This window comes from Nitrospirota bacterium (assembly GCA_016178585.1).
Taxonomy (GTDB): domain Bacteria; phylum Nitrospirota; class Nitrospiria; order JACQBW01; family JACQBW01; genus JACOTA01.
Genome location: JACOTA010000064.1, coordinates 1 through 57,014 on the forward strand (window position 1 = coordinate 1; position 57,014 = coordinate 57,014).

Annotated in this window: 49 protein-coding genes and 1 tRNA gene; 20 read left to right on the forward strand and 30 right to left on the reverse strand. The window is 44.0% G+C overall.

Going from position 1 to position 57,014, the window contains the following annotated elements; genetic code table 11:
• Positions 1 to 449: 449 nt before the first annotated feature.
• The gene (locus HYR79_10040; GenBank protein MBI1822035.1) at positions 450 to 776 is read right to left on the reverse strand and encodes a hypothetical protein; all 327 of its coding nucleotides are present in this window, start codon (positions 774 to 776) and stop codon (positions 450 to 452) included.
• 262 nt (positions 777 to 1,038) lie between these two features.
• Here HYR79_10040 and gltB point away from each other — a divergent pair, with 262 nt between their 5' ends.
• The 3 genes from gltB to HYR79_10055 all read left to right on the forward strand — a co-directional run bounded on the left by gltB (position 1,039) and on the right by HYR79_10055 (position 7,481).
• Positions 1,039 to 5,571, forward strand: a complete 4,533-nt coding sequence (gltB, locus tag HYR79_10045; GenBank protein ID MBI1822036.1) for a glutamate synthase large subunit — start codon at positions 1,039 to 1,041, stop codon at positions 5,569 to 5,571.
• Entirely contained in the window at positions 5,564 to 7,006 is a 1,443-nt protein-coding gene (locus HYR79_10050; protein MBI1822037.1) for a glutamate synthase subunit beta, read from the forward strand. The genes gltB and HYR79_10050 overlap by 8 nt, the downstream gene beginning before the upstream one ends.
• Before the next feature lie 232 nt (positions 7,007 to 7,238).
• On the forward strand, positions 7,239 to 7,481 hold the full coding sequence (locus HYR79_10055) for a BolA family transcriptional regulator (protein MBI1822038.1): 243 nt from the start codon (positions 7,239 to 7,241) through the stop codon (positions 7,479 to 7,481).
• A gap of 103 nt (positions 7,482 to 7,584) precedes the next feature.
• On the opposite strand, the gene HYR79_10060 is transcribed toward HYR79_10055, so the two are convergent.
• Together HYR79_10060 and HYR79_10065 are read right to left on the reverse strand one after the other, a co-directional pair.
• Positions 7,585 to 8,202 carry a hemolysin III family protein gene (locus HYR79_10060; GenBank protein MBI1822039.1) on the reverse strand — a complete coding sequence of 206 codons (618 nt, stop codon included), beginning with the start codon at positions 8,200 to 8,202 and terminating at the stop codon, positions 7,585 to 7,587.
• Positions 8,203 to 8,316: 114 nt separating this feature from the next.
• Complete coding sequence (locus HYR79_10065; protein MBI1822040.1) at positions 8,317 to 11,202, reverse strand: BamA/TamA family outer membrane protein; 2,886 nt, start codon at positions 11,200 to 11,202, stop codon at positions 8,317 to 8,319.
• 127 nt (positions 11,203 to 11,329) lie between these two features.
• On the opposite strand from HYR79_10065, the gene msrA reads away from it, so the two are divergent.
• A complete protein-coding gene (gene msrA / locus HYR79_10070) occupies positions 11,330 to 11,890 on the forward strand; it encodes a peptide-methionine (S)-S-oxide reductase MsrA (GenBank protein MBI1822041.1) in 561 nt (186 codons plus the stop codon).
• A gap of 102 nt (positions 11,891 to 11,992) precedes the next feature.
• Positions 11,993 to 12,367 carry a hypothetical protein gene (locus HYR79_10075; protein MBI1822042.1) on the forward strand — a complete coding sequence of 125 codons (375 nt, stop codon included), beginning with the start codon at positions 11,993 to 11,995 and terminating at the stop codon, positions 12,365 to 12,367.
• Here HYR79_10075 and dusB read toward each other — a convergent pair.
• From dusB to HYR79_10095, 4 genes are all read right to left on the reverse strand, one after another.
• Positions 12,362 to 13,372, reverse strand: a complete 1,011-nt coding sequence (gene dusB / locus HYR79_10080; GenBank protein ID MBI1822043.1) for a tRNA dihydrouridine synthase DusB — start codon at positions 13,370 to 13,372, stop codon at positions 12,362 to 12,364. The genes HYR79_10075 and dusB overlap by 6 nt on opposite strands.
• The gene (gene tsaD, locus HYR79_10085; GenBank protein ID MBI1822044.1) at positions 13,369 to 14,385 is read right to left on the reverse strand and encodes a tRNA (adenosine(37)-N6)-threonylcarbamoyltransferase complex transferase subunit TsaD; all 1,017 of its coding nucleotides are present in this window, start codon (positions 14,383 to 14,385) and stop codon (positions 13,369 to 13,371) included. Before tsaD ends, dusB begins: the two co-directional genes overlap by 4 nt.
• A gap of 17 nt (positions 14,386 to 14,402) precedes the next feature.
• Positions 14,403 to 15,134 (reverse strand): divergent polysaccharide deacetylase family protein, encoded by a 732-nt coding sequence (locus HYR79_10090; protein MBI1822045.1) that lies wholly within the window; start codon positions 15,132 to 15,134, stop codon positions 14,403 to 14,405.
• 282 nt (positions 15,135 to 15,416) lie between these two features.
• A complete protein-coding gene (locus HYR79_10095; GenBank protein MBI1822046.1) occupies positions 15,417 to 17,846 on the reverse strand; it encodes an ATP-dependent Clp protease ATP-binding subunit in 2,430 nt (809 codons plus the stop codon).
• Positions 17,847 to 18,091: 245 nt separating this feature from the next.
• Here HYR79_10095 and bioF point away from each other — a divergent pair, with 245 nt between their 5' ends.
• Genes bioF through bioD form a run of 3 tightly spaced genes read left to right on the forward strand, consistent with a single transcriptional unit; the run spans position 18,092 to position 20,647 of the window.
• Positions 18,092 to 19,252: an 8-amino-7-oxononanoate synthase gene (gene bioF / locus HYR79_10100; protein ID MBI1822047.1), complete on the forward strand. Its 1,161-nt coding sequence runs from the start codon at positions 18,092 to 18,094 to the stop codon at positions 19,250 to 19,252.
• On the forward strand, positions 19,239 to 19,970 hold the full coding sequence (locus tag HYR79_10105) for an SDR family NAD(P)-dependent oxidoreductase (GenBank protein ID MBI1822048.1): 732 nt from the start codon (positions 19,239 to 19,241) through the stop codon (positions 19,968 to 19,970). Before bioF ends, HYR79_10105 begins: the two co-directional genes overlap by 14 nt.
• Before the next feature lie 5 nt (positions 19,971 to 19,975).
• Positions 19,976 to 20,647 carry a dethiobiotin synthase gene (gene bioD, locus HYR79_10110; GenBank protein ID MBI1822049.1) on the forward strand — a complete coding sequence of 224 codons (672 nt, stop codon included), beginning with the start codon at positions 19,976 to 19,978 and terminating at the stop codon, positions 20,645 to 20,647.
• Here the strand turns inward: bioD and HYR79_10115 are convergent.
• The 15 genes from HYR79_10115 to HYR79_10185 all read right to left on the reverse strand — a co-directional run bounded on the left by HYR79_10115 (position 20,644) and on the right by HYR79_10185 (position 33,142).
• Entirely contained in the window at positions 20,644 to 22,071 is a 1,428-nt protein-coding gene (locus HYR79_10115) for an HD domain-containing protein (protein ID MBI1822050.1), read from the reverse strand. The two genes, bioD and HYR79_10115, sit on opposite strands and share 4 nt — an antisense overlap.
• 88 nt (positions 22,072 to 22,159) lie before the next feature.
• Positions 22,160 to 22,798, reverse strand: a complete 639-nt coding sequence (gene thiE / locus HYR79_10120; protein MBI1822051.1) for a thiamine phosphate synthase — start codon at positions 22,796 to 22,798, stop codon at positions 22,160 to 22,162.
• A gap of 14 nt (positions 22,799 to 22,812) precedes the next feature.
• Positions 22,813 to 24,159, reverse strand: coding sequence for an acetyl-CoA carboxylase biotin carboxylase subunit (accC, locus tag HYR79_10125; protein MBI1822052.1), 1,347 nt, complete (start codon positions 24,157 to 24,159; stop codon positions 22,813 to 22,815).
• Positions 24,160 to 24,192: 33 nt separating this feature from the next.
• Positions 24,193 to 24,657 carry an acetyl-CoA carboxylase biotin carboxyl carrier protein gene (gene accB, locus HYR79_10130; GenBank protein ID MBI1822053.1) on the reverse strand — a complete coding sequence of 155 codons (465 nt, stop codon included), beginning with the start codon at positions 24,655 to 24,657 and terminating at the stop codon, positions 24,193 to 24,195.
• A 35-nt stretch (positions 24,658 to 24,692) separates the two neighbouring features.
• Entirely contained in the window at positions 24,693 to 25,256 is a 564-nt protein-coding gene (efp, locus tag HYR79_10135) for an elongation factor P (GenBank protein MBI1822054.1), read from the reverse strand.
• A 62-nt stretch (positions 25,257 to 25,318) separates the two neighbouring features.
• On the reverse strand, positions 25,319 to 25,774 hold the full coding sequence (aroQ, locus tag HYR79_10140) for a type II 3-dehydroquinate dehydratase (GenBank protein ID MBI1822055.1): 456 nt from the start codon (positions 25,772 to 25,774) through the stop codon (positions 25,319 to 25,321).
• A 4-nt stretch (positions 25,775 to 25,778) separates the two neighbouring features.
• Complete coding sequence (locus tag HYR79_10145) at positions 25,779 to 26,138, reverse strand: roadblock/LC7 domain-containing protein (GenBank protein ID MBI1822056.1); 360 nt, start codon at positions 26,136 to 26,138, stop codon at positions 25,779 to 25,781.
• Positions 26,135 to 27,358, reverse strand: a complete 1,224-nt coding sequence (locus HYR79_10150) for a tetratricopeptide repeat protein (GenBank protein MBI1822057.1) — start codon at positions 27,356 to 27,358, stop codon at positions 26,135 to 26,137. Before HYR79_10150 ends, HYR79_10145 begins: the two co-directional genes overlap by 4 nt.
• A 112-nt stretch (positions 27,359 to 27,470) precedes the next feature.
• Complete coding sequence (gene coaBC, locus HYR79_10155; GenBank protein MBI1822058.1) at positions 27,471 to 28,658, reverse strand: bifunctional phosphopantothenoylcysteine decarboxylase/phosphopantothenate--cysteine ligase CoaBC; 1,188 nt, start codon at positions 28,656 to 28,658, stop codon at positions 27,471 to 27,473.
• Between the two features lie 12 nt (positions 28,659 to 28,670).
• On the reverse strand, positions 28,671 to 29,030 hold the full coding sequence (gene rpoZ, locus HYR79_10160) for a DNA-directed RNA polymerase subunit omega (protein ID MBI1822059.1): 360 nt from the start codon (positions 29,028 to 29,030) through the stop codon (positions 28,671 to 28,673).
• A gap of 5 nt (positions 29,031 to 29,035) precedes the next feature.
• A complete protein-coding gene (gmk, locus tag HYR79_10165; GenBank protein ID MBI1822060.1) occupies positions 29,036 to 29,674 on the reverse strand; it encodes a guanylate kinase in 639 nt (212 codons plus the stop codon).
• Between the two features lie 49 nt (positions 29,675 to 29,723).
• Positions 29,724 to 30,602: a YicC family protein gene (locus tag HYR79_10170; protein ID MBI1822061.1), complete on the reverse strand. Its 879-nt coding sequence runs from the start codon at positions 30,600 to 30,602 to the stop codon at positions 29,724 to 29,726.
• A gap of 57 nt (positions 30,603 to 30,659) precedes the next feature.
• Positions 30,660 to 30,732 (reverse strand) — tRNA-Gly (locus tag HYR79_10175).
• Between the two features lie 77 nt (positions 30,733 to 30,809).
• Positions 30,810 to 32,786, reverse strand: a complete 1,977-nt coding sequence (locus tag HYR79_10180; protein ID MBI1822062.1) for a tetratricopeptide repeat protein — start codon at positions 32,784 to 32,786, stop codon at positions 30,810 to 30,812.
• A 161-nt stretch (positions 32,787 to 32,947) separates the two neighbouring features.
• On the reverse strand, positions 32,948 to 33,142 hold the full coding sequence (locus HYR79_10185) for a hypothetical protein (protein ID MBI1822063.1): 195 nt from the start codon (positions 33,140 to 33,142) through the stop codon (positions 32,948 to 32,950).
• Between the two features lie 131 nt (positions 33,143 to 33,273).
• Here HYR79_10185 and HYR79_10190 point away from each other — a divergent pair, with 131 nt between their 5' ends.
• A complete protein-coding gene (locus tag HYR79_10190) occupies positions 33,274 to 34,488 on the forward strand; it encodes an LptF/LptG family permease (GenBank protein ID MBI1822064.1) in 1,215 nt (404 codons plus the stop codon).
• Complete coding sequence (gene lptG / locus HYR79_10195; protein ID MBI1822065.1) at positions 34,475 to 35,560, forward strand: LPS export ABC transporter permease LptG; 1,086 nt, start codon at positions 34,475 to 34,477, stop codon at positions 35,558 to 35,560. Before HYR79_10190 ends, lptG begins: the two co-directional genes overlap by 14 nt.
• A gap of 2 nt (positions 35,561 to 35,562) precedes the next feature.
• Here lptG and HYR79_10200 read toward each other — a convergent pair whose 3' ends face one another.
• On the reverse strand, positions 35,563 to 36,360 hold the full coding sequence (locus HYR79_10200) for a DUF3108 domain-containing protein (GenBank protein ID MBI1822066.1): 798 nt from the start codon (positions 36,358 to 36,360) through the stop codon (positions 35,563 to 35,565).
• Between the two features lie 40 nt (positions 36,361 to 36,400).
• On the opposite strand from HYR79_10200, the gene HYR79_10205 reads away from it, so the two are divergent.
• The 3 genes from HYR79_10205 to HYR79_10215 all read left to right on the forward strand — a co-directional run bounded on the left by HYR79_10205 (position 36,401) and on the right by HYR79_10215 (position 39,155).
• On the forward strand, positions 36,401 to 37,282 hold the full coding sequence (locus HYR79_10205; protein MBI1822067.1) for a hypothetical protein: 882 nt from the start codon (positions 36,401 to 36,403) through the stop codon (positions 37,280 to 37,282).
• Positions 37,283 to 37,312: 30 nt separating this feature from the next.
• Positions 37,313 to 37,693, forward strand: coding sequence for a CBS domain-containing protein (locus tag HYR79_10210; GenBank protein MBI1822068.1), 381 nt, complete (start codon positions 37,313 to 37,315; stop codon positions 37,691 to 37,693).
• Positions 37,694 to 37,862: 169 nt separating this feature from the next.
• Entirely contained in the window at positions 37,863 to 39,155 is a 1,293-nt protein-coding gene (locus tag HYR79_10215; protein ID MBI1822069.1) for an MFS transporter, read from the forward strand.
• Here HYR79_10215 and HYR79_10220 read toward each other — a convergent pair.
• A complete protein-coding gene (locus HYR79_10220; protein MBI1822070.1) occupies positions 39,103 to 39,585 on the reverse strand; it encodes a DUF1284 domain-containing protein in 483 nt (160 codons plus the stop codon). The two genes, HYR79_10215 and HYR79_10220, sit on opposite strands and share 53 nt — an antisense overlap.
• Positions 39,586 to 39,594: 9 nt before the next feature.
• A complete protein-coding gene (locus tag HYR79_10225; protein ID MBI1822071.1) occupies positions 39,595 to 40,428 on the reverse strand; it encodes an FAD-dependent thymidylate synthase in 834 nt (277 codons plus the stop codon).
• 121 nt (positions 40,429 to 40,549) lie between these two features.
• Here HYR79_10225 and HYR79_10230 point away from each other — a divergent pair, with 121 nt between their 5' ends.
• Both HYR79_10230 and HYR79_10235 read left to right on the forward strand, forming a co-directional pair.
• Positions 40,550 to 41,251, forward strand: a complete 702-nt coding sequence (locus tag HYR79_10230) for an HAD family phosphatase (protein MBI1822072.1) — start codon at positions 40,550 to 40,552, stop codon at positions 41,249 to 41,251.
• Positions 41,241 to 42,068 carry a squalene/phytoene synthase family protein gene (locus HYR79_10235; GenBank protein ID MBI1822073.1) on the forward strand — a complete coding sequence of 276 codons (828 nt, stop codon included), beginning with the start codon at positions 41,241 to 41,243 and terminating at the stop codon, positions 42,066 to 42,068. The genes HYR79_10230 and HYR79_10235 overlap by 11 nt, the downstream gene beginning before the upstream one ends.
• Here HYR79_10235 and HYR79_10240 read toward each other — a convergent pair.
• The 3 genes from HYR79_10240 to tldD form a co-directional block, all read right to left on the reverse strand.
• Positions 42,065 to 43,144 carry a TIGR00730 family Rossman fold protein gene (locus HYR79_10240; protein ID MBI1822074.1) on the reverse strand — a complete coding sequence of 360 codons (1,080 nt, stop codon included), beginning with the start codon at positions 43,142 to 43,144 and terminating at the stop codon, positions 42,065 to 42,067. The genes HYR79_10235 and HYR79_10240 overlap by 4 nt on opposite strands.
• A 125-nt stretch (positions 43,145 to 43,269) precedes the next feature.
• Entirely contained in the window at positions 43,270 to 44,613 is a 1,344-nt protein-coding gene (locus HYR79_10245) for a TldD/PmbA family protein (protein ID MBI1822075.1), read from the reverse strand.
• Complete coding sequence (tldD, locus tag HYR79_10250; GenBank protein MBI1822076.1) at positions 44,610 to 46,058, reverse strand: metalloprotease TldD; 1,449 nt, start codon at positions 46,056 to 46,058, stop codon at positions 44,610 to 44,612. Before tldD ends, HYR79_10245 begins: the two co-directional genes overlap by 4 nt.
• Positions 46,059 to 46,228: 170 nt before the next feature.
• Here tldD and HYR79_10255 point away from each other — a divergent pair, with 170 nt between their 5' ends.
• Positions 46,229 to 47,230, forward strand: a complete 1,002-nt coding sequence (locus HYR79_10255; protein ID MBI1822077.1) for a molybdopterin molybdotransferase MoeA — start codon at positions 46,229 to 46,231, stop codon at positions 47,228 to 47,230.
• On the opposite strand, the gene HYR79_10260 is transcribed toward HYR79_10255, so the two are convergent.
• Positions 47,207 to 47,965, reverse strand: coding sequence for an alpha/beta fold hydrolase (locus HYR79_10260; protein MBI1822078.1), 759 nt, complete (start codon positions 47,963 to 47,965; stop codon positions 47,207 to 47,209). The genes HYR79_10255 and HYR79_10260 overlap by 24 nt on opposite strands.
• A gap of 47 nt (positions 47,966 to 48,012) precedes the next feature.
• Positions 48,013 to 48,327 carry a (2Fe-2S) ferredoxin domain-containing protein gene (locus tag HYR79_10265; GenBank protein ID MBI1822079.1) on the reverse strand — a complete coding sequence of 105 codons (315 nt, stop codon included), beginning with the start codon at positions 48,325 to 48,327 and terminating at the stop codon, positions 48,013 to 48,015.
• Positions 48,328 to 48,455: 128 nt separating this feature from the next.
• Between HYR79_10265 and HYR79_10270 the strand changes: the two genes are divergently transcribed.
• The 4 genes from HYR79_10270 to HYR79_10285 are packed head-to-tail and all read left to right on the forward strand — an operon-like array spanning position 48,456 to position 56,864.
• Positions 48,456 to 48,839 carry a DUF1844 domain-containing protein gene (locus HYR79_10270; GenBank protein MBI1822080.1) on the forward strand — a complete coding sequence of 128 codons (384 nt, stop codon included), beginning with the start codon at positions 48,456 to 48,458 and terminating at the stop codon, positions 48,837 to 48,839.
• Between the two features lie 20 nt (positions 48,840 to 48,859).
• Complete coding sequence (locus HYR79_10275; GenBank protein MBI1822081.1) at positions 48,860 to 52,759, forward strand: translocation/assembly module TamB domain-containing protein; 3,900 nt, start codon at positions 48,860 to 48,862, stop codon at positions 52,757 to 52,759.
• A gap of 11 nt (positions 52,760 to 52,770) precedes the next feature.
• Positions 52,771 to 55,560: an outer membrane protein assembly factor BamA gene (bamA, locus tag HYR79_10280; GenBank protein ID MBI1822082.1), complete on the forward strand. Its 2,790-nt coding sequence runs from the start codon at positions 52,771 to 52,773 to the stop codon at positions 55,558 to 55,560.
• A gap of 14 nt (positions 55,561 to 55,574) precedes the next feature.
• Positions 55,575 to 56,864: a tetratricopeptide repeat protein gene (locus HYR79_10285; protein MBI1822083.1), complete on the forward strand. Its 1,290-nt coding sequence runs from the start codon at positions 55,575 to 55,577 to the stop codon at positions 56,862 to 56,864.
• Positions 56,865 to 57,014: the final 150 nt, after the last annotated feature.

The following is a 57,014-nucleotide window of genomic DNA, read 5'->3' on the forward strand; positions in this document are numbered from 1 at the left end:
AAGAACAGAGTTAGAAAGCTGTCATTGCGAACAAAGTGAAGCAATCTCAAGACTTTACGATAAGATTGCCACGCACCCTTCGGTGCTCGCAATGACATGATTAATAAGTGGGTGCGAAGTCTATCGCTGGTCTTGGGTAACGGCGCATTTCTTGACAGAATGAAGTTGCATGTTATACTAGAATGTTAATATCTCTATCACTGTTACGGCAGAAAATGATTAACATAATAAAGGTCAATTAAGGCTACTCTATGAAACAACACCCGCTAACTTCCGGAATTCCAGAAACTAAATTTGAGCCAAATTCCAAACTTGAATGGAGAATCGGCTTAGGACTGTCTATCGTCTGTCTTTTGGGAATTTTAATCAATTTACTTGAGTAACAAAAAAAATCCCCTAGAAACAATCGTTTCCGGGGACAGGATCCAGGATGAAATTTGGATCCGATCTTAATGTTTACACTCATAATTTGTGCCGCCGATAGATCCCTTCTCGATATTTAAGAACTTCGCAATGGCAGAATCAGGCATCGATTGATCCGAAATAATTGTCGATATCCCTTTTGAATCCAGGGTTGCTTTCAACTGTTCACTACATCCTTTTGCGATCGCCACAGAACAATCGTTGATCACTTCCATTACATTTTCATCAAAAAACTTCATCTGAGCGCTTAATATTTCTTTGTCAGTTACATCGTAAACAATAAAGGCCATCGGACTATCCAGCGTTTCTCCTAAATTACTTCCATCATCGGTTGCAACGGCAATTTTCGGCATATATTCTCCCACACAGGCTTATTAAAATTTGTTCTTTTTAACTTTTTATCTCACGCCCCCATTGTTAATTTTTTCTTAGAAATGAGAGCATCTTCATCTTTTAAATTTAACAAGAAAACTCAAAAAATACAAGCTCAAAATAGATAAAAACAAATTGATTTCAATTTATTAATTCTTATATAATGAAAGACCAGCTTATTTTATACTTTGCATCCCCTTAATTATTTTTTTGATTAACCCACTTTTAGTAACGTATCAAACTATGACAGAAAAGATACAAAATGGTCGCCTTCCCGTGTCACAGGGACTCTATGATTCTGCCAATGAAAAAGATTCTTGCGGGATCGGTTTTGCCGTTAACATTAAAGGGGTTCCCTCTCACGACCTAATTCTAAAAGGGCTTGAAATCCTTAAGAATTTATCCCACCGGGGTGCCGTAGGGTGTGACCCTTGTACCGGTGATGGAGCGGGGCTTCATGTCCAAATTCCTCATCTTTTTTTTAAAAATAAATTTCAGGAAAAGCTGATTGAACTCCCGGAACCGGGTTGTTATGGAGTTGGAATGGTTTTTCTCCCTTCTTCCCCTTCTGAAAAAGCCCAGTGTGAAAAAATTATCGAAGAAACGACTCTGGAAGAAGGACAGCATTTTCTTGGCTGGCGGGATGTTCCCGTGGATCCCGGGAAAATAGGGAATTTGGCAAAGGAATCTGCCCCGGTTATCCGTCAATTTTTCATAGCCTGCCAGGGAATTAAAAATAATCAGTTCGAACGGAAGCTTTATATCATCCGGAAACAGATTGAGAATCAAACTTTAAACTGGGTCAAAGGGATTTTTTATATACCCAGCCTTTCCAGCAAAACCCTTGTTTACAAGGGACTGTTAACTCCTGAACAGATTCCTCTGTTTTATCAAGATTTAAACGATCCTCGATTTATGAGCGCATTAGTTCTGGTTCATTCCCGGTTCAGTACCAATACGTTTCCAACCTGGAGCCTGGCTCATCCCTATCGCTATGTCTGTCACAATGGTGAAATCAACACCCTGAAGGGAAACATCAATTGGATGAAGGCCCGCCAGGGCAGACTTTCTTCCGAAGTCTTTGGGAACGAAATCAACAAGCTTTTTCCGATTATTCGGGAAGGCCAAAGCGACTCGGCCTGTTTTGATAATGTCTTGGAGTTTTTGGTGATGGGAGGGCGCTCCCTACCCCACGCCATGATGATGCTGATCCCCGAAGCGTGGGCCGGAAATCCCGACATGGACCTCGACCGACGGGGTTTTTATGAATATCACGCTTCGATGATGGAACCGTGGGACGGTCCTGCCGCCATGGCTTTTACCGATGGCACGCTGATTGGCGCAACCCTTGACCGAAACGGCTTGCGTCCAGCGCGGTATCTGGTGACAAAGGACAATCTGGTCATTTTAGCTTCCGAGGCTGGGGTTCTTCCTTTTAAACCTGAAGAAATTTTAACCAAAGGGCGGCTTCAGCCCGGAAAGATGTTCCTGGTTGACACGGCTCAAGGGCGTATTATCGACGACGAAGAAATCAAGTCCAATATCGTTAAACGGAAACCTTACCGTCAATGGGTTTCGGCAAACAGGATTTCCATCGACGATCTCCCGGAACCGATCAATGTTTATCAACCCGATCCGGATACCATAAAAAAACGGCAAAAAGTATTTGGGTATACACTGGAAGACTTGAAATTGCTGATGGCTCCGATGGCGATTGCGGGCGAGGAAGCCGTCGGATCAATGGGAACGGATACGCCTCTCGCGGTGCTTTCCGATCGGCCTCAGTTGCTTTTTAACTATTTCAAACAACTTTTTGCCCAGGTAACCAATCCTCCGATTGATCCGATTCGGGAGCAACTGATCATGTCCCTGGCAACCAATATCGGACCCAAACCAAACCTGTTGGGCGAAACGCCGGAGCATTGCCGGCGGATAAAGGTGGCCCAGCCGATTTTAACCAACTCCGACCTTGAAAAGATCCGGTCGATTGCCGATGGTCATTTTAAATCCAAAACCTTGCAAATCTTATTCCCGGTGTCTAACGGGCCAAAAGGGCTTGAGCAGGCGTTGGAACAACTTTGCCGGCAGAGCACACAGGCGATTAAGTCGGGTTACAATTTTATTATTCTAAGCGATAGAGGGGTCAGTCCCGAATGGGCTCCGATACCAAGCCTGCTTGCCATTTCAACCGTTCATCACCACCTTATCCAGGAATGTTTAAGAGCCGAAGTCGGACTGATCGTTGAAACGGGTGAAGCCAGGGAAGTCCCCCATTTTGCCCTCCTCATCGGATATGGCGCTGGAACCGTTAACCCCTATCTCGCTTTCGAAACGCTCACGGATATGGCGCGTTCCGGACTTTTTCCGGAAGCGGTCGACGCTGCCACGGCCGAAAGCAAGTACATTAAAGCCATCAATAAGGGATTGTTAAAAGTTTTCTCCAAAATGGGAATTTCGACTGTTCAAAGCTATTGCGGAGCGCAAATCTTTGAGGCCATCGGGCTCAACAACAAGCTCGTTAATCGTTATTTTAATGGAACTCCTTCGCGTATTGAAGGAATCGGTCTCGACGAAATTGCCGCAGAAACCCTCGCCAAACATGCTGGAGCTTATTTCGACTATTCTTCGTTTAATGACGCACTGGACATTGGAGGAAATTATCATTACCGCCTGCAGGGAGAATACCATCAGTGGAATCCTGAAACCATTATAAAACTTCAGGAGGCCACCCGAAGCAACAATGCCAAGACCTTCCAGGAATTTAGCCGCCTAGCCAATAATGAAAACCACCATGCCGCGACGCTACGAGGGTTGTTTGAACTTAAAACAGTCAAGACTCCCCTCCCTTTAAAGGAAATCGAACCGGCTTCTGAAATTGTCAAACGGTTTGCCACGGGTGCAATGTCTTTTGGCTCAATCAGCAAAGAAGCCCATGAAACCATTGCCATTGCTATGAATCGAATGGGCGGAAAAAGCAACACGGGAGAAGGGGGAGAAGATGAAGCGCGGTTTGATACTGAAAAAGAAAGCGCTATTAAACAGGTTGCCTCCGCCCGTTTCGGCGTCACGACCAATTACCTGGTCCACGCTAAAGAACTACAAATTAAAATGGCGCAAGGGGCAAAACCTGGCGAAGGGGGACAGCTTCCCGGCCATAAAGTCGATGAAATCATTGCGCAAATCCGCCATTCTATTCCCGGCGTTACCTTGATTTCTCCTCCCCCTCATCATGATATCTATTCCATTGAAGATCTGGCCCAATTGATTTACGACTTGAAAAATGTCAATCCTCAGGCCAGGGTTACCGTCAAATTAGTATCAGAGGTCGGCGTCGGAACCGTTGCGGCAGGTGTTGCCAAAGCCCGCGCCGATATGATTCTTATCAGCGGAGACAGCGGAGGTACGGGAGCCTCTCCCCTCTCCTCGATCAAACATGCCGGGGCGCCCTGGGAACTTGGGCTTTCCGAAACACAACAGACGCTGGTACTAAACAACCTCAGGGGAAGGGTGAGAATTCAAACCGACGGCCAGCTTAAAACAGGAAGAGACGTCGTGGTCGCGGCTTTATTAGGAGCCGAGGAATTCGGATTCTCTACGGCGCCTTTAATCGTTGAAGGTTGTATTATGATGCGCAAGTGCCATTTGAATACCTGTCCCGTCGGCATTGCCACTCAGGACCCGGTTCTTCGCAAAAAATTTACCGGCCAGCCCGAACACATTATTAATTATTTTTTCTTTATCGCCGAAGAAATTAGACAATGGATGGCACAACTGGGATTCCGAAAATTTGATGAAATGGTTGGCCGCGTCGACAAAATTGAACCTAAAAAGGCAATCGACCATTGGAAAGCCAGGGGAATTAATTTAGAAAAAATTTTATATAAGCCGAAGGTTTCCCCCGACATCCCGATTCATTGCGTCGAAACTCAAAATCACGGATTGGACGGGGCGCTCGATCATGCGTTAATCCAATTGGCTCAGCCCGCCCTTGAACACCGAGAACCTGTTAAAAAGAAACTCCCCATTCGAAACGTTCACAGAACCGTAGGGGCCATGCTCTCCGGGAAAATCACGCAAAAGTACGGCCCGGAAGGGTTGCCCGCCCATACGATCCAATTTTATTTCCAGGGTTCCGCCGGACAAAGTTTTGGAGCTTTTTGCGTCAAAGGCCTTTCCCTCACCCTGGAAGGCGAATCAAACGACTACCTTGGAAAAGGGATGTCGGGAGGGCAGATCGTCGTTTTTCCTCCAAAGGGGTCTCTCTTTAAACCGGAGGAAACGATCATTGTCGGAAACACCCTTCTTTACGGAGCCACAGGGGGGGAGGTTTTTATCTATGGGATGGCTGGAGAACGGTTTGCCGTCCGAAATAGCGGAGCCCGGGCCGTCGTCGAAGGGGTTGGAGACCATGGCTGTGAATATATGACAGGAGGTACGGTGGTTGTCCTGGGAAAAACAGGCCGAAACTTTGCCGCGGGAATGAGCGGCGGCATGGCTTTTGTCTTTAATGAAGAAAAAGATTTCGAACGGCGCTGTAATTTAACCATGGTAGAGCTAGAAACCGTTTTAACCTCTGACGATAAGGCTTTTCTGAAAGACCTTATCGAAAAGCATGCCGGTTTGACCCATAGCACAAAGGCCCTGCGGATTTTAAAAGAGTGGAATGCCAGCGTGACTAAATTTGTCAAAGTCATTTCCGCGGAGTACCGGAAAATCCTGGAACAAAAGCAAGCCTCTCTCCTCTCGTCTCAGAAGGAAACGCCAGTCAATGGGTGATCCAAAAGGTTTTTTAAAGATTCCCCGCGAGGGCCCTAAGCGCCGCCCTGTCTCCGAACGGGTAAAAGATTTTCATGAATTTTATCAGGAATTTCCACCTGAAAAATTAAAATTACAGGCAGCCCGATGCATGGATTGCGGTGTGCCCTTTTGTCAGAGTGATACAGGCTGCCCGGTTCACAATCTCATTCCAGACTGGAATGATTTAATTTTTCAGGACAGATGGAAGGATGCCCTCACCCGTCTTCATTTAACCAACAATTTTCCTGAATTTACGGGAAGGCTCTGTCCGGCGCCCTGCGAATCGTCCTGCGTCCTGGGGATTATTGATCAACCGGTCGCGATTCGTAATATCGAACAGTCTATTATCGACCGGGGATTTAAAGAAGGATGGGTCGTTCCTCTCCCTCCTAAAGTCAAGCTTGATCAAAAAGTGGCCATTATCGGATCGGGTCCGGCAGGTTTAGCTGCCGCCCAGCAATTATGCAGAGAAGGCTACCGCGTCACGCTTTTTGAAAAAGCAGACCGGGTGGGCGGACTCCTCCGCTATGGAATTCCCGATTTTAAAATGGAAAAAAGCGTTCTGGATCTCCGGCTCGATCAAATGCTCGCAGAAGGGGTAAATTTTGTCACCCATACCGAGATCGGAAAAGATATGCCGGTCTCAGAATTAAAGAAAAATTTCGATGCCGTTTGCGTGACCATTGGTGCCATGAAAACAAGAGACCTTCCTGTCCCCGGGCGCGATTTAAAGGGAATATATTTTGCAATGGACTACCTGACCCAGTCTAACAAAATCGTGGCCGGTGACAAAGTCGCTTCTGAACAGATCATTTCCGCTAAAGGGAAACGGGTTGTCATTATTGGAGGAGGAGATACCGGCTCAGATTGCCTCGGTACCGCTCACCGTCAGGGAGCCAAATCAATCCATCAATTTGAAATTTTGCCCCAACCTCCTGAGACCCGGCCATCGTCTACCCCGTGGCCTTATTGGCCCATGGTTTTACGATCTTCGCACGCGCATGAGGAAGGATGCGACCGCAAGTGGAACGTCCTGACCAGGTCATTTTCAGGCGAAATCGGAGTGGTTAAAAAACTCCACACGGCGAAGGTTGAACTTAAAATAAACAGCAATGGCCAATCGCAATTTGTTGAAATTCCAGGTGCCGAGGAGGAAATGGATGTCGATCTCGTCCTGCTGGCGATGGGATTTATCCACCCGATTCACGAAGGTCTGGTTAAAGATCTTAAATTAAAATTAAATTCCAGAGGGAACATCCAGGTGGATGAAAACTTCATGACGAGTGAACCGGGAATCTTCGCGGGTGGAGATGCCGTCAGAGGGGCTTCTTTAATTGTCTGGGCGATTGCCGAAGGACGAAAAGCCGCGGCAGGAATTGAACGGTACTTAAAAACCAAAACCTCTGCTTCCTAGGGAATTCAGATCTATATCGTACAGGATTACCGGATGCGTCCAGGGTTGCAGCCTGCACAGCGACCTCTTCGAAGTTTGTCTACCCTTCCATAGTGTAGAAATATAAGATTGCGGTAAACTTCGGAGCTCGAGCAGGGCAGGCTGCTCCCCGGACATCACGGGATAGAGTTAACAGGAGGAAAATAATCTGAGCAACCGATCTCAAAAAACAAAAGAAAAAATTGAACAGATCATGAAAGATCAACTTTCCGCGGCCTATGTGGAAATCGAAGACGAATCGTGGAAGCATGAAGGACACGCAGGCGCCGTTTCTGGAGGAGGCCATTTTAATATGATTATCGTTTCCGATAAATTTAAAGGCATCAATTTATTGAACCGAAACAGAATCGTGTTCAACGCCCTGACCGGTCTGATGAACAACGAAATTCACGCTCTGGCCATTAAAGCCAAAACGCCTGAAGAATGGAATCTTTAGTGCGCAACCTTGAAAATCTGAACTTTCGAAATGCTTTGGCTACCCCTCCCGACTGGGCCCAAACCATCCAGGTCAGCTGTTCGTCATAAGAACCGGAGTCGTTCTAGGCAACGTAGAAAAGGATGGCAAAATAGTGGCTGGCACTTCCGGCCAGGACGAAAAGATGCCAGATTCCGTGGCTGTGAGCCAGCCGCTCTTCCAACGCAAAGAAAATTACGCCAATCGTGTAAAATAGCCCTCCGATGACAAGCCAGGCTACGCCGGCAAAGGGTAAGGCTTGAGCTAGTGGTTGTATCGCAATTAAGCCTGTCCAACCCATCATAATGTAAATAACGACCGACAAAATTCTGGCCTCTTTCTTTAAGAAAGTCTCCTGCAGCATGCCAAAAATGGCCAGCACCCAGATCACCCCAAATAACGACCATCCCCAGGGGCCCCTTAACGTAACCAGGGTAATGGGCGTATAAGTCCCTGCAATTAAAAGATAGATGGTTAGATGCTCAAGTTTTTGAAAAACGGTCTTGGCTTTACCATGAAAACTATGGTAAAGGGTCGAAAAGGTATAAAGAATCAATAAGATCGTGCCGTAAACGGTAAAACTGACAATTTTCCAAGGGTCATTCTGCCGTGCCGCGATAACGATCAGAAACACCATGCCGATCCCGGCAAATACGGCGCCCAATAAATGGGTTAATCCGTTAAAACGCTCTCCCTTGTACATAAACCTCCCCTTTTATTTTAGAAACCCGCGCGTGGAACAGCTCTTGATTTAATTTTTTTAGGCCCTTTATAAGAAGGCTCACTCCAAATGATACCACGTTACTGAAAATATTATTCAAAATGAGTTTCCCATGCTGAAATAGATTTGTTTCTCTCCTGAGGAATTCAACCCTAAAGCGGTTCCAAGCCGGCCTCGTACCGGCAAATGGTAAAAAAGATTGAAATCGACTTTGAATTCGGCTCCGACACCCGTTTTGAAATCCTGGATTGATGGCGTTTGATCCCAGGCGGCTCCGTAATCCACAAATAAACCGGCATGGAGCCTTTTGACAAAATAGGGAATGGTTCCACTCCCTTTTTCAACGAGTGGGAAAGGAAACCTGTATTCAAGATTGGCAACAATCATATTTTGTCCAATCATCTGATGAGAGGGATACCCTCTTAAAAAAAAATCATCCTGTTCTAGAAAGGGCTGATCAATGACTAAAGGGCCTCCCAATTGAAACGCCCGCTGAGCGATTAGCTCCCCTTGACCGATTCCGCCGGTTATTTGGCCTGCCAGGACACCGTGAGGAACAAACAAAGCGTGGTATTCACGGATATTTGCGATATATTTAACAAGGTTAAAATCACTTCCTAATTTTTTGTCCGAATCTTCTATCAAGAGCTGAACCGTTCTCCCCTCTTCATGGCTGATAGACAAAGGGTATTCTTCGGAAGAGTCATAAATGTATCCCCCTTTGATCGTACTCAGGGTTCCCGTTTGCGGAGGTAGAAATCCAAAAGGAGAAGAAAGGGGCGAAAAACCTTTTCTTTCAAATCCTATTTTTAGAACCTGCTTTGAATGAAATCTTAAAAAAGGAAATAAAAAATTCGCTTTAAAAATTTGCTGGCGCTCCCAATAACTATTTCTTTGACCCGTCGAATTGACTAATAAATTGGCATAATATTTTGGCGTATCAGAATACCCAAGGTCAAGGGTAGAGTAGAATTGGTCATTCATATAGTCTAACAGGTAAGAAAACCTCTTGCTTTCCAGACCATAAAGGCCCACGACCAGGTACCGATGTTGTCTTAAAACATCTATTCCGGTCGTCCAGGCTCCCAGTTGGGCCCCCGCTTCGTCAATGCCTCCCCAGGGCACCCAGAATTGGGGAAAAAGGGTCTTCCAGGGAGTATAAGGAACACTTTTAAAGGTTTCGGGAACCTGTATCTTTTTTGTGTGGTCTTGTCCCGGCCTTTCTTTTATTAAATCCTCTTTTTCTTGCTTCCCTGTGAAAAAAAATTTACTTTCCATCACCGCAAGATCGAATCCTTTGGCGCCGTAGGTCGAAAATAAAATCTCTTTTCGACCAGGAGACACAGATGGGAGAAAAACGCCTCCCAGCACATTCGTTAATTGACGAATCTCCTTTGTCTTTAGATCGTATCCATGCAGGTTATAGATACCGTTGCGATCTGACACAAACAGAATCTGATCGTCAGTCGTTCCGGGGACAGGAGTCAGATTTTGAAATGAATCGTCGGTCAGTTGCTCTTTTTCCCGGGTCTTCCGGTCAAATAGATAAATATTTTGTTTCCCCTTTTCCCACCCCGAAAAGACAATTTTTTCTTCATCATTCAGCCATCTGGGACTGGAAATCAGAAACGAATCTGAAAAAGGGGTCATTCCGATAACCGCTGACTTTTCGAAACTCCAAAGCGCCAATCTGTTTTTTCCCAGCTCCTCCTGGACAAAAACAAGAAAATGCCCCTGGGGAGAATAATCAACCTCTTTGCCCCTCAATCCATTCGTCAATCTTTTGGTCTCTTTTTTTGAAAGATCGCGGGAGTAAAGATCACTAAAAAAGGAAAAGTTTTGATAAACCTCAAGCTGGGAATAGATGATTTTCTGACCATCGGGAGACCATGCCGCGTCAAAACCGGTATTCCGCCGGGAAAGAACCCGGTCGTTTTTTCCCTCCCGATCGACAACGTGAAAAGAAGGATAATGATCCGGGCTATGCTCCGTATATAAAATATTTTTTCCGTCAGGAGAATACCGTCCGCCTAAAATCTCGTTCCCCCTATCCGTTAAAAGACGAACGGACGTAAGGCCCAAATCCCTGACCTTTTTTGCCGCCGTAGAATAACGAACATTTAATCCAGTCCTCCATTCAGCCCATAAATCAAGGTAATCTCTTTCCAAAACCTCTTCGGCTGTTTTTTCAACGCGAAACGGAAGCGTATTCCGGCTATATCTACGGCTGATTTCCGTTAACTTTTCGGGCCCATATTTTTTTGCGATAAATTGATAGAACTTTGCGCCATAAAGATAGGGGAGAAAACCATCCGGCCAGATTGTTAACGCTCCGCTCGCCTGATCAATGGAATCAAGCTGATGATCCAGCACGGCCATTCGTAAAATCATTTCGGTAAAAGAGTTATCCATCCGGTCGCTGGTTCCTTCTGTGGTTTCCATATAAACCGCCAACCCTTCAATCATCCAAAGGGGCTGCCAGATATTTGGAATCGAAAATAACGGGACCGGATTTCTTCCAAAGAAATACCGCATCAATAAAGGGAAACCACCGACCGAATCAAGATGGAGAATATGCGTATATTCATGGGTAATGACCACCCGAAGCCAATCCTCATATCGAATCGGTTGAATGCCTAATCCACCCGCGGGCTGGGTAGGGGTTATGGTGATAATATTGTTCGGAAAGGGGGTTGCCTGACCAAAAACAGCATCGAGATAATCCGAAATAATCAGATCGGTTTTAGACCCCGGCGTCCATTGAAACCGTTGAGAAAGTGACTGGTGAACCTCTTCCGCGATCTGTGACGCTTTCAGGGCAATTTCTTGCTCATTTTGATGGTAATAAACCTGAAAATGAGGAGATTCAATAACTTCCCATCGTAGCTGTGGATCAAACTTTTCAAAGGGAATGAAGGTTGGCCCGCATCCATAAAGAGAAAAAAAAATAATAAGGGCATAAATCAGCTTGAATCTGCGCATTCAGGATTTTCTTTAAATAAGAATTAAAATTTTGTCTGATCTTAAAGAGGAATTAAAATTTTGTCAACTTAAAGAAAATATCTCTAAGAGATTGATTATTTTAAGTAAAAAGGCTATAAAGATATTAATGAAACAGACGGAATCTTTTCAAAAAGAGAGGGGAATCGCGACCCTTGGAGGAGGGTGTTTTTGGTGCCTTGATGCTGTTTTCGCCGAGCTTGCCGGGGTGGAAAAAGTCGAATCGGGTTATTCCGGCGGTACGGTGCCCAATCCCTCCTATAAACAGGTTTGCACAGAAACCACCGGACATGCAGAAGTGGTTCAGCTCACATTCAATCCTCAGGTTATCTCTTTTAAGGACCTTCTGGAAATCTTTTTTACTTTCCACGACCCAACGACCTTAAATCGCCAGGGTGCGGATACCGGCACCCAGTATCGGTCAGCCATTTTTTACCATAGCCCGGAACAAAAAATGATGGCCGAACAGGTCATAAAAGAAATCAACGCCTCTCAAATTTGGAATGCTCCTATTGTCACTGAGGTTTTCCCATTTACAACGTTTTATCGCGCGGAAAACTATCACCAGGAATATTATAAAAACAATCCGGACCAGTTGTATTGCGTCGCTGTCATAGCGCCTAAAGTAGCGAAGTTCCATAAAAAATACTTTTCGAAACTTAAGAAATGATTAATTTTTTAAAGTTTCTCTTCCGCAATCCTCCTCGCGAAATTTTTCTGGATAAATTTCATTTAATTTGACAAAAAGTAAATATCTTGTAATCTTTAAAAGATGAAGAAACAATCTGGAAAAATTACTATTGGGTTTCTGGTATTTGCGGCGCTGTTTGGAATTGCTTTGGACGCGGCTTTTCAAATTGTTCCAATTTATATGAATTATCTTAATTTTAAGAACGAAGTGGAAAGCAGGGCAATAGAGACTCAACAGTCATCTGTGGACAACGGTGAAAAAATTAGAGACGTATTAATGAAAAAAGCGTCGGAATATCATATACCCCTGGCTGACGAACGCTTATTAATCGATTTTGATAATCATTCAACCCATATTAAAGCGTCCTGGTCTGTAGAGGCAAAATTTCTTGGCGGGTATTACAAAAAAACCATTTCTTTTATAGCTGAAGCGACAAAAGCTAATTTAAGATCATAAAACCGGAGCTGATTCAGCCGTCAGTGTCTCAAAAAAGCGCTCGACCGTTTCAAAAAAGACGCCTTTGTTTTCGGCCCGATTAATCTCCGCCCTGAATGTCCCTCCGTTCCGAAGGCCTCTGGTGTACCAGCAGGCATGTTTTCTCATAAGGATCGTTCCCTGATCCTCTCCATAAAATTGCATCATTAATTCAAAATGCTTTAGAAGAATCTCTTTCTTTTCAATCATTGAAGGCGGTCCTATCTTATGACCGGTTTTCAGGTACTCTTTGATCTGAGTGAAGATCCAGGGATTGCCAAAAGATCCCCGTCCGATCATGATCCCGTCACAACCGGTTTCCTTTAAAATCGCTTCCGCATCCTCCGGCGAATTAATATCCCCGTTTCCAATCACCGGTATTTTAATGGCTTCTTTTACTTTTTTAATCCAGCCCCAATTGGCTTTTCCGGAAAAGCCCTGTGCGACCGTCCGTCCATGAACGATGATCGCTGAAATCCCAGAATCCTCAGCCATTTTTGCCAGTTCTTCAGCATAAATGTTCTGATCATCCATCCCAATTCTCATCTTCATCGTAACGGGGACCTTAACCGCCTTCACTGTCGATTCCAAAATGTCTCTCGCCCGGCAAGGGTCTTTCATCACGCCGGCCCCAGCCCCGGACCGGGTGACTTTTCGAACCGGACACCCAAAGTTAATGTCCACAATGTCCGCCCCATATTCTTCCGCAAATCGTGCCGCTCTGGCCATGGGTTCGGGATGATGACCAAAAATCTGAATGGAAAGGGGTTTTTCTTCCGGAAGCGAGGTCAGAAATCTTTTCGTTTTTTCGTTGTTCCTTACCAGGCCTTCACTGCTGATTAATTCGGTCACCACCAAACCACACCCGAACGCTTTAACGATTGTTCTAAAAGGAAGATCGCTTACGCCCGCAATGGGGGCAAGAATCAGGTTGTTTTCGATAGACCGGCTGCCAATTTGTAAGGGATGGAGTCGTTCAAAAGTCATCCATTGGCCTCCTCCAGGGTTAATGAGCCGACAGGATTTAAATCCAATGAAGCAAAATGTTTTTTTTCGAAATGGTCCAGTGCGGCGCGCGCGATCATGGCCGCGTTATCGGTGCAAAATCTTGGAGAAGGGATATGAACCTGGATCCCCTCCCTCTTCCCTTCTTCAGACATTTCAGCTCGTAAACGGGAATTGGCCGCCACACCTCCGACAATGACGATATTGGGAATTTTAAATTCCAGCGCCGCCCGAAGTGTCTTCTTCACTAAAACATCGACGATCGCTTGTTGAAAGCCAGCGGCGATTTGAGGAAGCATCCCTTTAATTTCATCTTCGGTTTTCTTCTCCAGGAAAGTTCGAAGAGAAGTCTTTAAACCGCTAAAACTAAAGTCGTACGAATTTTTTGATAAAAAGGCTCGTGGAAAAATGAATTGATCCGGGTCCTGGCGTTTTGCCAACTCGTCTATCACCGGTCCTCCCGGATATCCCAGGTTGAGCATTTTTCCAGCTTTATCCAACGCTTCTCCGGCCGCATCATCTATCGAATGCCCTAAAGAAAAATAGGATCCTGATCCTTCAACCCGGTACAGATTTGTGTGGCCTCCTGACACGACCAATGCAATAAAGGGATAGGGAAGACCGGGGTTTTCTAGAAAAATAGAATGGATATGGCCCTCAAGGTGGTGAATTCCAATTAAGGGAATATTCAGCGCATACGATAACGCTTTTCCAAACGACACACCAACGACCAATGCCCCGACTAATCCGGGTCCATAAGTCACGGCGACCGCATCTAATTCAGAAAATGGGAGGCCTGCCTGGCGAATGGCTTCTAATACCATCGGTTGAATCATCTCCATATGCTTTCGGCTGGCCAACTCAGGAACAATTCCTCCAAAGGGTGCATGAGTTGCAACCTGAGTAGAAAGTAAGTTGGCCAAAATGAGATGTCCGTCTTTCAAAACAGACACTCCTGTTTCATCACAAGAAGTTTCGATCGCTAAAATATTCATTTTATAGCTCTAAATCCTTACCTGACTAACGTTGAAATGGGTACGACATCTATCCCCTCTTGATCAAGATGGGACAAAAATTCACCTAAAGCCTTCATCGTGTTTCGCCTGGGGTGACCGATGGCAACGGCCGTCCCGTGTTGATGGGACAGCTTGATCAATCGGTTTAACTCTCCTTTGATCTCTTCAAGATTATCATCGTTATCGAGAAAGACCTGCCGTTCGGCTGACTTGACCCCGATTTCTTCGGCCACCTCAAAGGCTACGGTTTCGGCCGTTGTTCGGCTATCGACAAAAAACAGGTTTTGCGATTTCACCTCATTTAAGATAACCTCCATCTCCCCCCGGTTCGAAGTAATTCTAGACCCCATGTGGTTGTTCACACCCTGGATATACGGAAGGGCATGAATGTCTGAACGGGTTTGGCTTAAGATCGCGTCTTTTGTCATGTTATGGTAAATCGCTCCTTTTCCGGGGTTTTCCCTCCCTTCAGATTCCATTGGAAGATGGAGTAAGACATCAAAATGGTTGGCGTGCGCGTCCTCTGCGATTTTTTTCGAATAGGCTTGAAAAGGTAAAATCGCGTAGGATAAATGAGGGTCCATCGCCTTTAATCTTTTATAGGCTTTCATATTCGCCCCAAGGTCGTCAATTAAAATAGCAACTTTATCCCTGTGCCCGACCAAAGGTTTAGAAACCGAACCGGTTTCGGGGTGAACCTTTCTTTCATGGCGTTCCGGTCGTTCCACCCTCTGGATTCTATTTAAGAATTGGTTTGTCACAAAGACCGAGAACCCCAAAGAAATTCCTAGAAATATCCAAAACCGTATTTTATTTTTCTTTTTTTTCGCCACTGATCAGAACGTTTGGTCAACGATAAAAAAAAACACACGCCCAGAAAGCTGAACGTGTGTTTTCAACCTGTTTTTAAATAAAAGAAGTGAGGCAACCGGCTTGGCCGGTGCGGAACGCGGGGTTCGGGGGCATCGGAGAATGCGAAGCATCACACGGGCCCCTGAATATAATAGCCTTTAAACTTCCGCCATTACTTCATCTTCGATGAAAACCGGCGCGTTATCTTTTAGAAGAACCTTAATTTTTTTCGTTTCTTTGAATCTTCCCTTTAAAATTTCTTCAGAAAGAGGATCTTCAATTTTTCTTTGGATGCTCCGCCTCATCGGTCTGGCGCCATAGTTCGGTTCGTATCCTTCCGTCACCAACCACTGCTTCACTTCCGGAGTCACCTCCAGGTGGATTCCTTTGACAGCAATTCTCTGGTTGACTTCTTCAATGAGGATATCGATAATTTTAATTAGATGTTTTTTATCCAACTGGTGGAAGACAACCATTTCATCGAGGCGGTTTAAGAATTCAGGATTAAAAGTTCTTTTCAGCTCGCTCATGATGCCATCTTTAATTTTCTTCTCCTGCTCATCATCCGTAGTTTTTTGAAATCCCAATGTCGAACTTTTCTCAATCATCCGGGCGCCCAAATTAGAGGTCATAATTAGAACGGTATTTTTAAAGTCAACTTTCCGGCCTAAGCTGTCTGTCAAAACACCATCATCCAAAACCTGAAGCAAAACATTAAAGAGGTCCGGGTGAGCCTTTTCAATTTCATCAAATAGAACCACAGAGTACGGACGACGTCTCACTTTTTCAGTCAGTTGCCCCCCTTCTTCATATCCCACATATCCTGGAGGGGCGCCCATTAATCGTGAACTGCTGAATTTTTCAGAATATTCAGACATATCAATCCGGATTAAGGCGTCTTCATCATCAAACATAAACTTGGCCAACGTTCTTGCAAGTTCTGTTTTTCCGACTCCGGTTGGCCCTAAAAATATAAAAGATCCAATCGGACGCCTTTCACCCTTGAGCCCGGCACGAGATCTCCGGATCGCTTTACAAACCACGGAAATCGCTTCATCCTGCCCCACAATCCTCTTATGGAGTTCCTCTTCCATATGGATCAGTTTCTTGGTCTCTTCTTCTTCCAAACGGAACAGCGGGACACCTGTCATCTTGGAGACCACATAAGCGACTTCTTCCTTCGTAATGCTTGGTTTGTTCTTTTCCTGTGTTTTTTTCCACTCTTTCTTGGAATCTTCAAGAAGACGCTTGAGTCTTTCTTCCTCTTCTCTTAATCTAACCGCTTCCTCAAAGTTTTGAAGCTTAATAGCAAGGTCCTTATCTTTAGCGACCCGTTTAACTTCATTCTCAATATTGCGAATTTCCTGAGGTTGAGAATAGTTAATCAGTTTTGCTCTTGAACCCGCTTCATCGATAACGTCGATGGCTTTATCAGGGAGGAATCGATCGGTGATATAACGATCGGATAAACGAACCGCTTCTACCACCGCGTCGTTTGTAATCTTAACGCCATGATGCTCTTCGTATCGGTCTTTTAAGCCCTGAATAATCTGAATGGTTTGCTCGGAGGTCGGAGGCTGAACAAAAATCGGTTGAAAACGTCTTTTAAGCGCGGCATCCTTTTCGATATGTTTCCGATACTCGTCGAGCGTAGTCGCTCCAATGCACTGGACCTCACCTCTGGCCAATGCCGGTTTCAACATATTAGAAGCGTCGATTGACCCTTCCGCGGCGCCCGCTCCAACCAAAGTATGCAACTCGTCGATAAAAATAATCACGTTTCCAGCGTTCATGATTTCTTTCATGACCACTTTCAAACGTTCTTCGAACTGACCCCGATATTTCGTCCCCGCTACGAGAGACCCTAAATCCAGAGCAATCACCCTCTGATTCAACAAGTTATCCGGCACCTCACCGGCAATAATCCGCTGGGCCAACCCTTCGACTATCGCTGTTTTTCCGACGCCGGATTCTCCAATTAAAACCGGGTTATTCTTGGTTCTTCGGCTTAAAATTTGCAGAAGACGTTCAATTTCATCTGCTCTTCCGATGACAGGATCAAGGCCCGCCTCGCTGGCTAACTGCGTCAAATCGCGGCCAAATTCATCCAATGCAGGCGTATTGCTTTTTTTATCTTTTTCTCGCGGCGAGGCCTTGCGCAGTAAATTAATCGTCAACTGTCGGGCGGTTAAAAGATTCGACCCCAAACTCCGAAGAATTTTTCCGCCAATCCCCTCTTCTTCTCTCAACAAACCTAAAAGAAGATGTTCGCTTCCGATATAATTATGCCCCAGTAATTTCGCCTCTTCCATTGCGTATTCTAAAACTTTTTTAACCCGCGGAGTAAACGGAATCTCGCCGAACGTCATGGTGCTTCCGCCACCCGGGAGATTTCGCTCTATTTCAAGGCGAATCTGTTCGCTGGAAAGGCCCATCTTTTTTAAAACGGCCAGAGCCATTCCATCACCCTCACGCAAAACTGCCAAAACAAGATGCTCCGTTCCCAAATAATCATTCTGGTGCTTCTCGGCTTCTTCTCTTGCTAGGATGATGATTTTTCTTCCACGATCGGTAAATCGTTCGAACATTACGCCTCCTTCGGAAAACCTCTTTATATAAAAAAAAGATTTTATTAAAGCACGATCATCGTTTCCTTATGATTTTATTCTAACTCCACATATAATATTCTGTCAAGTTTTTTCCCCGATTTGATTACAGACCGAAGACATTTCAATGTTAAATTGGATCACCCAAACGCTATTTAAAGGCTATTCGATTCAAAGAAACCAAAAAATAATTTGACTTTGAAAAAGAGTTGAGAGATTCTTAAAAAATGTTCCGCGAGAATTTGAAAAAGATAAAACAGGAAGGGCTTTATCGGTCCCTTATTTGCCAAATTCCGGAGGGAGGGCCTGTCATAAATATCGACGGAAAACCCTGCCTCTCTTTTTGTTCAAACAATTACCTGGGTCTTTCACACCATCCTTCCATTATAAAAGCAGGCCAGAACTCCTTGGAAAAATTTGGGTCAGGAAGCGGCGCTTCCCGCCTGTTATCAGGAACTTTTCCGCCTCATCAGGAACTAGAAATGGAAATAGCCAGATTTAAGAAAACCGAGGCCGCCCTGTCCTTTGGGTCCGGTTACCTGGCCAATCTCGCCTTGCTGACAACCCTGGTTGATCGGGGGGATCTCATTCTGGCTGATCGATTAAACCATGCCAGCCTGATGGACGGCTGCAAACTCAGCCGGGCGACATTCAAAATCTTCAGACACAAAGACATGGATCACCTCAAACATCTTTTATCTAAAAAACCCTCCGATCAAAAAACACTCATTGTTACAGAGGGTGTTTTTAGCATGGATGGCGACCTCGCGCCTTTACCGGAGATTGTCACGCTTGCAAAAGAGTATCACGCCAAGGTCATGGTGGATGACGCCCACGGTTTCGCTACGCTCGGTGATCATGGGCGCGGTACGGCAGAACATTTCGGGGTGGAGAACCAGATCGACGTCCAAATGGGAACTTTTGGAAAGGCTGCGGGTGTTTATGGAGCTTTTGTCGCAGGGCCAAAATCGCTGATTGACTATTTAATCAATAAGGCAAAGTCATTTATTTTCACAACGGCATTACCCCCTGCCCTTCCTTCGATGTGTATCGCCTCTCTGAAAATTATCTCTCAGAATCCAAAGCTTCGCGAAACACTCAGAGAAAATCAAGCTTATTTTACCACGCGGTTAGCTCAAATTGGATTTCCCGTTCAAAAGAATCCCGCCCCGATCATTCCAATTCTTATTGGCGACGTTTTTAAAACGTTGGATTTCTCAAAAGCTTTATATGACGCCGGTCTCTTTATTCCCGCGATCCGGCCTCCAACGGTGCCCGAAGGAATGAGCCGTTTAAGGATCAGCCTGTCGGCTTCTCACACCCCGGAACATTTGGATACCTGTATCAAGCAGCTTGAAATATGCGGAAAGTCCCTTGGGATCCTCTAATCAAAATGTTTTAATTATTGGCGGTTCAGGCGGTTTGGGACTTGAGCTGACAAAACTGTTTTTAAGAAATCAAGACCGGGTTGCCGTTCATTTTTTTAAAAATAAGGCGCCTGTAGAGGCCGTTTTAAAATATTTTGATTCCCAAAACAACGGGTTGGTTTGCCAGGCAGATGTTCAAAACGAAATGTCGGTCCATGCGATGTTTGATTTGCTTATGCGGAGATGGTCTCACCTCGATACCGTCATATACAATGCGGGCGTCACTGAAGACGTCCTATTGTCAAAAATGACCGAAACGCAGTGGGATCAGGTGATTCAGGTCAATCTAACAGGGCTTTTTTATTGTATGAAACATGCCTTCGGATGGATGAGAAAAAACAAACGAGGACACTTTATTACGATCGCTTCGCGGAGCGGCTTAACCGGGAGGATTGGACAGGCCAATTACTCAGCTTCAAAAGCGGGAGTTATCGGTTTGACCCGATCGGCAGCAAAGGAGTGGGGGCCAGATCAAGTTCAGGCCAATACGGTTTTACCCGGTTTTCTTCCCACGGCTATGGGATTGAAAATCGAGGAAAAAAAACGGGCCCGGATCCTTCGTGAAAATGTCTTGCAAAAACCTTCGACCCTTGAAGAGGTTGGCCGATTTATCTTTTTTCTGTCAAGACTGAATCATGTTTCAGGACAGGTTTTTAACCTCGACAGCAGACTGGTGTAAGCTCAATGGGAATTTTAGGGCCAGACCGGAATATTTTCATCACAGGGACCGGCACGTCTGTAGGAAAAACCTATTTTGGCTGTCATTTGGCTCGTTTCCTGACCCGAAAAGGTTTCCGGGTCGGGGTCATGAAACCGATCGAAACCGGAATTGTCCGGGACGATCGCTCCGATGGAGCGCTCCTTAAAAAAGCCGCCAAATCTGAAATTCCCTTGGAATGGGTCTCACCCTACCGGTTTAAAACCCCGGCGGCCCCGATCATCGCGTCCAGGTTGGAAAAAAAGAAAATCGGGATCCCGCTTATTTTAAAAAAATACCATCGGTTGGCTTTAGATCATGATTGGATGATTGTAGAAGGAGCAGGTGGACTCATGGTCCCGATTTTAAAGGGGTTTTACATGGCCGATTTAATCTTGTCCTTAAATCTTGGGGTTATTCTAATCGCGTCTGAACAACTGGGCACGATCAATCATACCCTTCTTTCCGTACACCTTGCCCAAAGCCGCGGGATAAAAATTTTCGCCATCATCCTGAATCAAAGGAAATCCAGGGAGGATTCAACAACTCGAACCCATGCGACGATCCTTCGGGAAAACGTTGATTTTCCGGTACTCACTTATCCCAAAAAAATTAAAGGCTTTTACGAAGAATCATTTTGGGAACAATTGCTAATTTAGGCTTTTTCTTGAATGAAATCGGTGAATATTTTAACGAGATAAGGATCGAACTGTTTTCCGGCATAACGATTGAGTTCATCAATGGCTCTCTGGACAGGAACCGCTTGCCGGTAGGGCCGGTCTGTCGTCATGGCATCAAACGTATCGAGAATAGCGACGATTCTTGAACCCAGAGGAATTTGCTCTCCGGAAATTCCTTCAGGATAACCTGACCCGTCGTAACACTCCTGATGGTGGTATATAATAGGGGTAACCGGCTTTAGAAAATTAATATTTTGTAAAATGTCTGCGCCTATTTTGGGATGCCGCTTCATTTCTTCATATTCAGCGGTGGTCAACTTTCCCGGTTTTCCCAGTATCGATTCTTTTATCCCAATTTTTCCAATATCATGCAGGGCGGCTCCATACCTCAATTTTTTTCGCTCTTCGTCTGAAAGATTCAGTTTATCTGCAAACATTAAGGAATGCTCTATCAGCCGGTCACAATGTCCGCTGGTATAGGCATCTTTGGCCTCAATTGCCGAGGCTAATCCTTTTAAGGATTCAAAATGGGCATTCTCAAGCTCTTCAATCAACCTGTAATTTTCCAAAACGATTGCCAATTGGTTTCCAATAATTGAAAAAAACTCATTGTCTCTTGCAAAAAAATGATTTTTTCTGGAAATTTTTCCACAAATTAAAAACCCCATCAAATGATTTTTGGAACGCAAGGGATAAACCATTAAAGACGAGTAATGAATCGATTGAATCTGGTTCACCACGTCCTGGTATTCTTCCCCCAACCCGGTAATGAGTAAAGGGGTTTCAAGGTGTTTAAAATGTGCCTTCACCCACTGAATAAAAGAAAAAATACCTTGATGTGCCCCGGCAGGGGTCGTTTTCACTTCATCAAAAACGGAATCATTTAAGAAATTATGATAGGAGAAAGAAACCAGATCAGCTCCCGTTTCCCGCATGACCAAATTGACAATCTGATGAAAGATATCATTAAATTCAGGCCGCACCCCAAGATTTTGGGTCATCTCGAACAGGGGCAAAAGGAGTTTAAGCCTTACATTTTCATTTAAGAGACGAAATTTCCAGAGCGACTCTTCAACCGTCGTGAGGATCTCTTGCCGGGTGAAAGGTTTTAAAATAAAACCATAAATTCCGGTCTTTAAAAATTCGACCGCAGTTTCAACCTCCAGGAACGATATCAACAAAAGACAGGGTAAATCCTTATAAAGTTCTTTGATTTTTAAAAATAAAGAATGGGTCGGTTTAAAAGGAAGATTGATTAAGACAAGGTCAAAGGGTTCTTCGTTTAATATCTTTAAAGCGGCCCCTGAGGAGTCTACAGCCAGAACAGAATAGTTCCTGAGGATATTTAAAATGACATGACGAATCGGTTCTTCAGAATCGACTAATAATATTTTACCGTTCACCAAGAAAGACACTCCTTGAATAAAATTGGGTTAAAGGTAAAGATATTAGGAGAGTTTGTCAATTAAAAATAAAAGAAAATAGTCTTATTCAGGAGCGACTGACGTTTTGAATTTCCTGTTTGAGCTTATCGACGGCTTTTCCAACAGAAGGTTCATCCCATATAGAAGAAATCACCGCAATTCCGGATGCCCCGGCGCCAAAAATGGAAGAAACGTTCGTTGGGGAAATTCCTCCTATCGCAAAAACCGGAATGGAAACCTCATCCCTGATCAATTTTAATGTTTCTAAACCAACCCGGTCTGTGTTTTCTTTGGAAGCGGTGGAGAAAACTGAGCCAAAGCCGATATAATCGGCTCCACCGCTTTCAGCCTCAGTCGCCTGTTGGAAAGAATGGGTCGAAACCCCGATGATCTTTTCAGGGCCCATCAGGTTTCTGGTTAAATCCAGGGGGAAATCTTGCTGTCCGATATGGACACCGTCAGAATCTAAAGCTAACGCCATATCAATCTCATCATTAACGATAAATAAACTTCGATATTGTCTGCATAGGTCGCGCAATCGAATAGCAACACGGAAACCCTCTTTTTTGGTTAATTGCTTATTTCTAAATTGGACAAAACGAATTCCATGAGACAAGGCTTCCTCAAATCTTGGATAAAAAAGATCAGGGTTTCCGATATCGGGGGGCGTAATCAGACAAATCTTAAGGCTCGAATTTATTTTCAAATTAAAATTCGTCTTTAGTGGGAATTTGCAAATAATTTTTCCAGATAATTAGTGGCATATTTGCTTTTGATAAAACCGGGATCCTGAAATATTTTTTGATGCAAAGGAATCGTGGTTTGAATCCCCTCGATCATAAATTCATCCAGGGCTCTTCTCATCCGCATGATCGCTTCTGTCCGATTTTCTCCCCATACAATTAGTTTCGCAATCAAAGAATCGTAATAAGGCGGGACGGTATACCCGGAATAGGCTCCGGAATCGACCCGAACCCCCAGACCGCCCGGAGCGCGAAAAAGAGTAATTAAGCCCGGACAGGGTTTAAACGTATCGGGTGATTCAGCATTAATTCTGCATTCAATACTGTGCCCTTTTCTTTTAATTTGGCTTTGTTTTAATTCCAGGGACCGTCCCGCCGCGATTTTTATTTGTTCTCGAATCAGGTCAACTCCTGTTACCATTTCCGTAATAGGATGTTCAACCTGAATTCGGGTATTCATCTCGATGAAATAAAACTTCTGATCACTATCCATTAGAAACTCAATCGTCCCTGCATTGACATATCCAATGGAATCGACAATGTCCACGGCAATTCGACCCATTTCATTTCGAGTCGCTTCGTCGACAACAGGAGAAGGGGTTTCTTCAATAATTTTTTGATGCCGGCGTTGGATCGAACAATCCCTCTCCCCCAGATGGACAATATGGCCTTTTTCATCCGCAAGAACTTGAATTTCTATATGCCTGGGCTCCAGGAAAAATTTTTCCATGTAAACGCTATCGTCTCCGAACGCCGAAAGAGCCTCTGCCTGCGCCACATGGAACGCGTTTAAGAGATCGTCCGGTTTGTTGACGACCCGCATGCCCCGGCCGCCTCCACCGGAAGAAGCCTTGATAATCAAGGGATAGCCTATTTTTTTTGCTGTTTCAACGGCGTTATCTTCTCCTGTTAATTTTCCTTCGCTTCCAGGAATGACTGGAATTCCGTTCTTAATCATGATTTCTCTGGCTTTCGCTTTATTGCCCATCAAAGAAATCGCCTCGGCGGAGGGACCTATAAATTTTATGCCTGCTGATTCACAAACCTCTGAAAAATACGCGCTTTCCGCAAGAAAACCGTATCCGGGATGGATGGCCTCCGAGTCTGTAAATTCAGCCGCGCTTAAAACATTTGGAATATTTCGATAACTGAGAGCGCCGTCTGCCGGTCCGACACAAACAGCCTCATCGGCAAACCGAACGTGAAGAGAAGAGGAATCTGCCTCCGAATGAATAGCGACAGTTTTGATCCCCATTTCCTTGCAGGCCTGGATTATCCGTAACGCTATTTCACCACGATTGGCTATTAAAATCTTTTTAAACATTTTTTTCTTTTAATGTTTTAGAATGAATTACGATTAAATGGGTTCAAGGACAAACAAAGGTTCGCCATATTCGACGGGATGCGCGTTTTCAGCCAGGATTTCAACGACTTTTCCATCGGTTTCCGATTCGATTTCGTTCATCAGTTTCATCGCTTCGATAATGCAGACAATTTGGCCTTTTTTAACAATACTCCCGACTTCCATATAGGGCTCCGCATCTGGAGAAGGAGATCGATAAAAAGTTCCGACAATTGGAGATTTAATTAAAGTTTTGTTTTGGAGGTTTTTTACCTCCTGTGCAGGACGTTCTTGACCCGCGGCCTTGTTCTCCCCGGAGAAAGGGTTCCTGTTTCCGCTCGCGTCATTTTCGTTGGAGCCGACCCACGCCTCTTTACCTCTTTTTATCCTCACTTTAACACCGGCTTTTTCCAACTCAAATTCTACAATCCCGGAATTTTTCAGCACTGCAATGATTTCTTTAATCTCGTCGATGTTCATTTTTTTCGCCTATTTAGGTTTATTAGATTTTAAATTTACTTCGATACACGTTCGATATAGGTTCCTGTTCTTGAATCCACCTTGATCACGGTTCCCTCCTCTAAATGGAGGGGAACTTTAATCGACGCTCCCGTTTCTACCTTTGCCTGCTTGGATCCCCCGGTCGCGGTATCTCCCTTAACACCGGGAGGCGTCTCGACGATTTTAAGTTCCACAAACATAGGAGGTTCAACGGACAAGGCCTGTCCTTTATAAAAAATAATTTTAGCAAACATGTTTTCTTTCAAAAAATTTTGCGCCCCCCCCATCTGATGTTCGGGGACAAACAATTGCTCGTAATTTTTTACATCCATAAAATAATAATTCTTCGCTTCCTCATAAAGATATTGCATTTCTTTTTCTTCAATATCGGGAGCGTCAAATTTTTCACCGGAACGGAAATTGCGCTCCAGAACATTTCCGGTCTTGAGATTTTTCATTTTAGTTTTGGCAAAAGCCGCACCCTTTCCCGGTTTAACGTGCTGAAATTCAATGATTTCGTAGGGCTCTCCATTATATTCTATTTTGATCCCGCCTCTGAAATCCGTGGTTGAAATCATAAACTTTCCTTTTATCTAAAATTGGGTAAATTCTGATATCTGCTTTAAGTAAGGGAAAACGACTACGCTTGATTCGTTTGATTAAGATGGTAAACTGCGGCCTGAAGGCCTAAAAGATAGCTATAAAGCCCGAACCCTGAAATTTGACCCATAGAAACCGGTGCGATCATCGAGTGCTGCCTAAATGCTTCTCTATTATAAATGTTCGAGAGATGAACTTCAACTGTTGGTATTAAAGAAGCCGAAATCGCATCACGAAGGGCAATACTGGTGTGGGTATAACCTCCCGGATTAAAGACCATTGCCTGATAGACCCCAATTGCCTTTTGAATGAAGCCGATGAGGTCTCCTTCGGAGTTTGACTGATGGATCTTAACGTCCGCCCCCAATCGAGTCGCCTCCTCAGTAATTTTCTTATTGATCTCTTCAAGGCTCGTTCGACCGTAAATCCCGGGTTCCCGCTGACCGGATAAATTAAGGTTCGGACCGTGAAGGATGAGAATTTGTTTTTTTTTCATTTTTTTATTGGAATTCGGTGATCAACTGGCCCATTTCCCGTTTGATCAGGAAACGGCCTTTGCCGAAATTTCCTTCGGATTCAAGAACTAAAATCAAAAAATGATCGTTATTTATTTTCTTAAAAATCAGAATAAGGGACTCGGTTAAAACAGAAAACTCGACTGGAGACCCCTTCTGAAGAAAATCTGTCTTCTCTTTAAATTCTTTAAAGGTTTTACAAAACTCGGCGCCCAGAACATAAAGATCGATGGAAGGATCCTTTTTATATTCTTCAACGACAATTCCGTCATTTGCGACAACAGCAGCGCCTATAGCATGGTCCGCGTCTTCGACAACTTTCTTCAAAATTTCGGAAAAACTCATAGGTGTGCCTTTTTGAGGGTTTCAAGCCACTGTTTTATCCGGTTGATCTTTGCCTCTTTTTTCGGATTCAACATTTTTCCCCCCGAACCCTCTTGCGGGGAAATTTTCGAAATATTGGAAACACTTTGTTTTTGTTTTAAAGGATCCTCCGGTAAAATCGTTTGAAGAATTTCTTCTTCAATTTTCTTTGATTTATCTTTGATCCCCAAAAGGCTCCCAATAGTCTTTGCATCTTCTAGCTGTTGGCGGAGGGTCTCATTATACGGGTCTTGATCCAAAAACTTTTGGTAAATCTGAATTCCTTGATCATAATGACCCTGTTTGACGTAAAGCTCAGCCAGCGCGATCGTATCAAGATGCTCCTGGTTTTCTTTTGGACTGCCTGGTTTTTTTCCTTCCTTTGAGGCCTCGGACCTGTTTAGGGTGTCTGCAGGAGGCTTAATTTCTTCCTCCTTCATAACATCCGAAAAGTTGATCCCTTTTTCGATTTCTTTCGGCGGGTAAACGTTTGATGATTTGGCCTCCGAAATTTTCGAAACCACAAGATTTTCCCCTTTTAAGCTCAAGAAATCAACAGGTTCTGGGACAGAGGGAGGCGGTGGAGGTATTGATTTTTGCAGAGGAGTCTGCGAAACGAACTCATTGGAAGGTATTGCTGCAAGGGGATGATTGGGAAAAGCCTTGCCGTCTTGTGAAGAATCATTCGGCTCTTTCCTCGCGGCCGAAATCATGGGTTCATCAACTTTGAGAGGAGAAACAACGTCGTTGGGTCCTGCCGATTTTTTTAAAGAACTCTGTTTGGCTTCTTTTATTTTTTGAAGGAGCGTTAAGGCCTCGGTATCCCTGGCATTAAAGAAAAGAATTTGATTACAACAATTCTCCGCTTCCTGATATAAACTTTCATTAAAATAAATTGTAGAAAGTTTCTTATTGGCGATAATATTGTCAGGATTAATCTTAAGAATCTGTTCAAAGACTTCTTTTGATTCTTTTGTTTTTTGTTGGTCCGAATAAATTTTTCCTAATAAGACTTTGGCGCTTAAATAATTTGGATTCGCCTTTAACCCTGGACTTAAAACGGTTAAGGCTTCGTCCAGCATTCCAGCTTTATAATACTCCTCCGCAAGGTTGAAAAAAACCTTCGAATTGGGATCTTTCTGGAGCTTTTCGCTGAGCTTTTCAATTTCAGGGGATAAAATTCCCATGGGCTTTTCAGCCATAATTTTCCCTTAAATAATAAGTAATTGCGATGAGTTTATGATAACAAATCTGCCTCAAAAGTCAAGCTACACTCCCTTGCCCACCTGTTCGGGAAAGTGTCTGACGGCGCTCTTAAGATGCCAAAGTGAGAATTTTGTCAAAAATATTCTCGGCAACTTTTTTTTTTGAAAGAAGCGGAAATTGGTCTTTTTTTCCTTCGCGGTCGAAAAACACAACAATATTAGTATCTGAACCAAACTCTGCCCCTTTTAGAGTCACATTGTTCGCGACGATCAAATCAAGATTTTTTTCCTTAAGTTTTTTCAAAGGGGCCTCATCAAAAGATTCCGTTTCCGCCGCAAAACCCACCAAAATTTGTTTGGCTTTTGATTTCCCCAATTCGGCGAGAATATCTCTTGTTTTTACCAGTTTAAGCGCCATTTTCTCCTGACTTTTCTTAATTTTAACGGTTGAAGGATGATCGACTTTAAAATCTGCCACTGCAGCGGCCATGATCACAATATCAGCCGTTGGAAAAACCTTAGAAACAGCTTCTGCCATCTGTTCTCCCGTTTCGACAAAAATAGCCTCGATCCCGGTTGGTGTTTCTAAGGCGGTGGGACCAGAAATTAACGTAACCCTGGCGCCCCGATTGAGCGCTTCCTGGGCCAAAGCAAATCCCATTTTTCCGGAAGAACGGTTTGAAATAAAACGAACCGGATCAATGGGCTCAAGAGTGGGCCCTGAGGTAATGCACACTTTTTTTGAGGCCAAATCACTTTTTTTATTAAAAAAAAGCTCGATCTCATTCAGGATAACCGCCTCCGAGGCAAACCGTCCTTCCCCAAATTTTCCCGACGCCAGCAACCCTTTTTCCGGCCAGATAAACTGAAAGCCTTGCTTTAACAAAGATGTTACGTTGTCCCGTGTCACTGGCTTTGTCCACATCTCTCCATCCATGGCGGGAACAAGAATCACCGGGGCAGACGAAGCGAGAATTAAGGCGCTTAATAAGTCGTCGGCCAGACCAGATGCCATTTTGGCAAGACAGTTTGCTGTAGCGGGAGCCACCACGATAAGGTCGACCTGGTCGGCCAGCGTAATATGGGACATTTCAAAGGAAGGCGGAAAAATATCCGTATGGACTTTTTGACCGGATAAAATCTGAAAAGAGAGGGGGGTCACAAATTTTTGAGCCGATTCAGTCATGACCACGGTAACAGAAGCACCCGTCGATTTTAACTGGCGGAGGAGGGAAAGCGCTTTATAAGCCGCTATGCTTCCCGTTACTCCCAATATGATGTGTTTGTTTTTTAACATTCTCGATGCAAACTAGTCTCCTTCCGGCTCTTTAACAAGCGAATCATCGACATAGACACTGAGATCTTTTTTAATTTCAGTCACCATTTCCCCTTCTTTCGCGATCATGGCTTGTGTTTTCATTTCTTCCTCTCTCACCCTTTTGGCTTCCTTTTGGGCCTGTCTAGCCTCTTTACCGGTGAAGAAAACAACTTTGTTCTCCAGGATTTCCTCTACGGAAACACTCGTTGCTTTCTCATACCTTGTATCGATAGGGGCCGTAGGAGCCTCGATAATCTGTTTTGCCCGCTGGGCCGCGATAATAACCAAACGGTGTCTGCTGTCAATTTTTTTATTCTCAATCACAATAGGTAAAGATATGATATCTAACATTTAAATTAAACTCCTTCTTTGACTTTAATGAAAGTTTCTTCGATCCATGAAAAGTTCATGCGTCTCATTTTAATTCGTTCCGCAAGAATGATGGACTTTAGATCCTCTATGGCTTCTTTAAATTCGTCATTGATAATTAAATAATAATACTCCCTGTAATTCCAAATTTCCTCTCTCGCTTTTTTCAATCGTTTAGCAATTTCTTCCGGGGAATCGGAATTTCTTTCCATGAGCCTGGATTTTAAAATTTCAAAAGAAGGGGGGAGAATATAAACATAAACGCCTTCCTTATATTTTTTTTTTAATTGCATCGCTCCCTGTGAGTCGATATCCAAAAGAAGGTCATACCCCTGTTTTTGAAGCGTCATCAACTGATTGCGTGAAGTTCCATACAGGTTTCCATGGACTTCGGCGTACTCCAAAAACTCATTGTTTTCAATCATCGCTCTAAACTGGGCTTTATCGATAAAATAGTAATCCTGTCCTTCAACCTCGCCGTTTCGACAACTCCGGGTGGTATAGGAAATCGAAATTTTAACATCTTTAACCTGTTCAACCACTTTTTTGCATAATGAGGTCTTCCCGGCGCCGGACGGCGCAGAAACAATAATGAGTTGCCCTTGTTTGTTACTCCCCTCGTTCATTCCCTTGTTTTCCTCTTGATTTAAGTGTCATCGTTCAATCATCGCAAAGCTATTCGATATTCTGAACCTGTTCTCGAAGGATTTCAAGCTCTTGTTTAATGAAAATTGTAGCTGAAGATCCCCCGATTTTCGAAACAATCGTATTCATTTCACGGTGCATTTCCTGAAGCAAAAAGTCCATTCCCCTTCCTGCAGGTCCGTCTCCGTTTACCATCGTATAAAACTGTGCGATATGGCTTTGTAACCTTGTCATTTCTTCTAAAATATCCATCCGGTCCGAAAACAAAACCACTTCATGAGCGATTCTCTGGGGATCTACCTCTATCGTGCCTTTCAACTCGTCGATTTTCTTTTGAAGGCGGTTTTGATAATTTTGGATGACGGATTCTCTCGATCCCTCGATTTCTTTAATCTTGTTTTTAAGCAACCCTAAATGAAAAATAATGTTTTTCCCAAGGGCGCTCCCTTCTTCGGTCCTCATTTTTTCGAGATCCGCCATGGCCTTTTCCAAAAGAGCATCCATATTTTCTCCCACCGACTTGAAGTCTATGGGAGGCTTTTTTTGGACAAAAACATCTTGAAACTTCAACAGATGGGACAAGGACACGTCTTCCGCGATTCGGAGCTTTTTTTTTAAATCCGCCAGGGCATCAAAACACTGTTTCACAACGTCGAAATCAAAAAAAGGCCCTCTTGAAAAACCCTCCTCCGATAGAGAAGTAAGATGAAAAGAAAGATAAAAATGCCCCCGGCCAAATCTCGCCGCAATGAGTTTTCTAATTTTCGACTCTAAATAACTCAGACCCGGGGGAATATTCGATAGGGAAATTTCACAAAAACGATGATTGACAGATTTGAGTTCTACATCAAATTTGCTTTCATTTATTGGAAATTCAGCTTTCCCGTAACCCGTCATGCTTTTGATCATTGTCGGGGATTCAGAGACAAAACCTTTCCTTGGCTAAAGTGGAAAATTTCCGATAAAAGCGGGTGACGGGATTTGAACCCGCGACACCAAGCTTGGGAAGCTTGTACTCTACCAGCTGAGCTACACCCGCAGACTCACTTAATCCTAAGCAGGACAAAAATATTTGTAAGTGGATTATAATGAAATACAACTACTGAATCAAGCTTTTCAATTGTTTTTTTTGCGTAGAAGAGTAATTTTCTTCGCAACATCGCGATAATGGACATTTTCTTTATAAATATCACTCAAAACATCGATGGCTTCCTGAAAAGTTTCCTGTAATTCATATAGATTTGCCAGCTCGTACTTCAAACTATGAATTTGGTCGGAATTGAGCTCTTTGATCTGGATAGCCTGAAGAATTTGCTCTACCGCCAGCTTGGTCAGGCCTTCCTCGACGTAGCATTGCGCAAGCATGACCGCGGAATCTACCGTCCTTGCCGCTCCCTTGACCGAAATTTGGAACTCCCCGATGGCTTCTGTTCTTAAGCCCATTTCCTTATACGCGATCCCCAAATTAAAATGAGTTTCAAAATCTTTTTCTCCGATATTTTTCTGAATGCCCCGTTGAAACTCTTTTATGACCTTGCTAAAATCATCATCCTGGATTTCCGCCTCCGGAGCCTGGTGAAGATCATCCTCGAAATCCTCCTCCAGTTCTCCCAATAAATTTACAAAGTCGGTTTTTTCGGTTTTATCGAGAACAGTCGTCTTGAGTTTAACTTTTCCTGGCACAAAGGAAGCCGGGGAAGGATTTTTTGGAGCCGGTGGAGGCCTATCCGTAATTTCTTCAGGTTGTACGTCCGCTGGTTCGGCGGGAAGTTCCAATGAAACCGCCTCAGAAATTTCCTGCACGGGATCTAAAATGGCTGTATTTTCCGTTTCATTTAAATCGATCAAAACCTTTTTCAGCTTTATCTTTGCAAGCGTGTTATCTGGAGAAAATCGCAAAATGGTCTCGTAAATAATTCTGGCTTCACCCAAAAGCCCCTGCTGGCTGTAAAACTCTCCTTCTGCCAGTTTTTCCTCAATTTTCCCATCGTCCAGGGAAAATAAAGAAGATGGAGACGTCGTTTCTTTTGACAATAGCTCAGGCTCCTCAGCCGGGGACAGCTCAGAAAATGACGGATCATTTACGACAGGAATCATGTCCACGCCTTCTTTTGACTGTCGAATGGTTTGTAAAAGATTTTGAGCTTCTACATGGCCTGGATCAACCAGGATAATTTGGCGGAGAATTTCTTCCGCCTTATTCCATAAGCGGTAATTGACATAGCCCTCTGCTTCACCCATTAAAGTTGGAATATCGATTTGTTTTTCATCCTGTGTCTCGATGGGTTTTTCTTCAACGGTAAGATTATTCGAAGGGCTTATTACTTCGGCTTCCGCCGCAGGCTCGGCCTTTTCTTCAACCGGACGATTCGAAGTTATCGTAAACTCCTGATACCCGGCTATTGAAGGAAAGTTTTCAGAAGGGGTCGTCGAAGCGTTTGGCTCGGTAACAGACAACGTTTTAAGATCCTCCAATAACCTGGAAGCTTGAGAATGCCCGGGGTCTAAGGAAAGCGCCCTTCGAAGGGTTTCTTCCGCTTCGAGAGTCTTTTTTTCCGTTTTGTAAATGATGGCAATTTTAATATGTTGTTCAACGGCGTCCGCTTTTTGTCCTTCCTTTACACAAAGGTCTGCGAGCTTGGTTCGCATCGCAACATTATTTGAATCGAGGTTGACGATTTTTTTGTATATTGGAATCGAATCTTTATTAAACCCGCTTTGAGAATTGTGTTTAATGACTTTTAAGTATTCTTCAATTGCGTTTCCGATGAGGCCTCTTTCCGCGTCCAAATCGGCGAGCTTGATATAAATGTCATAGTTTTCTGGATTAATTTTGATTATTTTTTTGTAGACAGCAATGGTTTTTAAAGAAAAACCAGCTTTATCAAAAGCACTGGCGGCTTTAAGGTATGCGGCGATGGCCTCTGAATTGTTATTCTTTTTTAGATAAAGATCGCCTATGATATTATAAATATTTCCATCATTAGGGGTTTCTTTAATGAGTTTTTGCCATTCATCGATGGCTTTATCGATTTGGCCCTTGATCGTGAATTTTTGTGCATTTTGAATAATAACGGTTTTTTCTAAAGCCACGCTTTTCCTCGATCCATCTCACTATCTAACGAACTGGTGGAAATTTAAAGCTTTTTTAAAAAGTATCATATCGTCCAGGGTTCGTCAAGAAAGGGGAATTCGGAGTGAAAAAGATAAAGCCCCGTTAAAAACGGGGCTTTATAAAAAGAGAAATGGAAACCTTATTTTGCAGCGGTTGGAGCTGATGTGGGAGCAGATGCAGCCGGAGCTGATGTGGGCGAAGACTCTGTTGGAGCAGGAGTCACGGCCTCGGGAGCAGTTGCTTTTGGAGCTTCTGACTGTTTTTCATAACAGCCCCCCAAAATAAAAGCAAATAAACCTGCAAGCAAAAGCATACCGGAAAGACCTTTTTTCATTCGTTTCACCCCCTTTCATTCCGAGTTTAAAAATGGCTTTTTGTTCCATTAGATTAATAAATAGAATTTGAGATTCAGCTAAAAAGTAAGAATTCAAAATCCTCAATTGAACGAAAGATAGCTTGTATCATATGAAAAATAAAATTGTCAAGGCTTTTCGCAAGGAAACTGTTTACAATGCTTTGAAAATCCATTATATTTTGACCGCTATGGCGATCATCGACCGTTACCTGATTAAAGAAATTATTCCACCGTTCCTGATTAGTCTCTCCATTCTCACCGGGATGTTGTTTATTCAACAATTAATGGAATTTATTGAACTTTCGCTAAACAAAGGGGCTGATTTATTCAGCCTCATCAAAATTTTTATTTTCGCGGTTCCTTCCCTTTTGGTCATTACGCTTCCGATTGCCGTTCTCATCTCCTCAATAACCGTTATGAGCCGATTGTCGTCTGATAATGAGCTGATTTCTCTTCGGTCAGCCGGAATGAATTTTTACAGGATGATTCGTCCGGTTTTTTTTTTCTCGGTCGCCGTCGGCCTTTTAACGCTGCTCCTTTCCACGCTGGCTAAACCCTGGGGAGGAAATTCGTTGAAGGAAGTCTCTTTTGAAGTGTTGAAAAAAAGGCTAAATGTCGCATTGGAAGAAGGGATATTTAATGACCTTTTCGATAAAATGATGATTTATGTTGAAGAAATGCCCACTTATTCAGATCTAAAGGGAATCTTCATTTCTGATTTACGTAATCCTGATGACCCCAGCCTGATTCTGGCCCAGGAAGGAACCTTCGTAACTGACCAAGCGACCAATACGGTCGGATTTCAATTGGTCAATGGGAATATTTATAAAAAAGGAAAGAATGAACGGGTTTTTCAACAGATTGTCTTTTCGAAGTACGATCTTAAAATCGATTTATCGGCCTATATCAAGAAACCCGATGTCGGCATAAAAGAACGTCTCGGGTTACAGGCCTTGAGAGAAAAAATTGCCAGAACCGGAAATAACAAGGCCGATCTGGAAGATCTTCAAAAACTGCAGGAGTATTACAAAACCTATGCTCTCCCTTTTACGACAATCCTCTTTGGCATCCTGGGGCCTCCCCTGGGAACCTACACGCGGAGGTCAGCCGGACAGTTAGGCGGATTCGCAATTGGAATCGGCATTGTCGTTCTTTATTATTTTCTCACCGTGATAGGAGATTATTTTCTGGCCCAAAATTGGGTCTCTCCTTTCTTATCGGCTTTTTTGCCAAATGGGGCTTTGCTTCTATGTTCAATCCCTCTACTCATTAAAACCGACCGTCAGGTATTATGGCGCTCAAAAAAATCGCATGACGCTGCTTAACCGTTATATTTTAAAAGAATTTTTAAAAGTATTTACTCTTGCTTCATTTACCCTGCTTTTCATTTATCTCCTCATCGATTTTTTTGAAAAGGTCAGAGTTTTTTTGCGATACAAGCCTGACCTTTTTGTCATCTTTGAATACTTTTTATATCAGCTCCCGAAGATATTTTATGACATCAGCCCGATTGCCATCCTCATTTCAACCCTGATTACCTTTGGCACATTTACAAAAAATAACGAGATCACAGCTCTAAAAAGCGCTGGGATCAGCCCTTTTAAAACCGCTATACCCATTTTGGCGGCGGTATTTGTTCTGGCATTTTTTTTGTTGTACGCCAATACCAGCATGATTCCCTCAGGAATAAAACAAGCAGAGTTTGTCAGATCGATCTACATTGAAAAGGGAAGTGAAACTTCGTATTTTCGACAAAATAAAATATGGTTTAGAACAAAAAACCATATTTTATTCAACGTTCAGTTAATTGATCCCGAAAAAAGTAAAATTTTAGGAATAGGGATTTATAAACTTTCAAACAATTTTTCATTGATTGAAGAGATTGACGCTAAAGAACTTGTCTATGAGGGGTCTGATTGGTACCTCCTGTCGGGAATTAAGAGAAAATTTTCAGGAGACGGGCAAATCACGACGGGTACGTTTGATAAAGAAAAATTTTATCTTGATAAGACGCCTGCAGATTTTAAACAGATTGAAATACAACAAGACCGGCTGAAGTACGATGAACTCAAAAATTATGTTAAGAAGCTGACTTCTGAAGGATATGTCGCCACTCGCTATTGGGTCGATTTATATGGGAGAGTGGCTTTTCCGTTTGTAAATATCCTAATGGCCTTGATTGCCATTCCGTTTGGATTAAAAAATGATAAAAGATCGGCCGGCATATCCAAAGGAATCGGAATCAGCCTGGCCATAGGGTTCAGTTATTGGATTATCTATGCCCTCAGCACCTCTTTAGGCCATAGCGGGATTCTCCCGCCGCTCCTCTCTGCCTGGCTCGCCAACCTGTTGTTTTTGGCCATTGGAGGCTATCTTTTCGTAACCATTCGACAGTGAACCTATTCGACCTCGTCTTCTTTCGAGACCAGCAACGCAGTAACCGAACCGATAACCACTTTACTTTTCATTTGAACCGGAACATGGCGGTGATCATCGGTAAACCAAACCGTGATATCGCCCTTATTTAAAAAAACCCCTTCAAACCGGGCCATGATAATGGTTTTAATCGTGTTAAAACTCCCTATCGGCGTATCGATGGTTTCTTTTTCTAAAACTTTGATTTCCAGGTCCCAGTTTTTCCCCCCTTCATAGACTTTAATAAAAGCGGATTCTCCGGGCAGTGGGAATGCAAGCGTCCTGAAAAAATAAAGAGCAGACAAAGCATCCTGGGCGCCGGGAGCAATATCAAAGGTCTCTTCTTTTCCTTCTTCTACCTGTGAAACCTTATGATTGACTTGATCATAAATGACTTCCCGATCTTTCGTCCGCCTTCCTTCTCTTTGATGGGCTTTAAATTTCAAGGGAACGAGATTGTCAACATCCATAAAAGTCTCGATCCGATCTTCAACAGGAAAAAAGCGCGAAATAAAATTGTTTGACGTAGCCGTCGACGTAATATGAAAAGCTTTACTCGAACCAACCTCTATCGTCTTACCCACTTCTAGAATCGCTTTTCCGGCATTGATTCCCATCCAGTTAATTGAAAACTCCAATCTTTCTCCGGATTGAATAGCGCGGGTGTCCTTTTTTTCATTTGGATTAATGGAAGAAAAGGCGGGATATTGCGAAATGTGGTTTAAGAAGACAAAAAGGCTTAAGAACGATAAAATCGCTGTTAGGTTGGTTTTTCTTAACATTCAGGCTCCCCTTTTGGGATAATAGTCAGGGAATCAGATTTTGTCAAGAAAAGCCTTTGCCTTGTTTAACTTTAATGGTATAAACAAACCCATGCATCTTCTTGTTCTAATCATTTTTCAACTCTTATTCTTTCTAAGCCCTGCGTGGGGATCTGTTTCAGCAGGAATGGGTCCGGAATATTTTGACTGGCGGGAATTGGATGCCGACGGGAAACAGTTCCTGGAAGAAAGTGGTTTCCGTTACGCCGTTAGATTGGATTGGACGCAAGACCGGAAAGATCGCGTTTTTTTTGGCTATGAAGGAAAACTTTATTTAGGAGCGGTTAAATACGACGGTCAGACCTTAGAGACCGGAGTTCCCGTCACGACGACCACGAGTTATTCAGGCTTTCAAAACGAAGGGCATCTTAACCTCCGGTCTTCTCTAAACAACTCCCTATCGCTTGACGTCATCACCGGCCTGGGATGGGATCATTGGAACAGAAACATCCAGGGTCAGGTTGAAGATTACGACATCGTTTATGTCAAATTGGGTCCCCGTCTTTCACAAAAAGGAGAAGAGGGCATCTGGTTCACCATAGGAGGGAAATATCCCCTCTATACTTTTGAGAACGCCCATTTGACCGATATAGGTTTTGATCAAAACCCTCCTCTGCACCCCGGAAGACAATTGAGTCTTTACGCGAATTGCGGTTTCCGTTTTAATCCTCTTTTTGAAATCGTCATTGACTACGATTCTTACCGTTTTTCAGAATCACAGAGGGAAGCCGTTAATTGGATTGGACACGGCCCAAGACTCGTGCGGCAACCTGAAAGCAATATGTGGATTCTTGGCCTGCAACTGGTTTTTCACCTTCAACAGAGACAACCAGACCCACCGTTACCGACAATTGACTCTTCAGCCTCAGATGGACTAAAATAAAAACTCATTTAAACAGCCGAGGGAAATCCCATGCTTCCGCTATCGATTCTGATGACAAAAGAAGTAAAAAAAGTCGATTCAAAAACCACGATTTACGAAGCCGCCCAGCTTATGAAAAATTATAAAATTGGCTCCTTATTGGTTGAACAGGGGCATGAGTGTATCGGAATCGTCAGCGAAACTGATTTAGTGCGAAAAGGTTTAGCGGAATCGGTCGAACCGTATAAAACCCGCGTAGATTCCATTATGAGTTCACCTGTCATATCAATCGATATCAAAAAATCCGCCAAGGACGCAAATGATATGATGAGCGAACGAGGAATTCGACATTTGGCCGTCACCGAACATGGAAAGATAATCGGAATGCTTTCAGTCAGGGATTTACTGATCTATTTCAAAAACGCTTTCTAAACCCTACTTTCATTTTAAATAGTAAAGCACCTGGCTCTGCCAGTGACGGACTTGGGAATGGTCGTAGTTAGACCGAGCAAAACGCGGGGTTCGGGGGCATCGGAGGAGTTCACGAAGTGAACCCGCACGGGTCCCTGAATAGAGGCATTTGAAAACAGAACGCTGGTGGATGGGAGTAACAGGCTATCAATGGCTGGTCTTAACTGTCGCCTGGTTGGGCTGGGTCTTTGATTCGATGGACTCTACCCTCTACGCCATGGTCCTCCATCCGGCGCTTCACGAATTGCTGGGTGTCGGGGCTTCGACGCAAGGAATCGAATGGTATGGAGGAATTATCTTTTCGGTTTTCCTGATGGGGTGGGCCCTGGGCGGGATTTTATTTGGCACCCTGGCTGATTACATCGGCCGGACCAAAACCATGATCCTGACGATTCTCATTTATTCTGTTTTTACTGGAATGGCCGCCCTATCGCACTCCTGGTGGCAGTTAATGATTTACCGTTTTTTAACGGCCCTGGGAATCGGAGGCGAATGGGCCGCCGGGGCCTCGCTTGTGGCAGAAATCTGGCCCCAGGATAAAAGGGCTAAAGCTGCGGGAATTTTACAATCAGCCTGGGCGGTTGGTTTTTTCCTCGCCGCGCTGGCCAATCTCTTTTTCGGAGCCTCCGGGTGGAGGATTTTGTTCCTCATCGGAATTCTACCGGCCCTGGTTACCCTCTTAATCCGTTTCTTCGTTAAGGAACCGGAAGCATGGGTAAAGATTAAAGTACACCGCGACAAACTTTTAAAAAAAAATCCCTCCATTCACCCTTCGGAGAAAGACCGGGAACTTTTAACTTTTAGCCTCAAAAGGTTATTTAACCGAGATTTGAGAAGACAGACGGTGATTGGATCAATCCTGGCGTTTGTGGCCGTCTTTGGCCTTTGGGGAGCCACAAACTGGACCCCGACACTGATTCGCCAACTGTTGGCCCCAAAAAACCTCGATTCGGAAATGGTAAACCGGTATGTTAGCTTTGCCGTGATGAGCCTGAACGGCGGGGCATTGGCCGGGTATTTGGCCTTCGGTCCAATTGCAGATCGCATCGGCCGCCGCCTTACGTTTTTTCTCATGTGCCTGGGCAGTTTTATTATGCTCCCCGTCACATTTTTGACTCCGCGAGATTACACCGTGATGTTATGGCTTCTTCCCGTGTTAGGTTTTTTTAACAATGGAATTTTTAGCGGCTTTCCAATTTATCTTCCGGAGCTTTATCCCACTTCAGTTCGGGCCACGGGGGTCGGATTCTGTTTCAATATTGGAAGGACTCTGGCCTCAGCGGGGCCCTTTGTAAAAGGTTATTTAGGAACTCTTTTTGAACCAGGGAAAGCCGTCAGTTTAATCGGAATCGTCTATCTTTTAGGAATGGTCATTCTTCCGTTTGCGCCGGAGACGAAAGGGAAGCCTCTTCCCGAAAAATAAGGCCTTCCTTACAGTAATTCAGGGGCAACCAGGGACATTCCCCGCAAATTTCATTTAGCATTTCAGGCCTGACCGTTGCTGAAATTTTTTTCAAGATTGTTTCCCAGGACAGAATATCCCCGCTTTTCAAACCTAAACGCCGCATCACTTCTTTATCCTGCTCAACCATAGTGACTTCCGTTCCGTCTCCGTGAAGCCTGCAACTATTTTCAGCGGAAAGATTAGGACAAGAATGACAAAAAGTATCCGGAGACGTCATGACTTGAACAAGAATGTGTGGATCCTGGGTCAAACGTCGATGAATCGCAGACATATGGGCGGTAAACATCGGATCATATCCTTCTCCGCGAAAACCCTGCAGGCAGAGAAGGGTATGCCCGCGAATGGGGACAGGATCCATTTTAAACCGGGATTGAAACGCAACCTTCATGACAGCACTTTACCTTCCTTCCCGGGAAAGAATTTTCCGCTTAAATTCCTCCAGTTCTTTTCCTTTCAACGGATTCTCACGACCGGCCAGAATTTCCCGAACCGCAGCGGTTTCAGTTCTGGAAAGACGAGTTCCGTGGAGAATATGCTCTTCAAAAGCTTCATAGGCCATCGGTGCAACGGCTTTGGCCATCATGGCCATCACCTCGCCATAAACGCGAATCTCTTTTTGGGCGTGATCATCCATGCGCAAACGTAAGAAATGAAACAAATTATGGAGGTCAATCTGCCAATACCATTGGGTGAAAAGGCTCAAAGGAAGATTAATCCGGGCAAGTTCCCTGGCAACATCATCCTTAATCATGGCTTCGTAATTGGCGTAAACCGAAATTTGGTCCTTTTTAAGAATTTCAATGACTTTGGCCTGTAATTCCGGAGAGACTTCCTCGCCTCGTCCCTGTTTATTATTTTGACTCTGATACCGGATGTCTTCTGGAGCCGGAAGATAAAATTCGTCCGGCATCACGCTGTACCGCCCGGAAATTTCATTTAGACGCGCGGTACGGTGACGAATCCATTGGCGAGCGACAAAAATCGGCATCTTGGCATGAAAGGTCAGACTGACCTGCTCAAACGGCGAAGTGTGAAGGTTTTTCATCAGATAGTTAATCAAGCCTTTATCTTCGCGAACAGTTTTAGTTCCGCTGCCATAAGAAACGCGGGCCGACTGGACAATCCGTTCATCACCGCCCATGTAATCAACCAGCCGGACAAATCCTTTGTTAAGAACGGTAAACTCCTTGTCTAAAATCGCCTCTGCGGCAGGGACAATACTATGCGCCATAAAGTTAAGCCTTTTGTGAAAAGAATCAGGTGTTGACAGGATTTTATACCATATTCATTTTGAGATCACAACCCGGGTGATAAAACGTTTCGCTATTGACAGACAGAATACATCTTATGTTATGGTTAAACGATCTATGTTAAAAGCGGTCATTTTTGATTTTAACGGTATCATCGCCGATGATGAGCCTATTCATTTCGAGCTTTTCGCAAAAGTCATGGCGGAGGAACGAGTCCTCATTTCCAGAGACGAATACAATCATTTTTACCTCCACTTAAATGATCACGACGCCTTTGAAACAGGACTTCGAAGGCACAATAAAACCTTTACGCCGGACAGCCTCTCGAAACTGATTCATCGGAAAACCATTTATTATAATGAGGTCATCTCAACCCGTGAAGTGTTATTCCCGGATGCGCCTGATTTTATCAGAAAAACAGCCGGCCTTTTTCCTTTAGCCATTGCTTCAGGCGCCTTAAACGCTGAAATCGAGTTTATCCTTAAACGTGCCGGCCTTGAGGAGTTTTTCCCGGTGATCATCGCCGCTGAAAGAACCTTTCACGGGAAACCTCATCCGGAATGTTATTTAAATGCCTTGCGGGGCCTGAATGCCTTTTATCAAAAAAATTCCCCTATAAAACCTTCTGAAGTTCTGGTGATTGAAGATTCAATCGGTGGAATTGAAGGAGCCCACCGGGCAGGAATGGTCTGTCTTGCCGTGACGAATAGTTATCAAAAAAATGAGTTAATCGAAGCCGATATGATTGTCGATTCACTCAGTGAAATCGATTTCAAGAAAATACGCCCTTACTTTGAAAAGTAATTTTTATTATTCTTTCTTTTTTCTCCGCCCTGAAGAAAAAGAAGCCCTCTTCAGTTTTTATTCTTTTTGCAGACAGATTGACGATGAAATTGATTTACCCTCCTCTCCCGCTGATCCTTCAGCCGAAACGATCGCTGGAAAAATAAAAAAAATTCAAACCTGGCGGGCCGAATTGAAAAAATGCTTTGATGGGAAACCCTCTCACCCGTTAACAGCGAAACTCCAACCTTTTTTCAAACTCTATCATTTAACGCCTCTTTATTTTGATGAAATTCTCAAGGGAATGGAAATGGATATTCATCCCTTTTCCGTCGGTACTTTTGAAGAGCTTAAACTTTACTGTTACCGGGTAGCCTCTGCCGTTGGACTCGTTTGTATGGAAATTTTCCAGGACAGGTCTGTTGATGCAAGGGAGTGCGCCGTGAATCTGGGAATCGCTTTCCAGATGACAAACATTCTCAGGGATATTTTTGGAGACCTTGAAAAAGGACGATTATACCTGCCGAAAGAAGACCTGGACCGGTTTTCTTATTCTGAAAATGACCTTAAAGACCATTTAAAAACAGACGCCTATGTTAAGTTAATCCAGTTTGAAATCGACCGGACGAAAATTTATTATCAAAAGGCCGAAATGAATTTACAGGGATGTGAAAATGTGGGTAAAAATATGATTGAGGTCATGACGAAGACTTATTATCGACTTCTTTTAGAAATTGAAAAAAACATTTTAAGACTTGACCAAAAAACCATAGCGCTGTCAACACTTAATAAACTTTTGATTGCGGGCGGGGTTTGGGTCAAAAGTCGATTCCTCTAATTCTGGTTTAAGAAGTTGATCAATTGCCGCAAACGGCCGTAATTTCTTCGGTTGAATTGGAAGGAAATTCTTTCGAGGTGGTTCAGTTCAGGATAAGGGGTTTCCTCTTCCGGCAACGCCTTGGCCTGTTCAAATTTTCCAGCGACCAAAATTTCTTTAAACGCCATGTTTAAATGATTTAAAAGTCTCTCATCCACACCATGTTTTAAACGAATGATCAGTTTTTCACGCACAAACTGCATGGAATGATAATTCGCATAAAAGTGAGTGATTTCCTCCACCGCCGCTTCAACGGTGGTTACAATTTTAAACAGATCGAGGTCATCACGTGAAATAAGACCTCTTTTTAATAAACAGGCGTCGATAAACTCCTTCCATTTCGTCCAATAAGGTCTTTCCGGATTTTCGACAAAAACCACGGGCAAGGGGTCACATTTCCCGGTTTGCAATAGCGTCAATGTTTCGAACCCTTCATCGTGGGTTCCAAATCCTCCTGGAAAAAGAACCACACCGTTGGTTTCTTTGATAAAAATCAATTTTCGGGTAAAAAAGTATTTGAACGTGACCAATTTAGGGTCTTTTTCAATAAACAGGTTTGCGGATTGTTCGAAAGGAAGCATGATGTTTACGCCAAAGCCTTTTTCGGCGCCAGCCCCCCCCTGCGCCGCCTTCATAATTCCCTCCCCGGCGCCCGTAATAACCATAAATTCGTTTTTAGCCAGCGACTCCCCGATTTTAAAAGCCATATGATAATCGGGATCATCCTCACCCGTTCGAGCGGAACCAAAAATACTGACCTTTTTAATTTTCCGATAGGGAGCAAAAATCTTGAAAGCATACCTTAATTCCTTAAGGGTCGTGCTGAGGATTTTCATATCCAGACGGTCGGCATTCATTTCGACAAGTTTAGTCAAGGTCGTCAATATCTGCTGGACCATGTCGGCGTTTTCAAATTCTTTGGAAACTTTCGATAAATTTAATGCCAGCTCTTCCAGGTTTTTATTATTTTGGAATTTGCTGGTTTTGAATCCGGAATTTTTAGAATTTTTCCTGTTTTCTTTATTCGCTGCATTCATGGGTTGCGTTTCCAAGAAAAAACCTCAAGATTAAATCGTTCACTTTTTCAATTCAATTAAAGTATGACCGAGAAAGTTAGAATCGTCAATTTCGGGTAAGCCGAAGGCGGAAAAGAAGGACTTTGTTAATTCCCGGCAATGGTCATTTTTGAAATTTTTAGAGTCGGCGCGACAATCGATCCGTTAAATTCGAGATCCTTTCCAACCATTTCAATATTCAAAAACATTTCTTTTAAGTTCCCGGCAATGGTAATCTCTTCAACGGGATAAGCGAGTTCCCCATTCTCAATCCAGTACCCTGCCGCGCCTCGCGAAAAATCCCCGGTGATCATATTCACCCCAAAACCAATCATTTCGGTTAAATAAAGCCCTGATTTTACGGACCCTATAATTTCTTCGGGTGTGTCATTTCCTTCTTTCATAAAGAAATTGCCGGGGCCGACAGAGGGCGCATCGCCGATCGATCGGGAGGCATTTCCGGTTGATTTCATTTTTAACTTTTTTGCGGAATAGGTATCTAAAAGATAATTCCTTAAAATCCCGTTTTCGACGACGAATTTCCGGCGAACCGGCAATCCTTCCCCATCAAACGGCTTGGACCCTAAACCTTCGGGAAGCGTCCCGTCATCGATCACGGTGACCAGGGAAGAAGCCACCCGGGCATTTAATTTCTCAACCAGGAAAGAAGCTCCGCGATAGAGGGCGCTCCCGGAAACGGCTGAAAACAGATTTCCTAAAAGGCTCCCGGCCATTTCGGGATCAAAAACCACCGGGACCGCACAGGTCTTTATTTTCCGGGCCCCCAGCCTTCGCACCGTCCGTTGGGCCGCCTTAATCCCGACTTCAGAAGGCCTGGCTAACCGGCTGAATTTTCGATGGGTAGAATACCAGGAGTCCCGCTGCATGTCACCTTGTAGCCCGGCAATCGGAGAAACGGAAATCGAAGAACCTGCCGCCGGAAAATCACCGTTAAACCCATGGCTATTCATATACCAGATATGACTCCGGTAATGGCTGAGGTCTGCGCCTTCAGAATTGGTGATTTTGGGATCAAACGACAAAGCGGCCTGTTCCATCTCTTTGGCCATTTCAATTTTTTGATCAACGGACATTTTTTCGGCGCTGACGTCGTCCAGATTAAGGTCAGGATAATTCCTGGCCAATTCTTCAGGCTGGGGGAGCCCCGAAAAAGCGTCTTCCTCCGTAGCCTGAGCCATTTCACAGGTGTTATTTAACAAAGTTTCGAGCGATTGACGGCTCAGATCAGACGTCGCCGAAATAGAAGTCCGCTTTCCAAAAAAAAGTCGTAATCCCAATTTCTTTCCATTGGCTTGACTGATCTTGTCGAGCTTTCCCATTCGGACCTGAACCGAAAAGGAATGACTCTCGACAATGATCACATCCCCTTCTGTCGCACCTTTTTTTTTGGCTTTAGCTAAAAGATTTCTGCCGATTTCCGGATCGATCATACTGCAGACCCTCCTACGGTCATCCCTTCAATTTTAATGGTTGGAAGCCCTACCCCGACCGGGACCGACTGTCCATCTTTCCCGCAGGTCCCTACGCCGGGATCCAGCTGTAGATCGTCTCCCACCATGGACACACGGGTCAAAACATCAGGCCCATTTCCAATTAACGTCGCCCCTTTAACCGGCCTCGTCACTTTTCCATCTTCAATTAAATAAGCCTCGCTGGCCGAAAAAACGAATTTCCCGTTTGTAATGTCCACCTGACCGCCCCCGAAAGATACCGCATACAACCCTCTCTTAACGCTCGAAATAATATCTTCTTTTTTATCTTTGCCCGGCAACATATAGGTATTCGTCATTCTCGGCATCGGGATATGCGCATAACTTTCTCGCCTGCCGTTCCCGGTGGGGGCCATATTCATCAACCGGGCATTTAGCTTGTCCTGGAGATATCCTTTTAAAATGCCATTTTCGATCAGGACGGTTTTCCGGGTTTCCGTTCCCTCATCGTCTATATTGAGCGACCCTCTTCTCCCTTTGATTGTTCCATCATCGACAATGGTGCATAACGAAGAAGCGACTTTTTGACCGATTCTGTCCGAAAAAGCAGACGTTTTTTTCCGGTTAAAATCCCCTTCCAGGCCATGACCGATCGCCTCATGGAGGAGAATCCCCGGCCATCCGGGGCCTAAAACAACGTCCATTATGCCCGCGGGTGCGGAAACCGCTGAAAGGTTGAGGACTGCCTGGCGTGCCGCCTCTTTGGCATAAAACTCAAAGAGATGATGATCAAGAAAAAACGAAAATTCGTTCCGGCCGCCGCCTCCATAAGTTCCGATTTGACGTTCGCCGCCATCTTCCGCGATGCAGGTAATATTTAAACGGGATAAAGGCTGAACATCCCCTACCGCTATCCCATCGGAAGTGACCACATAAATTATCTTATGTTCACTTGAAAACGAAAGCATGACTTTTTTAATTCTCGGATCATAGGCCCGGGCAATTCGATCCATTTTTTGCAAAATCTCAACCTTATCTTTAAACGGAACCTCGCTGATCGGCGTATGAACCGGATAAAGATCTTTTTTAACAGGCTCTTTTCCCGCAATCCCGGTTCTTTTAATCAAAGCCGGCGAAGAGGTAATATATTTTGCCGTATCGGCGGCGATTTCAATATTCTTAAGGGAAATCTCGTCAGAATACGCAAATCCGGTTTTTTCCTCGGCAGTCGCCCGAACCCCGACCCCCTGACTGATGTTTTTATTGGCTTTCTTAATAATCCCCTCTTCAAGTGAAATGGAATCGTTCGTCCGGTATTCAAAATAAAGGTCCATATAATCGACCTTATTCCCAAGCGCACGACTCATCGTCTTTTCAAGTTGAGAGGATTCTAAACCAAACTTTTCAACAAAAAAATGGTCTGGACTCATAAATTCGTTTGCCATATTTTCCCCAAGATTAATTTCAATGAAATAGGTTTAATTAAAATTTAATCGTAACGGCTAGAGGGTTCAACGTCAAGAAAATAAGATTTATCACGAAAAACAGGGAAATTCTTTAATTTTTATTGACAATTTTTCACTTTCTTGTTTTACTAACAAAAACAAGGAGTAACATGATGAATTCCCAAACGGATGACCCCATTCAAACGGCATTAGCGAAGTTTTTACCTGAAATCCCGGAAGGAAACCTTAAAAAAGAAATCATCCCTTTGTCAATGGCGCTTCACAGGGTTTTGGCCAAAGATATTAAAGCTCCTATGGACTCGCCTCCCTATTCCAGATCCATTATGGAAGGCTATGTCGTCAATATTCAAGACACAGAATCGGCGGCTACCAATAACCCCATCGGAATCGTCCCCAAAGGGGAAATCCCGCTCGGTTTTTCAAAAATAAAGGCCATCCCGGTTGGAACGGGTCTTTCCGTCACGACGGGAAGCTATATTCCTCCAGGAGATTATGCGGTTATTCGTCCTTTTGACTATGAACCAAGAAATAACAAATTTTATATTAAACGGGCCTTCAAACCAGCTGAGAATATTGAAACCCAGGGATGCGACCTGAGAAAAGGGAGCTTTCTTCTAAAAAAGGGTAAACTCCTGAACCCGGCCGATATCGGTCTTTTGGCTTCAATGGGGATTCTCAAGGCGCAGGTCTCCTGCAAGCCAAAAGTCTCAATCTTTTCCTCCGGCAACGAGGTGATTTCCCCGACTAAGAAATTCAGCCCGGGTTTTATCTGGGACTCCAATTCCTACGCCCTTTCCGCGGCGGTTGAAGAAGCCGGCGGCATCCCTCTTTTTAAGGGGATTGTTAAAGATGACTTTAACTCTTTTAAAAAAGAGCTTCAAAAAGCGTTAAAAACCAGCGACATGATTTTAATTTCCGGCGGCACTGCTGTCGGGGGTAGAGATTTTGTCGCTGAGATAATTAATGCCCTGGGAAAACCTGGAACACTCGTAAACGGCGTTCCGATGCGGTCCGGGAAACCGATGGTGAACGGAGTCGTCGGTAAAACCCCAATAGTTTGCGTTGCCGGACATCCTCCAGAAGCGATGAGAGGCTTTCTTTTCTTTGGAAAAGCGGCTATTTACCGCTTACTCGGAAGAAATCCGGAATAGAAATGTCATCATCTTTTCAAAGACCTTTTCAATTAAAGGGTTTTCAAGAGTCGTCATCACATGGGGAACCTGATCCCCTTTTTCATAAGTAACGATTTCCTTAATTTTTGATTGAACCCTCTGCTCAATCGTGAAACCGCTTTTTGGGTCTACTCTAACATCCATTTTAGACTGCATCACCAAAATGGGCTGACTGATTTTGTAAAGGTTAGCCTCAACATCTCTTCCCAACTTAATCATCTCCTGCAACGCATGAAAAGAATGCTTTGGATAATAGAAATCCTCAAGCTCAGGGCGCAACGGACGGAACTGGTATTTCCTGAAATATTTGAAAATAGAAATGAAGAGTTTGAGGGAAGTTTTAAGGTAAAGGGGAGCTGAAAGTGAAATAACCGCGTCGCATTTTTTACCTTCAGCGAGATAAAGGGCGGTAAGCCCGCCCAACGACAGACCGCAAACCACGATTTTATCGGCGAAATGCTGAATCAGGTTGATTCCTTCCAGTCCGGATTGAATCCAATCTTGAAACACCTTCTGGTCGAGATCCTCCAGGGTGGTCCCATGGCCTGCTAATCGGACACCATACACGTTGAACCCCTTCTCATAGGCTCGCCTGCCGATTTCAACCACTTCCCAGGGTGAGGCGGTTAAGCCATGAATCAGTAAAAGGCCGATGGAAGTTCTATGAGGATAGGAAAAAAGAAAGGGAGCTCTCCTGGAATCCGCTCCCTGCATTTGGAGATATTGATGGAGTGTTTTTTGAAAAAGGGCTTTCCCCTCTTCTATTCCTGAATCAGAAGACGTTTTACCACCTCCCCTTTTTCAATATGTTTATCAATAATTTCAATAACATCGATTTCATTTTGAATCGAGTACCACACCCCCTCGGGGTAAATGACCACCACGGGGCCTCGCGCACACATGTCAAGGCACCCCGCTTTGTTTGCCCGGACTGTTTTCTTTAATCCACGGTTGTGAATCTCTTTTTTGAAAATTTCCTGAAGTTCCTTTGCCCTTTTTGCGGCACAGGATCCTTTGGGGTCGTCGACCGGTCTTTCGTTAGTACAGCTAAAAATATGATATTGGTACTTCGGCATGTTTTTTTGGGATAGACCTGAATTTATAAAATATTAACAGATGCCCCGTTAAAGTTGCAATCGTTAACCTAAATATGATAATTTATTTTTCATTCAAATAAGACTTTCACAAGTGAAGGGTTTTCAAAATGAGTGAAGAAAATCAAGGATTTACGGTCTCAGATAAAAGAATTAAATTAGACGAGCCTGTCGCAGAACCCCCAAAAGAAAAGGCGCCTTCTCAACCGCAAGAAAATAAAAATACTTCTCAGCCGAAAACAGAAGGGGTCGCCCTCAACTTTTCCGGTTTTCTCCTTTCACTGGGAACTTCCGCCCTTGTCCATTTAGGGGAAAACGCTCTCCCTGACCAGGGGAAAGCAGAACTGAATCTCCCTCATGCGAAAGAAATCATCGACCTCTTATCCCTTTTAGAGGAAAAAACAAAAGGAAATCTGACCAAAGAAGAAAATAGTCTCCTGTCAAATCTTCTTTATACACTCCGGATGAAGTTTATTGAACTAAAAAACAGGTAGAGTTGTGTCTGGAGTCATGATTGCGGAAAAGAATCATTTTTATTTTCTCTTTAATTATACTTTCTCTTCTAATCATCAATCTTCTTTTTCGAGGCGGGTTATTTTCCGAGCCTTTAAAAAGATTTGTGGTTAAAAAAATAGAACAAGAACTCCATGCGTCAGTAGCGGTCGACAAGGTCCGTCTAACTCTATTTCCCGCCTTTCTGATCCTGGATGATTTCGAATTGGAAGAGTCGAAGGATGCTCCCCGGGTATTAAAATCGAAACAAATTATCCTTTCTTTTAGTCCATGGTCCCTTCTCACCGAATTTCTTCTCATTAATAAAATCCATTTCCAGGATCCGGAAATCCATCTGATCTGGAATCATGAAGGAAAAACGAATTTCGATTTTCTTAAAACGGCGTTTGTCCGTTCCAGAGCGCCAAACCAGAAATCCCCTGTCATTATTCAGAAAATCACTCTTATCAATGGATCTCTTGATATTGATCAAGATCTGAAAAATAATCATGTTTCCATGAAACATATCGAGTTTAAAACCGACACAGACCCAACCATGACCTTTTTTCAGATTTCCGGATCAGCTAAAAAAATCTCGTATCAGTCGGGCAGAAAAGATGTCGAGACTTTCGCCAGTGCGGATTGGAGATTATCCATAACCCCGCAGCATTTAGAAATCAAAAGATTCGCTGTCTCGGCCAAAGAAACAGCCGTCACCCTAAAGGGAATCGTCAGTTTTCCGCCTAACCAAAAAACATACCCATTTAAAGTCGATTCCGATTTCCATTTCGGCACAAGAGCTTTGCTTGCCGGTTTTGATACTTTAACCGGCCATGGATTGATTGAAGGAAACTACGACGGGGAAAAACAGATTAAGGGCAGCCTGATCCTGTCTCATCTCGCTTTTGAAAAAGATAAAGGGGTCCACAAGTTTGGGGAACTTAAGAGCCGCTTTTCTTTTGAGCCCGGGTTGATTTTTTTCGACGATTTTAATTCAAAGTTCTTTGGGGGGAAAATTGACGGAAAAATCAAGTTCCGGTTTAATGACTCCTCCAGCCTTTTGGAAACCGACTATCGTTTGCATAATGTCTCTTTATCCCAGCCAGTCTTATTGTTTTTTCCCCGCTACAAAATTTATTCAGACGGAAAAACGCTTGACGCCTCGGGAACCTTGAAATTAATCAATATGGATATGCACCAGCTCAGTGGTTCCGGACACTTTCGTCTGACGGGAACGCCCCAAAGGGTTTTAAACTCCAAAACCCCGTTATGGGAAAGCGCAATGAACGCCCTCGTCCTCGCAGAGACTGATTATGAGTTGCGCTCTTCTGCCTTTTTTTTTAGCCATTCCTCTTTGCAAATCGGCTCCTCTTTGATTAACGGAAACGGCGCCGTACAGCAGGGGGGAACATTTTCAACTTTTCTAAACTTAAGATCGGAAAACGGCGGAGAAGTCATTTCCTGGTTGGGGTATCCTCAGTGGTCGGGCGCGGTTGACTTTACCGGAGAAGCCCGGGGAACATTCACCTCTCCCGTATTCGAAGGCAAAGGAACCGCTTCCAATGTGTTTTTTGACAATCATTCATTGGGAACAGGGTCGGCTCATTTAAAATATTCCGATCACCGGCTCGAGTTTACCCAGGTAAAAATAAATAAAGGCAAAGGAGAATATTCCGGAGAAGGCAACATTCACTGGAAGTCCCTGGATGAATTTAATTATCAAATCAATGCCTTCGCCTCGCCCGGAATTCCTGACGACATCATTCGTATTTTTATTGACAACATTCCTCTCTATACTCAAGCCACGGGACCGGTCGTCATCAGCGGAGACCATCAAACATTCAGCGTAAAAGGAAATTTGGACGTGGCGAACGGATTCATTTACGATCAAGGTTTTGATCAAGGGCACGTTGAAATTGAAATTACCGGGTCCGGCGTTTCCTTCAACAAAACATCGTTAGTTCATGGAAACTCCTCCGTCACCGGAAAGGGAAAAATATTCTTCAACGGAGAATACGAAGGGGAATTAAAATCTGAAAATTTTCGTTTCACGGATTTAACCGTTTTAAATCAAACTCTTCCTGAAGTTCAAGGCTCCTTCAACGGAAACATCCACGGCAGTGGAACATTTGAACATCCGGACCTGATACTGGCGGGCGCCCTGGCGGATTTATCTTATAAAAATCAAAAAATAAAACCAGGATTAATCGCCCTCACCCTGGCGGATAAAGAACTTAAAACACATCTCACATTTAATGAATATCCCATGATCGTCGACGGGTCTATCGGCATCACGACTCCTTTTGTTTCAAAACTTGAAATTCAGGGAGAAAAAATCCCTTTGGGTTCCTGGTTCAACGCCTTTAACGCCGAATCCAATTTTCAGGCCCAATCTTTTACGGGCTCCGTTTCAGGAAAAATCGGGATTGAGGGGCCCTTGAACGATCCCAAAAGTTTAAACCTTTCAGCCCATTTGACCCAATTAAAAGCCGATTTATCGGGTTATGAGATTATCAATCAGGAAGAGATCGTTTTTACCCTTTCCGATGGAAAACTCAACATAGATTCATGCCGATTAAAAGGCGAGGGAACGACCCTGTCCATTGCCGGCGGATTAGATCTCTTCAGGCAATATCGGCTTTTTATAACGGGGGAAGCCGATCTGTCGTTATTAAAAGCGCTAAGGAAGGAGATTACTTACGGAAAAGGAAAGGCCTATCTGGCCCTTAATATTTATGATCGTTGGAATGATCCAAAACTACAGGGTGGTCTAACCATTCAGGATGGTCAAATTCGAACCACGGCCGTTTCTCAGGCTATCCGTATTTCTTCAATGGCCCTTTTCTTTAATGAACGTCAGGTTTTTCTTGAATCATTGGATGCCGGGTTTGGAGAAGGAGCGCTTCACGGGACCGGAAAAATTGATCTCGATCGCTTTAAAGTCGCACATTTCGGATTGATATTGGAGGCCAAAGAGAGTCGTTTTTCGCTTTTTCCGGGTTGGACATCCACTGTTTCAGGAAGTCTCTTTTACCAGGGAGACCTTTCCACTCAGGCTCTTCAAGGAGAATTGACGCTGAATCACGGGGTCTATAACAAAAAAATTGACGTTAGATCGTTATTGACTAAATTGTCCGAACTGGAAGAAAAAACAGAGCCGACGCCTTTAATAGGAAAAACACGATTAAACGTCCGGCTTACCGGGGATGACGATTTAAGAATCAATAATAACCTTGCCCGGCTTCCTTTCACGGTGGATTTAACCGTAAAGGGAACTGTAGACCATCCCGTATTAATTGGAAGAATGGAGGCTGACTCCGGTTCGATTCTCTTTTATAATCGAACTTTTAGCGTCAATTCCATCGCGGTCGATTTTATCGATCCCGAAGCCATCAAACCCCTCATTGATTTAAAAGCCCGGACCCAGGTTACCGGGAAAGACAACAAATCTTATCAAATTGATTTAAGTTTTGCCGGGGGTTTGGATAAGATTAAGCCAACGCTTACCGCAGACGACCCGGGTCTCACGGAAACGGATATCCTGTCTCTCATTCTTGCGGGTCGAACGGCGACAGAGGTTGCAACGGATCCTTTTTCTCAGCAGCAAATCGGCGGCCAGTTCGTCCCTTTAGTGATCGAATCTCCCCTGGAAGGGTTATTGGAGGATCTCACGGGAGTCAACAGGTTATTTATTGAACCCTTGCCTTCCGGAATACGGTCAACCGGCGGGCCTCGAGTCACCGTAGAACAACGTTTATTGGGAGAAAAGCTTCTATTGACCTATTCGTATACCATTAACCCCTCACAGGATCAAATTATCAAGATGGAATATTTAATTAACCGCCATATTTTTTTACAGGGAATTAGAAACGAAGAAGGAAACGCCGGAGGCAATTTAAAGTTTCGTTTTGAATTTAAATAATAATCGGACCTATGAACCTGCTCCCTTTTAAACGCCCATGCCTGATTTTTTTCGTGATCCTCCTTCTTTTTTACCCTCTGGTGGAAGCTATCGGTTTTGAAACGGATTCGTCGGTTCCGATCGTAACAAGCATTTCCATTCAAAACCCCCAGGGAGAATCCTATAAACGCCTGATCAAAGATTTACCCATTTCCGTTGGAAGCCGTTTTTCAACAAAAGTCGTTAAAAAAAGCATGGAGCGGCTTTACGAAACGGGCCTTTTTTCTAACGTCATCGTCGCCACCGATAAGGGTTCAAGCGGGATTTCGATAAAACTAATCGTATTGGATAAGTTGAGAATTGGAGGTTTCGTTTGGAAAGGAAACGAATATTTTTTCCGCGAAAGGTTGGAAGAGGTTTCCAGGTTAAAGGTTGAGGATGAGCTCGTTCAGGGATGGGAGAAAGACCTTGAACAGACGTTAATCCGGTTTTATCATCGTGAAGGTTTTTTCAACGCAAAAATCGACGTTGGGTCTCGCCCCATGGGGAAGCCCAGCCGGCTTCAGGTCGAGATTAAGATCCAGGAAGGGATTCAAAGTACCATTGGAAATATCTATTTTTCCGGGAATCCCGGCTTCGATCAAGAACGGTTGCTGGAAGTTTTGAGGATTCATCCCGGTTTTTATTACTCAAGAGAGACGATTCAAAATGATATCGAAAATTTAAAACCCTTTTATTACAGGGCAAGGTATTTAAAAGTGAAAATCAGAGACTTTGCCGTTCACACGCAGGGCGACGATAGAGTCGCCATTGAAATACCTGTTGAAGCAGGTCCCCGAATATTCACGTTTATTTCCTTCAAAGGTCCCCGCCACTATCTGAAGACGACGCTGGTCCGGCAACTCCTGATCGACGAAGAAAAAAGCATCGACGATGCGACAATAGAAGAAAGTAAAAAACGGCTTTCGGAATTCTATCAAAATGAAGGGTACCCTTTTGTTGAAATAACGGTTGAACGCCGGGAAGAAAATAACGGGAAAATCGTCAACGTTTATTTCCATATTGCGGAAGGCCCGGCAGTCCTTTTGACCCGCCTGGTTTTCAAAGGAAACGCCTCAATATCAGACGACATTTTGAAAAATGTCATTGGCCATCAAAAAACAGGATTTTGGATTCCCCGCTATCTCCAGCTTCCCGCGCTTCAAAATGACCTGGAATCTCTGCTCAAGGTTTACCGGTCACATGGTTTTCTGTCAGCCAAGATTAATAAATCCCTTCATTATTCCCCCGACCAGGCCACTGTTGCTCTCGAATTTGAAATCTCGGAAGGGGTCCAGACCCTCGTTCAATCCGTGACCCTGGAGGAAATCTCACAAACCTTTCTTCCGGATATTTTAAAAAAAATTCAGATCCGAGAAAATAGTCCTTATAACGAGGCCGTGATTCTCGAAGATAAGATCGCTATTGCTTCTTACTACCATAAGCTTGGTTATCCGGACGTCAACATCGAGGCAACAGCCGCCTTCAGCAAAACCACGGACCGCGTAGATGTCAAATATAAGGTTGATGAAGGAAATCAAATAAAGATCGGAAAAATCCTGGCAACAGGAAACGAAAGAACCCGGACGGGCGTCATTTTGAGAGAGTTGTATTTCCATTCAGGGGACCTTTACCAGGAAGAACTTCTTTTGAAAAGTCAAAGAAAGATCTCCCAGCTCGGTTATTTCCAATTTGTGAACATCCGCCCAAAAGACGCAGAGGAAGACCAGGTCGTTCGCGATGTTGAAGTCAATGTAAAGGAACGAGACGCCGGCGCATTTGAGTTTGGAGCGGGTTACGCCGATGTCGAACGATTTAAGGGTTTTGCTGAAATTTCACATAAAAATATCGGAGGAACCGGCCGAAGGGCAAGTCTGGGAGCAGAGGTAAGCCAGATTGGGGATAAAGAGACCGCCAATTATACCGAACCGTGGATATTTGATTTTCCCCTGGATGCCAGGGCCTCAATTTATCACGAATCGATACAAAAACTACCCGCGAGTTACACCCAAACCACCGTCGGAGGCTCTGTGGGGGTCGAGAAATCGTTTTGGGATTATTATAAATTTTCTCTCCAGTACCAAAACGACATTTTTCATTTTATCAATGTTCCTATAAATGCCGTGTTAACACAGGAAGACAAGGACCGCGTAAATATTGCAAGTCTAAATCCATCACTATTCAGAGACACACGGGATGATTTTTTAAACCCTAAAACGGGATCTTTTAACGCGATCTGGTTCCGCTGGGCAGCGAATTTTTTGGCTTCCGAAATACAGGAAGTTAAGCTCACCCTCCAGTCAAGCTGGTATTTTCCCCTGACACCTAACCTGATTATGGGGATTTCTTCACGCGGCGGAGTCGCGTATAACTTTGGGGAAACTCCAGATGTCCCAATCAGTGAACGTTTCAAATTGGGAGGACGATCAACAGTAAGAGGGTACGCGGAAGATACCCTGGGCACCCTCGGACAAACGATTAACCCTTCGATGATTAACCCGTTGGTCTTCACTCCGACGGGAGGAAACTCCATGTTGGTTTTCAACTGGGAATTCCGGTTCAACCTTCCAAAAAACCTGGGGCTTGTCTTCTTTTTTGATTCCGGAAATGTCTGGCGATATCATAATTCCATTTGGTCCTCACCGCTGAAGTCTTCGGTCGGACCAGGTTTGCGGTATAATACTCCTATAGGCCCTATTCGGTTTGACGTCGGATATAAATTAAACCGGGAGGAATGGGAAAGCGCTTCAGAATTTCATTTTACTCTGGGCCACGCTTTTTGATTATAAGGACCCCAATGAGAAAAATATTTTTTTTCGGTTTGTCAGGAATGGTTATTCTGTTTTTGGTTTATTTCACGACCGGGAAAACCTTTCAAAGCTCGCAGATTCAGACCGGAGCCGTTCGGAGAATTCAGGATTCAAATCCAGCCGTGGTTAAGCTGAATCAGGCCGGGTTGCGCTATTTTGAATCCAAACAATTTGAAATGGCGAGAGACCAGTTCAAGTCGGCGCTTGAACTATCGCCAAACGACCCTACGCTCTTGAATAACCTGGCGTTTTCCCAAATGGAAATCGGAAAAATTCAGGGACAAAAACTTCAATTAAAGGAAGCCATTGCCTCTTTTGAATCGGCCATTCAAATTAATCCGAATATTTCTACGTTTCATGTCGGCGCCGGGTGGGCCTATGACAAAGCGGAACAGGAGGAAAAGGCCCTCCAGGAACTGGAGGAAGCCATTCGCCTAAATCCAAAAGAAATATTGGCCTATCAATTGCTGGGAGATATTTACTACAAAAATGACAACCCTGATAAGGCCATAGAGGCCCTGGAAAAAGCCCTTGCCCTTCAGCCTGATGAGAAATCACTTCAACAGCGATTGGCGAAAATTAAACAGGACCGAAATACCGAGTCTAAATTTGAAAAATCCGCTTCTTTTCACTTTACAATAAAATTTGAAGGAGAAGAAAACAAAGAGATCGCTCAAAAGGTTTCAGAAATTTTGGAAGCGGCCTACCGTGACATTGGATCCATCTTTTATCAAAAATCTTTTCGTCCGGTGATCGTTATTCTCTATTCCGATAAATTGTTTCGGGAAACGGTTCACAGTCCCTCATGGGCGGGAGGGATATACGACGGAAAAATCCGGATTCCGGTCCAGGGGTCCGCCAAAGACCCTGAAGGACTTAGAAGAATCTTATACCATGAGTACACCCACGCGGTCCTTTTCCAACTTACGCCGTCCCCTATTCCGACCTGGTTAAATGAGGGATTGGCAATGTATTTTGAAGGAAACCATTCTATGAATAACGCCCTTCAAATCGTAGATTCCGCGAGGCGGGAGGGAAGGTTGATCCCTCTGCGCCGCCTGCAGGGAACTTTTATGGATATGGACGCAAACACCTCTGAGCTGGCCTACCAGGAAAGCAGAATTGCCGTTCAAAACTTAATCGATCATTACAGTATCAAGCGCATTCGCGACGTTTTAGAAAGGTATAGAGGACTTGACCAATTCGCTTCGGTTTTTGAAGAGGGCTTTCTGATCTCCTATGATGACTATGAAAAGTCCTTTATGGCCGGTAAATAGTGATCAACATGGGCCTGCGACATAGAAGTAGGGAAATTCAGCTAGGCTGTGCGTTGTTCCCAGAACTCCTCTATTTGGTTGGAGAGATAGCCGCACCGGAGGGCGATGATTGCATTGGCGCCCCGCACGGTCCACTCCATACCAGATTGT

What these genes read in the sequence shown, in the direction of transcription:
- HYR79_10075 (MBI1822042.1), top strand. Translation starts at nt 11,993, where the DNA reads ATGAAGAAACAATCTGGAAAAATTACTATTGGGTTTCTGGTATTTGCG.
- lptG (MBI1822065.1), top strand. Translation starts at nt 34,475, where the DNA reads ATGACGCTGCTTAACCGTTATATTTTAAAAGAATTTTTAAAAGTATTT.
- HYR79_10270 (MBI1822080.1), top strand. Translation starts at nt 48,456, where the DNA reads ATGAGTGAAGAAAATCAAGGATTTACGGTCTCAGATAAAAGAATTAAA.
- coaBC (MBI1822058.1), bottom strand. Translation starts at nt 28,658, where the DNA reads ATGTTAAAAAACAAACACATCATATTGGGAGTAACGGGAAGCATAGCG.
- HYR79_10040 (MBI1822035.1), bottom strand. Translation starts at nt 776, where the DNA reads ATGCCGAAAATTGCCGTTGCAACCGATGATGGAAGTAATTTAGGAGAA.
- HYR79_10095 (MBI1822046.1), bottom strand. Translation starts at nt 17,846, where the DNA reads ATGTTCGAACGATTTACCGATCGTGGAAGAAAAATCATCATCCTAGCA.
- HYR79_10145 (MBI1822056.1), bottom strand. Translation starts at nt 26,138, where the DNA reads ATGAGTTTTTCCGAAATTTTGAAGAAAGTTGTCGAAGACGCGGACCAT.
- gmk (MBI1822060.1), bottom strand. Translation starts at nt 29,674, where the DNA reads ATGAACGAGGGGAGTAACAAACAAGGGCAACTCATTATTGTTTCTGCG.
- HYR79_10150 (MBI1822057.1), bottom strand. Translation starts at nt 27,358, where the DNA reads ATGGCTGAAAAGCCCATGGGAATTTTATCCCCTGAAATTGAAAAGCTC.
- rpoZ (MBI1822059.1), bottom strand. Translation starts at nt 29,030, where the DNA reads ATGTTAGATATCATATCTTTACCTATTGTGATTGAGAATAAAAAAATT.
- dusB (MBI1822043.1), bottom strand. Translation starts at nt 13,372, where the DNA reads ATGACTTTTGAACGACTCCATCCCTTACAAATTGGCAGCCGGTCTATC.
- tldD (MBI1822076.1), bottom strand. Translation starts at nt 46,058, where the DNA reads ATGGCAAACGAATTTATGAGTCCAGACCATTTTTTTGTTGAAAAGTTT.
- HYR79_10260 (MBI1822078.1), bottom strand. Translation starts at nt 47,965, where the DNA reads ATGCAGGGAGCGGATTCCAGGAGAGCTCCCTTTCTTTTTTCCTATCCT.
- HYR79_10055 (MBI1822038.1), top strand. Translation starts at nt 7,239, where the DNA reads ATGAAAGATCAACTTTCCGCGGCCTATGTGGAAATCGAAGACGAATCG.
- HYR79_10065 (MBI1822040.1), bottom strand. Translation starts at nt 11,202, where the DNA reads ATGCGCAGATTCAAGCTGATTTATGCCCTTATTATTTTTTTTTCTCTT.
- accB (MBI1822053.1), bottom strand. Translation starts at nt 24,657, where the DNA reads ATGAACATCGACGAGATTAAAGAAATCATTGCAGTGCTGAAAAATTCC.
- bioD (MBI1822049.1), top strand. Translation starts at nt 19,976, where the DNA reads ATGGGAATTTTAGGGCCAGACCGGAATATTTTCATCACAGGGACCGGC.
- HYR79_10060 (MBI1822039.1), bottom strand. Translation starts at nt 8,202, where the DNA reads ATGTACAAGGGAGAGCGTTTTAACGGATTAACCCATTTATTGGGCGCC.
- HYR79_10220 (MBI1822070.1), bottom strand. Translation starts at nt 39,585, where the DNA reads ATGAAGGTTGCGTTTCAATCCCGGTTTAAAATGGATCCTGTCCCCATT.
- HYR79_10225 (MBI1822071.1), bottom strand. Translation starts at nt 40,428, where the DNA reads ATGGCGCATAGTATTGTCCCTGCCGCAGAGGCGATTTTAGACAAGGAG.
- tsaD (MBI1822044.1), bottom strand. Translation starts at nt 14,385, where the DNA reads ATGAATATTTTAGCGATCGAAACTTCTTGTGATGAAACAGGAGTGTCT.
- HYR79_10050 (MBI1822037.1), top strand. Translation starts at nt 5,564, where the DNA reads ATGGGTGATCCAAAAGGTTTTTTAAAGATTCCCCGCGAGGGCCCTAAG.
- HYR79_10215 (MBI1822069.1), top strand. Translation starts at nt 37,863, where the DNA reads ATGGGAGTAACAGGCTATCAATGGCTGGTCTTAACTGTCGCCTGGTTG.
- HYR79_10185 (MBI1822063.1), bottom strand. Translation starts at nt 33,142, where the DNA reads ATGAAAAAAGGTCTTTCCGGTATGCTTTTGCTTGCAGGTTTATTTGCT.
- efp (MBI1822054.1), bottom strand. Translation starts at nt 25,256, where the DNA reads ATGATTTCAACCACGGATTTCAGAGGCGGGATCAAAATAGAATATAAT.
- accC (MBI1822052.1), bottom strand. Translation starts at nt 24,159, where the DNA reads ATGTTTAAAAAGATTTTAATAGCCAATCGTGGTGAAATAGCGTTACGG.
- HYR79_10200 (MBI1822066.1), bottom strand. Translation starts at nt 36,360, where the DNA reads ATGTTAAGAAAAACCAACCTAACAGCGATTTTATCGTTCTTAAGCCTT.
- HYR79_10230 (MBI1822072.1), top strand. Translation starts at nt 40,550, where the DNA reads ATGGTTAAACGATCTATGTTAAAAGCGGTCATTTTTGATTTTAACGGT.
- bamA (MBI1822082.1), top strand. Translation starts at nt 52,771, where the DNA reads ATGAACCTGCTCCCTTTTAAACGCCCATGCCTGATTTTTTTCGTGATC.
- HYR79_10255 (MBI1822077.1), top strand. Translation starts at nt 46,229, where the DNA reads ATGATGAATTCCCAAACGGATGACCCCATTCAAACGGCATTAGCGAAG.
- bioF (MBI1822047.1), top strand. Translation starts at nt 18,092, where the DNA reads ATGTTCCGCGAGAATTTGAAAAAGATAAAACAGGAAGGGCTTTATCGG.
- msrA (MBI1822041.1), top strand. Translation starts at nt 11,330, where the DNA reads ATGAAACAGACGGAATCTTTTCAAAAAGAGAGGGGAATCGCGACCCTT.
- HYR79_10245 (MBI1822075.1), bottom strand. Translation starts at nt 44,613, where the DNA reads ATGATCGATCCGGAAATCGGCAGAAATCTTTTAGCTAAAGCCAAAAAA.
- HYR79_10285 (MBI1822083.1), top strand. Translation starts at nt 55,575, where the DNA reads ATGAGAAAAATATTTTTTTTCGGTTTGTCAGGAATGGTTATTCTGTTT.
- gltB (MBI1822036.1), top strand. Translation starts at nt 1,039, where the DNA reads ATGACAGAAAAGATACAAAATGGTCGCCTTCCCGTGTCACAGGGACTC.
- HYR79_10170 (MBI1822061.1), bottom strand. Translation starts at nt 30,602, where the DNA reads ATGATCAAAAGCATGACGGGTTACGGGAAAGCTGAATTTCCAATAAAT.
- HYR79_10265 (MBI1822079.1), bottom strand. Translation starts at nt 48,327, where the DNA reads ATGCCGAAGTACCAATATCATATTTTTAGCTGTACTAACGAAAGACCG.
- aroQ (MBI1822055.1), bottom strand. Translation starts at nt 25,774, where the DNA reads ATGAAAAAAAAACAAATTCTCATCCTTCACGGTCCGAACCTTAATTTA.
- HYR79_10240 (MBI1822074.1), bottom strand. Translation starts at nt 43,144, where the DNA reads ATGAATGCAGCGAATAAAGAAAACAGGAAAAATTCTAAAAATTCCGGA.
- HYR79_10190 (MBI1822064.1), top strand. Translation starts at nt 33,274, where the DNA reads ATGAAAAATAAAATTGTCAAGGCTTTTCGCAAGGAAACTGTTTACAAT.
- HYR79_10210 (MBI1822068.1), top strand. Translation starts at nt 37,313, where the DNA reads ATGCTTCCGCTATCGATTCTGATGACAAAAGAAGTAAAAAAAGTCGAT.